Origin of the sequence: Dietzia natronolimnaea (assembly GCF_002289575.1) — a bacterium.
In the GTDB taxonomy this organism is placed as follows: Bacteria; Actinomycetota; Actinomycetes; order Mycobacteriales; family Mycobacteriaceae; genus Dietzia; species Dietzia natronolimnaea_A.
This window is the reverse complement of sequence record NZ_NTGA01000012.1, coordinates 1-55037: the sequence shown is the minus strand read 5'-3', so window position 1 is coordinate 55037 and position 55037 is coordinate 1. Positions and strand designations below refer to the sequence as shown.

Genomic DNA, 55037 nt, shown 5'->3' with positions numbered 1-55037 from the left:
CCCCATGGCCGACACCGTTCGCGAACAACTCCGCCGACACGCCGACTCCGACTCCCCGGCGATCCGCTACGAGGACCTGACCGTCACCTGGCGTGAGTACGTCTCGGGCGCCGACCGCCGCGCCGGCGCCCTGGACGCGATGCTCGACGACTCCCGACCTCGCCATGTGGGCACGCTCCTGGAGAACACCCCGGAGATGCTCTACGCACTCGCCGCCGGCGCCCTCGGCGGGATCGTCGTCGCCGGGATCAACGCCACCCGGCGCGGCGAGGGACTGGCCCGCGACATCAGACGCGCGGACTGCCAGCTCCTGCTCACCGACTCCCAGCTCGCGCCCCTGCTCGACGGGCTGGACCTGGGGGACGTCACGATCATCGACACGGACTCGGACGAATGGGCGGCCACGGTCGCCTCGTCCGAACCGTCGGCGGGTCTCCCGCCGGCCGACGCGGGCGACCCGTTCATGCTCATATTCACCTCGGGGACCTCCGGCGACCCCAAGGCGGTCCGGGTGGGGAACTTCACGGTCACCATGTCGGGGGAGGCGCTCGCGCCGTCCTTCGAGCTCACCGCCGATGACGTGCTGTACCTGTCCATGCCGCTGTTCCACTCCAACGCCATCATGGGAGGCTTCTCGCCCGCGATCGCCGTGGGCGCCACCATGGCGCTCGCCCGCCGCTTCAGCGCGACCCGCTTCGGCGACGACATCCGCAGGTACGGGGTCACGTACATGAACTACGTGGGCAAGCCACTCGCGTACATTCTCGACACCCCGCCCCGCCCCGACGACGCCGAGACCACGCTCCGTGCGGCCTTCGGGAACGAGGCGGCGGCCAAGGACATCCCCGCGTTCGCCGAGCGCTTCGGCTGCACCGTCCGGGATGCCTACGGCTCCACCGAACTGGCGATCATCGTGGTCCGGACCGAGAACTCACCGCTCGAGTCGATCGGCGAGCCGTTCCCGGGGGTCGCGGTGTACGACCCGGCGACGGCGACCGAGTGCCCCCGGGCGGTGTTCGACGACAACGGGGCGGTGGCCAATCTCGACGAGTGTGTGGGCGAGCTGGTCAACACCGAGGGCGCGGGCTTCTTCGCCGGCTACTACAACAACGAGCAGGCCACCTCGGAGCGGATGCGGGACGGGATGTACTGGTCGGGCGACCTGGCGTACCGGGACGTGGACGGCAACGTGTACATGGCCGGTCGCAGCGGTGACTGGCTGCGGGTCGACGGGGAGAACATGGCAGCCGGCATCGTCGAGGAGATCATCCTCCGCCATCCCGCGGTCTCCCGGGCGGCGGTGTACGGACTGCCCGACCCCCGCGGCGTCGGGGACCAGCTCGCCGTGGCCGTGGTGATACGCCACGACGGCGAGCTCGACCCCGCCGGCCTCGAGGAGTTCCTGGCCGCCCAGCCCGACCTCTCGCCCAAGGCGTGGCCGCGCTGGGTGCGGGTCTCGGACGCGCTCCCCACCACCGCGACCAACAAGGTCCTCAAGCGCGAGCTGATCGAGGACGGCGTGGGCGGCACCGGTGGCGGCGACACCTGGTGGGAGCGGGAGGAGCGCGGCACGTCCTATTCGGTGCTCGCCGACTCCCGCGCGGGTGCCGGGCTCTGATGGTCTACGTCGTCACCCGCTTCGACTTCCGCGCGCCCGGGGCGGACGCGGCCGAGCGGCGGGATCGCTACCGCGCAGCCCTCGACATGGCCCGATACGCGGAGGAGACGGGCCACGACGCCGTCAACCTCTCCGAGCACCACGGGTCGGAGGACGGTTATCTCCCCTCGCCGCTCATCGCGGCGGCGGCGGTCGCCGCGGTGACCGAACGGATCCAGATCGCGGTGTGGGCACTCGTCGCGCCCCTGTACGACCCCATCCGACTGGCCGAGGACATCGCCGTCCTCGACCACGTGGCATCCGGACGGGTGAGCTTCACCTTCGGCCTCGGCTACCGGCCGGTCGAGTACGCGATGCACTCGCGGGACTGGAAGGGGCGGGGCGCTCGCCTCGAGCGGCAACTGGAGACCTTGCTCGCGGCGTGGGCGGGGGAGCCCGTCGGAGACGATCCGGTCGACGGCACGCGGCGCGCGGCGGTGACACCGAAGCCGTTCTCGTCGCCGTATCCGCTGGTCTTCCTCGGTGGCGGGGGTGCGGCCGCGCGGCGGGCGGGACGGCTCGGGATGCACTACCAGCCCCAGCTCGACGATCCCGCGCTCACCGAGCTCTACCGCGCCGAATGCCGCGCGAACGGGCACGAGCCCGGACTGGTCGTGGCCCCGGTCCCCGGACCCGCCGCGGTGTTCTGCGCCCACGACCCCGACTCCTTCTGGGAGCGGTACGGCGGCCACCTGCTCGCCGACGCGGAGGCCTACCGCGCCTGGCAGATGGGGCCCGGACGGAGTTCGTTCGTGCACTCCGACGCGCGCTCGGTCGAGGACCTGCGTGCCGAGGGGGTGTACCTGGTGGCCACCCCGGACGAGCTCGTCGAGCGGGTCCGGGCGCGCGAACTGGGCCTGATCGCCAGCCACCCGCTGTGTGGCGGGATGCCGGTCGACGCCGCGTGGGAGTCGCTGCGGCTGATCGGGGAGCAGGTGCTGCCGAACCTCCGGTGAGGACGTGTCGTCGACCACCGGTCCTCCCCGGGGGGCCGTAGTGTCGGGCGAATGGGAAACGACACGGCACTCAAAGACACGGCACGCGCCGTCCGGTACTGGTCCATGCCCGCCGCTCTGGGGGCGATGGGCGCCCTGCACTTCGTGGCGCCCCGCCCATTCGACGGGTTGATCCCGCCGGAGCTGCCCGGCAGCGCCCGGGCGTGGACCTACGGATCTGGCGTGGCCGAGATGGCCGTGGCGGCGCTGCTGGCCGTCCCGCGGACCCGCGCGCTCGGTGGGGCGGCGGCCGTGGCGCTGTTCGTGGGGGTACTGCCCGGGAACATCCAGATGGTGCGGGCCTGGCGCCGCAAGCCCGTGTGGCCCTACCAGGCGATCGCGTGGGGTCGACTGCCGTTGCAGGTGCCGATGATCCTCGCGGCCGACCGGATCCGCCGCGGCGCCTGAGCGGCATTGACGATCACCCCTGACGTGAGCGTGGTCGGGGTCACCCGGGCAGCTGCCCGGCCTCGCGTTCCCAGTCGTCCACCCCTGCCAGGGCGCCGCGCTTGAGATCGGCGGGAGCGAAGGACGAGTCGATCGACGCCCGCGCGCACCCCGCGAGACCCGCGTCCGGTATGCCCATCTGCTCGTGCGCCAGTACGTACTCGTCCACCACGTCGACTCCGAACAGCAACGGGTCGTCGGCACCGATCGAGCAACGCACCCCGGCGTCCAGCAGTGTGGGCAGCGGGTGCTCGGCGAGCGTGGGATACACGCCGAGGATGACGTTCGAGCTCGGGCAGACGTCCAGACAGACCCCGCTGGCGGCGAGCTCCGCCACCACCCGGGGGTCCTCCGCTGCGCGGACGCCGTGCTGGATCCGGTCGACGCCCAGGTCGAGTGCGGACCTCACCTCCTCCGGTCCGGCCAGCTCGCCGGCGTGCGGCACGACACCCAGACCGGCCTCGCGGGCGATCGCGAAGGCCTCCGCCGCGTCGGCCACGGGGTTGCCACGTTCGTCGGCCACGAGGCCCACGGCCACGACACCTCGCTCCGCGAACCGTGCCGCGAGCCCGGCGGCCTCCAGTGCGTGCCCGGGCCCGGCCCCGCGGTCGATGCTCACGATGGCACCGGTCCACACCCCGTGGCGCCGGCCGGCGGCCGAGGCGGCGGGCAGGATGAACTCCAGGGCCTCCTCGGCCGAGTCGAAGGCGGCCGACTTGTCCGGGATGGAGGCGAACTCGAGCGCCACGACGCCCTGGGCGGCGGCGTCGGCCACCACCTCGTCGAGCAGTCGGCCGAGCCGCTCCGGGGTGTGCAGCAGAGAGATGAGCACTCCGTAGGCGTCGAGGAAGCCGGTGAAGTGGGGGAAGTCGACGAGCGGCGGGACCTCCACGCCGTCCTCGGCGCACCACTCGCGCATCGTCCCGGGGCGCATGGCGGCCTCGAGGTGGACGTGCAGGTGCGCCTTGGGCAGGGCGGCGTAGCGCTCGTATGCGGGGCAGTGCCCGGGTGGCGCCGGGCGGATCACTCCTTCGGCTCGACGTCCCGCGCCTCGTCGGCGACGTGCTGGTGCGTCATCGGATCGGAGCCGTCCCAGGTCGAGACGTTCCGGGCCTGGGGCAGGTCGTCCCGGTGGAACACGGGGTTGTGGCCCTTGGCCTTCTGTCGCAGGTAGTGCTGCAGCAGCGCCACCGCGAGCCCGCTGAGCGGGATGATCGCGACGAGGTTGATCGTGGCCATGACGCCCATGAACAGGTCCGCCATGTTCCAGATGAGGTCGACGGACCCCAGGCAACCTCCGAGCACGGCGAGGACGACCAGGACGCGGAAGACCCGCAGCGCCATGGGGCTCTCGCGGAGGAACCGGATGTTGGCCTCGCCGTAGTACGAGTTGCCGAGGATCGAGGAGAAGGCCAGGAAGAAGATGACGACCATCAGGAAGGGCACGCCCCAGTCGCCGACCTGAGAGGCCAGGGAATCCTGGGTGAGGGTGATGCCCTCGCGGTCGCCGCCGAAGTCCGGGTTGGCGAGGAGAATGATGAACGCGGTCGCCGAGCAGACGACGAGGGTGTCGAAGTAGACACCGAGGGCCTGCACCAGTCCCTGCTTGACGGGGTGGGAGACGGATGCGGTGGCGGCCGCGTTGGGAACCGAGCCCATGCCGGCCTCGTTGGAGAACAGGCCACGCCGCATGCCCTGCATGATCGCCGCGCCGATCGCCGCGCCCGCGACCTCGCGGAAGCCCAGAGCGTGGCCGACGATCAGCGAGATCATCTCCGGGACCTCGGTGATGTTGATCGCCACGACCACCAGGGCGACGACGATGTAGGCGATCGCCATGAGCGGGACCACGATCTCGGTGACCGCCGACAGCCGCCGGATGCCGCCGAAGATCACCGCGGCCACCACAATGGCCAACACGACGCCGATGAGCAGGCCCGACCCGAGCCCCTCGAGGCCGAACTGGTTGCGCACGGACGCGGAGATGGAGTTGGCCTGGACGGCGTTGAAGACGAAGCCGTAGGTCAGGGTGATGATCACCGCGAAGGCGACCGCCACCCGCTTCCACCCGAGTCCGTCACGGATGTAGTAGGCGGGGCCACCGATGTAGGAGTCCTTGCCCCGCACCTTGTAGAGCTGGGCGAGCGTGGACTCGATGAACGCCGTGGCGCCGCCGATGATCGCCAACATCCACATCCAGAACACCGCACCGGGCCCGCCGACCGTGATCGCGATGGCGACGCCGGCGATGTTCCCGGTGCCCACGCGGGACGCGGCGGAGACGGTGAAGGCGCGGAAGGCGGAGATGCCCTTCTTGTCCGGCTCGATGTCCGAGGGCTTCTCGACGATCGTCCTGAACATCTCCGGGAACATCCGGATCTGCACGATCAGGGTCGTGAAGGAGAAGTACAGACCGGCGATGACGAGGAGCGCGATGACCGCGTACCAATAGACATCGTTGACGGATGCGATGAAGTCGGCGATTGCGCTCACCTCGGAGACGGTAGTCGATCATCACTGAAGTGACGAGGCGATTTACCCTGGGTGTCGTGACCGACTTATCGCCCACCGCTGCGGATGTCGCCGTTCTGTTCGAGGGCGGCGGTATGCGGGCGGTTCACACGGCGGGGGTCGTGGAGACGCTCATCGACGCGGGCATCCACGGGGGCATGGCGGCGGGGATCTCCGCGGGAGCCACGCACGTGGCCAACTATCTCTCCCGTGAACCGGTCCGGGCGCGGAAGAGTTTCGTCGAATTGGCGGCGGATCCCAACTTCGGCGACTGGCGCAGCTTCGCCCGCGGGAAGGGGCTGTTCAACGCGGAATACATCTACGAGCAGACCGGTCTCCCGGACCAGGTGTTGCCGTACGACTTCGACACGTTCTCCCGGAGCGGGACGGCCGCGAGGATCGGAACGTTCCGGTGCTCGGACGGTGCGACGGTCTTCTGGACCGAGGAGGACGCCTCAAGCATGCCGGAGCTCATGCGGATGGTCAGGTCGTCCTCGACGATGCCGGTGTGGATGCCGCCGGTGCTGATCGACGGCGAGTACTACGTGGACGGGGCGCTGGGCCGCGACGGCGGGATCCCGCTCTCCGCAGCGCGGGAGGCCGGATACGAGAGATTTCTGGTGGTGCTGACCCAGCCGAGTGGATACCGGAAGATCCCGCCGCGTCGACTGACCCCGTTCTACCGCTCGTACTTCCGGCGGTTCCCGGCGGTGGGGGAGGCCCTTCTGCACAGGTGGGCGCTCTACAACGAGACGCTCGACGAGATCGAGGCTCTCGAGGAGTCTGGCGACGCGGTGGTGTTCCGTCCGGAGCGGGTGTTGATACGGAGTTACGAGCGCAGGGTCGACCGACTCGCCGAGGCCTACGTCCTGGGGAGGGAGCAGGCCCGGCGGGAGGTCGACACCTGGTTCGAGTTCTGCGGACTGTGACAGACCTTGCGCGATGACAGGCCTTGCGCGGTCACACCCCGCGAAATGGCGAACGCCCCGGTGGCGGACCACCGGGGCGTGCGTCGCTGGGGATCAGGAGCCGAAGAGCTCCGCGCCGCCACCGAGGGTCTCGAGGATGTACGCGGGCAGGCCGAGCAGTCCGTCGATCGCGGCGGAGCCGACGTTCGGGACGAGTTCGGAGGAACCGGCGGCCAGGGAGTCCCAGAAGTCAGAGAACATGTGGTGTCCTTTCGAGAGGTGGAGCCCCACGGTTTAGCGGGGTACGTCATTCACGGTACTGACGATCCACGGGCGTTTCCACAAACTTGCCTCTCGAGTAAAGCTACTCAGCATATTCGTAAGTGCCTCGCTGGGGGGTTTCCACTTAATGAGGATCGTCCTATGATCGGGTCAGGGCGACCGAGATGTAGTCCAAGGGGTGGGCTGACCAGGGCCGCTCTGGAAGGAGTTCATCATGTGGGGCAGTCTCTTCGAGTTCGCCGGGTCGACCGTCGGCGCGGCGGGCAGTCTGGCCACCGACACGGGGTCGACGCTCGTCGACACCCTGACGTTCCTCCCGGTCCACATCGTGGAGGTCTTCTGGTGGACCGTGTTCGGTGTCGCCGAGGATCTGGGGTCGACCATCATGCCGCCGGTCTGACCGACCGTACGGCGATCTGGTTACCAGCCGCCTCCCTCTGCGGGGGGCGGCTGATCGCGTGGGTGGGGCCTGCGCCGCCGACGGGTGGGGCGAGTGCGGGGGCGGAGTCCGCCGTGCGACATTAGACAGACCGGTCTGTCGACCGCTACCCTCGCGGACATGACCGGTACAGACGCCGCCGCCCGCCCCGCTCGTCCCGCCCGCGCCCCCAAGCCGCAGGGCCAGTGGAAGATCGACGGCAAGCTCACGCTCAACCACAACGAGGAGTTCAAGCTCACCGACGACGCGCTCAACGTGCGCCAGAGGATCCTCGACACCTACTCCAAGGAGGGGTTCGCCTCCATCCCGTCCGACGACCTCTCGGGTCGGATGCGCTGGTGGGGCCTGTACACCCAGCGCAAGCAGGGGCTGGACGGCTCGCGGACCTCCAAGCTCGAGGCCGACGAGCTGCAGGACGAGTACTTCATGATGCGGGTCCGGACCGACGGCGGCGCGGTGACCACCGACCAGCTGCGGGTACTGGCGGGCATCTCGACCGACTTCGCCCGCGGCACCGCGGACATCTCCGACCGGCAGAACATCCAGTACCACTGGATCGCCATCGAGGACGTGCCCGAGGTCTGGCAGCGGCTCGAGGACGTCGGGATCGACACGGTCGAGGCCTGCGGTGACTGCCCGCGCGTGATCCTCGGCAGCCCGGTCGCCGGCGTGGCCGAGTCCGAGATCCTGGACCCGACCCCGGTGATCGCCGAGATCAAGGCCAAGTACATCGGCACGCCCGAGTTCTCCAACCTGCCGCGCAAGTTCAAGTCCGCCATCACCGGGCACCCGAGCCTCGACGTGGTCCACGAGATCAACGACATCTCGCTGGTGGGCGTCCGGCATCCGGAGCTCGGCCCGGGCTACGACCTCTGGGTGGGTGGCGGTTTGTCCACCAACCCGCAGCTCGCCACCCGCATCGGCGTGTTCGTCCGCCAGGAGGAGGCCGCCGAGGTGTGGGCCGGCGTGGTGGGGATCTTCCGCGACTACGGCTACCGGCGCATGCGCACCCGCGCCCGGCTCAAGTTCCTCATCAAGGACTGGGGTGCCGAGAAGTTCCGCCAGGTCCTCCAGGACGAGTACCTGGGCCGCGAGCTCCCGGACGGCCCCGCCCCCGAGCGTGGCGTGGGTTCGGGCGACCACGTGGGCGTCTACGAGCAGAAGGACGGCCGCTTCTACGTCGGCGCCGCCCCCACCGTCGGGCGCGTGGGCGGCGAGAAGCTCTCGCAGGTCGCCGACCTCGCCGAGGCCGCGGGCTCCCACCGGGTCCGCTTCACCCCGCACCAGAAGCTGCTCGTGTTGGACGTCGAGCCGGAGAAGGTCGAGGAGTTGGTCGAGGGACTGGCCGCCATCGGGCTGCACGCCCGCCCGAGCTCGTTCCGCCGCTCCACCATGGCGTGCACCGGCATCGAGTTCTGCAAGCTCGCCTTTGTCGACACCAAGGACACCGCCACCGCACTGATCGGCGAGCTCGAGAACCGGTTCGCCGACGACGCGCCCCTGCGCACGCCGTTGTCGATCCACCTCAACGGCTGCCCCAACAGCTGTGCGCGCATCCAGACCGCCGACATCGGCCTCAAGGGCCAGCTGCTCGACGGCGACACCCCGGGCTTCCAGGTCCACCTCGGTGGCGGCCTGGCCTCCCAGGACCAGGAGTCGGGTGGGCTCGGCCGCACGGTCCGCGGACTCCGCGTGCCGTCCGCGGACCTGCCCGACTACGTGGAGCGCGTGATCCGCAAGTACATGGAGACCGGTGCCAGCGGCGAGACGTTCGCCGAGTGGGCCCACCGTGTGGAGGAGGAGGTTCTGGTATGACCGCAGTCGCACTCGATCTGCTGCCCCGCAGCACCGTCCTGACCCCCGGCCCCGGCCGGCGTCGGACCACCGAGGAACTCAAGGCCATCGCCGAGGACGCGGCGCGTCGATTCGACGACCGCGGGCTCTACGGCCACCACGGCGAGGTCGACCCCGCCGAGGTCCTGGCCTGGGCGGGCGAGACCTTCGGCGACGCCCTCGCCGTGGCCTGCTCGATGGCCAACACCGTGGTGCCGGAGATGACCGCGCAGTACGCCCCGGGAGTGGACGTGCTCTTCCTCGACACGGGGTACCACTTCTCGGAGACCATCGGCGTCCGGGACGCCCTCGCGTCCACACCGGGCCTGAACGTCGTGGACGTGCGCAGCCCCGCGAGCCGCGAGGAGCACGAGGCCGCGCTCGGCCCGCGCCCGTTCGAGACGAACCCGGAGCTGTGCTGCCGCCTGCGCAAGGTGGAGCCGCTCGACGCGGCGCTGTCCGGATACGAGGCGTGGATCACCGGTCTGCGCCGGGTGGACACCGACCACCGCGCCGGAGCGGCGATCGTGGAGTGGGACGCCAAGCACTCGATGATCAAGATCAACCCGCTCGTGGCGTGGACCCTGGATCGCGTCCACGCCTACGCGGAGGAGCACGGGTGCCTCCTCAATCCCCTGCTCGACGACGGCTTCCCGTCGATAGGCTGTGAGCCGTGCACCCACCGCGTCGAAGCCGGAGCGGATCCGCGCTCAGGTCGCTGGGCCGGTTCCTCCAAGACCGAGTGCGGCATCCACCTGTGACGATCGCGTTCGCTGACGCCGCCCCCGCGGCCGAGCGGCCGGCGGCACCCGCGTTGGACGGCCTCCCCCTGACGGTGGGGCTGTCCGCGCGCGAGGTGCTGGTGGTGGGCGCGGGGCCCGTGTCGGTCCGCCGCGCCGAGACCTTCCTCGAGGCCGGGGCGGTGGTCCGGGTCGTGGCCCCTCGCGTGGACCCGGCGATGGCCGACCTCGCGGCGCGGGCGGGTGCCCAGCTCGTCGTCGTCGCCAGGAACTTCCGCGCCTCGGACCTGGACACCCCCTGGATGGTGCACGTCGCCACCGGGGACCCGGAGGTCGACGCCGAGGTCGCCGCCCTGTGCGAGCAGCGCCGGATCTGGTGCGTGGCCGCCGGGGACGCGGCACTCGGCTCCGTGCGGGTGCCCGCACGGACGGCGGTGGCGACGCCGGCGGGACTCGTCCGCATCGCTGTGGACTCGTCGGACCCCCGCCGCTCGGTGCGGGTGGGTCGTCACGTGGCGAGGTCGCTGGCCACCGCACCGGCGGGGTTGCGCGCCCGTCGTCGCCCCGAGGCCGGGTGGCTCGTCCTCGTCGGCGGGTGCGGCGATGGGGACCTCCTCACCGTCCGCGCCCGGCGTTTCATCCACGCCGCGGACGTTCTGGTCGTGGACGGTGCGGCCGATCCGGGGTTGCTGGCGGAGATCGACGACGACGTCGAGGTGATCGAGGTCGGGTCGACCCTGCCCGCCGACGCGGTCGCGCGGGTGGTGGCCGCCCGGTGCGCCGCAGGGCACGGGGTCGTGCGGATCGTCGCGGCGGACACCCTTGCCGATCGCGCCCGTGACCTCCGGGCCACCGGGCTGGAGTTCGAGATCGTGCCCGGCGTGATCGACGGCGGGGCCTGAGCCGCCGTCGGCTCCCTCCGCCGCGCGCACTGCCCGCTCCTCCGCCTCGCCCGGTAGAAGTGGGTCATGAAGCATTTCACGCTGGACCACGACGGAATGCACCTGGTCGTCGAGTTCGACCAGGCGATGGCGCTCTACTACCGGGCTCGTCTGATCGTCGAGGGCACCGTGGTCGACGAGCGATCGGTGTTCGTCGGAAAGCTCGTCCTGCGGTCGCCGCCACCCCGGGCCCTCAGGGTCGAGGCGGCGGTCGGGTGGTGGGGGCCCAAGAGGGCCACTCTGCTCGATGACGGGCGAGGGCAGGCCGTGGACTTCTCCCGGAGTCGCTGACCCGTACGCCGAGGGTCCCGCGAGCGCGTCGTGCTCAGCGCCAGGCGTCGGTGAGGGCGTCGTCGATACCGTCGCGCACCACCCGACGTACCTCGTCGATCGACGGCGCGGACCCGGGGCCCTCCCACAGGGCGAGCGGACCGGCCGACACCACGGGGCGGCGCGGGGGCAGCGTCGAGTGCTCCCGCCCGCGGTAGACGATCCCGACAGGCAGGATCGCCACCGGGCCGCCCGCCTCGCGGGCCCCGCGGGTCATCTGGCCCACGCCCTTCTTGACCGAGTCGAGCCGCAGTGTGCGCAGGTCGTCGGCCGAGGAGTTGGTGCCCTCCACGAACGTCAGGACCACCCCGCCGGTGGCGAGCCGGTCCACACACAGGCCGATCAGCCGGGCGGCCGCGGCGTCGTGCACCGCGCGGTCGGTACCCACGTAGTTCTTGGCCCGGAAGACCGGGACGGTGCCCGTGTACTCGAACACCGGTCGCAGCGGACCGCGGAAGAGCGGGTCCTTGGTCAGGCCGGTTCCGGAGGAGAGGAACCGGACCCGCCGGTCGTACACCGCCGACGCCAGGACGAACGGGTCGTGTTTGGAGGGGTGGTTGGCGGCGACGACGATTCCCACCCCGGCGTCGTGGAGTCGGTGCAACTCGTCCACCGTCCCGGCCCCGATCCGCACCTCGGGTGAGTACAGCGCTCCCACGAACGCCAGCAGGGGATGGGTGAATCCGTCCCTTCGCCGGCCGGGGCCGTAGTAGTCGTAGACGGCCTCGAAATTGGACAGGGTCACCTCCGGGCGGGCCCGGCGCCCCCGGCCCGGTCCGAGGGTCCGCCCGCTGCGTCCGGCTCCTGCCTCCATCTCCCCAGTCTCGCCGAGCGTCCGGGGCGACGCACCCGGAATCCGGCATGCTCGGGGGATGACGACCAACTCGCACTCCGCCCACCCGGTCACCGAGCGGCCCCGCCTGCTGTTGGTGGCGCACGGGACCCGGTCGTCGGCGGGTCGTCGCGAGCTGGGCCGGGTCCTGGTGGAGACCCGCAAGAGACTCGACGACGTGGACTGTCGGTTGGCATGGGTCGACGTGCAGGCACCGGGCCCGGACCGCATCCTCGCCGACGCCGTCCCCACGGTCGTGGTCCCGGCCTTCTTGGCCCGCGGCTACCACGTGACCGAGGACGTCGAAGGAGCCTGCGACCGCGCTCCCGGTCCGGTGGCTCTCGCGCCCCACGTGGGCGGGGAGCCGGAGATCGTTCGCGCGCTGATCCAGCGGCTGGCGGAGGCAGGGGCCGTGGGGGCGTTCGGCTCCGACGCGGTGGTCCTGGGGGCGGCGGGCAGCCGGGACGAGTCCTCGCAGGCGGAGACGCGCGCCCTGGCCGCAGCCCTGGAACGGGTGCTGGGCGTGCCGGTGAGCGCCGGTTTCGCCACCTCCGCCGCCCCCGCCGTCGCCGACGCGATCGCCGCGTTCCGGGAGGCAGGACGCCGCCGGGTGGCCGTCGCGACGCATCTGCTCGCACCCGGGTTCTTCGCGGATCGACTCGCGGCGGCCGGCGCGGACGTGACCTCTCCGCCGCTCGGTGCGAACCCGGAGATAGTCGACCTGATCGTCCGGTTATATCGAGAGAATTCGGCGGGATTAACTCCGTGATCGAACCCGGAGATATCGGATCGCGAAAGTTCGGACTATCGCGGGGAATGGTCGAAGCATGTGATCACGCATAATTTACCGAGATTGTGCATACTGTTGTGCAGTAGTAACGGCAACCAGCTAGGGAGTGACAGTGGCGCAGCAATTCCAGGTCAAGTACATCGACGACCTCGACGGAACCGAACTGGGTGAAGAGGCCAATTCCCTCTCGTTCGCCTTCGAGGGCAAGGAATACTCCATCGACCTGAGTGACGAGAACGCCCAGGCCTTCCGGGATGTCATGGCCCCGTACATCGACGCTGGTCACCGCGTGACCGGTGGCAGGAGCAAGCCGGCTCGCAAGTCCGCGGCCAAGTCCTTCTCGGGTGATACCAAGATCATTCGTGAATGGGCGAGGGAAAACGGCTTCGAGGTCTCCGATCGTGGCCGCATCCCGTCCGACGTGATGGAGGCGTACGCCGCCGCGAACTGACCGCGAAATCGAGGGCCCGCATCCCCGGTAACGGGGTGCGGGCCCTTCCGCCTATTCGCAGGCCGCCCTCGCCCGGCGGAAGGGCCCCCACTCGGTCGACGACCGGAATTGGTGGAAGGCCGCGGTGACAGCGCGAGAATTGACCGCTCAGAGCTGTGTGATCGGCGCGTCCAGGTGCGAGAGGGCGGCGTCGACGAGTCCTGCGCGGATCCCCGCGTAGTTGGCGCCACGGAGCGGAGCCATCTCTGCGGCCACTGCCACCGCGCGGTCCAGTACCGCGTCGGCCTCGGCCGCCTCGTGGACGATCCCGGCCTCGATGGCGTCGGGCGCCGGGTAGCGCCTCGAGGTGAGCATCGCCGTGCTCGCCACCCCGGGCGTGAGGCGAGTGGTGATGAGCGAGTTCATGCCCGGGGGGAACGGCATGCCGAGCTGCGCCTCGGGGAGGTTCCAGAATCCGCGATCGGCGCGCATGACGCGGTGGTCGTGAGACAGGGCCAGCATCGCGCCGGCACCGAAGGCGTGGCCGTTGACCGCCGCGACCGTGGGCAGTTCGAGCCGCAGGACGCGGGCGAACAACCGCTGGGCCCGCGAGACGTACGCGGGCAGCCCGGCGGGATCGGAGGCGACGACCGACAGATCGAGACCGTTCGAGTAGAACTTCCCCGCCCCGGTCGTGACCAGCGCCGCCGGTCCCTCGGATGCCTCGACCTCGGCGAGTGCGGCGTCGAGGGAGTCCAGGAACTCCGGGGAGAAGGCGTTGTCCGGGGCGTCCGCCGGGTCGTCCGGCTCGGCGAAGCGCAGGACGAAGACGGAATCATGACGGTTCAGAGTGGGCATGGTGTCCAGCGTAGAGCTACGGGAACGCCGTCACGGCAGGTGGGACGCCGTTGTCACGGCGTGCGCGGGGAGTGCGAGGGCGGTGCGGTGACATTGCTTTCGAGTGACACAGTTCTCGAATGACACTGTTCTCGGGTGGACACGCCACGGCGTTGTGACGCGATCGCGACGTCGTCGTCGTAGTCTTCCCCGGTGACCCGTTCTCCCTCCCGCGGCACCGCCGGCGCCCCACCCCACGCCCAGTACGACGAGGCCCTCCGGCTGGGGATCTTGCGCGAGGCGACGCGCCGGCTCCGGAGCGCGGCGCCGGAGAAGCTCGGACTGCGGCCGCTGGCGGCCTCTCAGGGCACCTCCACCACCGCCATCTACACGATGTTCGGGGGGAAGTCCGGGCTGCTCGCTGCGGTCGCGGAGGAGGCGGACCGGATGCTCGCCGAGGCCCTGCGCGAGTCGCTGCGCCACGACAGTGTCGAGACCGACATGCGCTCCCTGTGCCGCGCGTACCGCCGGTGGGCACTGGAGAACCAGGGCCTGTACGCGCTCGTGGTGGCGGAGCCCGTCCGTTCGCCCCGCACCGATCCGGGCCACCGGGACCCCCAGTGGAGGGAGCCGCTGCTCGAGATCGTCGACGCGCTCGTGGACGAGGGGGTCTTCCGGGCCACGGATGTCCGCGAGGCGACCACGTCGATCTGGGCCTCACTGCACGGGGTCGTGTCGCTGGAACTGAGCGTGTGGCGTCAGTCGCCGAGCGCCGAGCAGTACTTCGAGACACAACTCGCGGCCGTGCTGCGCTCCTGGGCCGCGGGGGAGGGCCAGCGGGCCACACCACACGGGTCCGCGAACTCCTCAACCGGAATGGTGGGCTGAATCCATGGGCGAGCGGTCGTTTTTCACTCTCGACGACTCGGGGGCGTACATCCCCACCAGGTACGCCCGCAGCGCGTGGTCGGACACGATGGTCAACGGGCCCGCCGTGGTGGTGGCCGCCGCCCGTGCCCTCGAGTCCGAGCACGGGGCGGAGGGGTTCCAACCCGCCCGACTCACCGTGGACCTCTTCGCGCCCGTCCGCACCGAACCTCTGGTCGCCGTGACGGAGGAGGTCCGGGCCGGCAACCGCATCCGGGTCGCCGACGTCCGGATGCTGCAGGGGGACAAGCTCGTGGCCCGCGGCACCCTGGTCCAGTTGCGCCGGGGCGAGCAGCCGCCCGGGAACGTGTGGCGCTCGGGCCGGCACGTCGGGGCCCCGCCGGAGGCGGACCCGCTCGAGGACACGCCGGGGTCGAACGTCTTCTTCGGCAGCGGCGACCAGGGCGAGGCGTGGAGTCGCGACATGGGCGCGCACCAGAACGACCAGCGCAAACGCTTCTGGCTGCGTCCGCTGGACGTGGTGGCCGGTGAGGACGCCTCCCCGTTCCAGCGCGCCGTCACCCTCGCCGAATCCACCAGCCTGATGTCCCACTGGGGCGACGAGGGCATCGGCTTCATCAACGCCGACCTCACCGTGGCGCTGGCCCGTCTGCCCCGCTCGGGCGACATCGGTATCGAGGCAGACGAGCATCTCAGCGACGCGGGCGTGGCGGTGGGCAGCGCGTCCCTGTTCGACCGGGACGGCGTGTTCGGCACCGGGACCGTGGTGGCCGTGTCCAACGCGGGGCGGCAGATCGACTTCACCCGGCGGCGACCGGGCACCGAGGACAGTGGATCGATCGGATCAAACGAGGCGGCGACGCGAGTATGAGCCCCGGGTTGACGCGGGAGCGGATGCTCGACGCGATCGAGGCCCAGGTCGGGCTGGTGCGGTTCGCGCTCGACCCGGCCACCGACCCGGCCACCGCCCCGACAACCCGGGTGCCGTCGTGTCCGGAGTGGACGATCCATGATCTCGTCACCCACCTCGGCGCCGTCAACCGGTGGGGCGGAGCCACGGTGCGCGACGGGAACCCGCACGAGCGCTCGCGGGGTCTGGGTGACGCGATGAAGTCCGCCCCGCCCGCCTCCGCGGGTGTCGCGGCGCTCGCCGACTGGTACGCGACGCAGGCGTCGGGAATGCTCGAGACCTTCACGGAGACCGCACCCGACGCCCCGGTGTGGACCTTCTCCGGCCCCGGGCGGGCCGATTTCTGGCTTCGGCGGCAACTCCACGAGACCGCCGTCCACCGCTGGGACCTCGAGGACGCGCTCGGCGGGCCCGCCGCCACCACTCCGCTCCCGGAGGACGTGGCGGTGGACACGGTGGACGAGTTCTGCGCGGTGATGTTCCCGCACAAGGGGCCCCGAGGGTCGCTGCCCGTGACGATCCGGCTGCGGGCGGTCCTGCACGCCCCCGAGGGGCTGGCGACGGGCGCCGAGCCGGTGGGTGCACGCGCCCCGGCCGCCGACCCCGAGTGGGTCCTGGCCGGCGCGGAGGAGGCCGGTGAGGTCGAGGTGACGGGCCCGCCGGAGACGCTCGCGCTCCTGCTGTGGGGACGGATCGGGGCCGACGACCCGGGTCTGGAGATCACGGGTGACCGCGCCGGGCTCGAGGCCGTCCTGGAGGCCGGACTCGCGGGGTGAGACCTGGCGTCTGGTGGCGGGCACTCAGAGGAGCGCGGTAGCCAGTGCGAGCCCGGCGGCCACCGCCGCGACCACTGCGATCCCCGTTCCCACGACGTTGACCAGGGCTGTGCGGTAGTCGCCGCCCTGGACCAGGCGGACGGTCTCCACCATGGCGGTCGAGAACGTGGTGTACCCGGCGCAGAAACCGACGGTGGTCGCCTCCAGGCCGACGCCGCCGATCGTCCCGGCGATCGCCGCCCCGGTGAGGAAGCCCATGAGCAGTGAGCCGGTGATGTTGATGGCGACGGTTCCGACGGGGAAACCGCTGGACCATCGGGTTCTGACGAGGCCGTCCACCACGAATCTGGCTGCGGCTCCGAGCCCGCCGAACAGGGCGATGAGGGCGATGGTCACGGGCGGTCTCCTACCGGCGGGGTGGGGTCGGAGACGAAACCCTGGTCGGGATCGAGGGGGAGACGACGCATGCGCCACTGATGGTGGCGGCTGGCCACGATGACCCCGAGCACGCAGGTGAGGAATCCGCCGAGGAGCGAGACCGAGAAGTAGCCGATCGCCTGGCCGACGTGACCGGAGGTCAGCAGCCTCTCGACCTCGAGGGCGAACGTGGAGAAGGTGGTGAATCCGCCGAGGGCGCCGGTGCCCAGACCGAGTCGGATCATCCGTCGTGGACGGGTCTCGTCACCTGCACGGACCAGGGCTTCGAGTAACAGCCCGAGGAGGAACGCTCCGATGAGGTTCTCGGCGAGCGTCGACACCGGCCACCCGTGCGGGTGTGGGATCGACGTGGTCATGCCCCAGCGGGCCAGGGTGCCCGCGGCTCCGCCGAGCGCGACGAGGGCGATCAACCCGGGGTGCAGATGTGGTGGGCGGCTCATCAGCTCTGCCTCCTGTCCTTGGACGCCGCGGGGCGCCCGGTTCGGACGAGGCCCGGTCGGGGTGACCGGTCAGGTGGCCGTCGTCGACATTCACGCAGCTACCAGCCTCGAGAAGGAAACAGGGACCGTTGACGACATCCGTGCCGTGGTTGAAGGCGAGCCCCACCGCCGTGGCGACCACGATAACAACCTCCGCGTGGACCGGTTCTTGCGATGGGGCGTGAGGTGGGCCACGGTGGTGGGGTACATCGCGGGGTGGCGCGCGCCGGGATGGGCACGGCGCGGGCCAGGACGAGCAGTGTCTGACGTGCAGTGTCTGACGTGCAGTGTCCGACGAGCTGTGAGGAGCGGGTCGCAGATGGGTCATCGCATGTTCGCCGCGGTGTTGCCGCCGGACGGGGTCAGGGCGGAGCTCGAGCGGTTCCTCGAGCCGCGCCCGGGACTCGGGTGGACCGATCCCGCCCAGTGGCATCTCACCCTGACGTTCTGCCCGGATGTCGACGAGTGGCGGATCGACGACCTCTCCGACAGGCTCGGCGCGGTCGCCCGCAGACACGAGCCGTTCCGGATCCGGCTCGCCGGGGCGGGGGCGTTCCCCTCGGTCGACCGGGCGAAGGTGCTGTGGGCGGGCGTCGAGCACCTGTCGGCCACACCGGCCGATTCCGGGTCGCGAGAGACTCCGTTGCGAGCCCTGGCCGCGGGGGCCCGATCGGCCGCCAACGCCGCCGGCTGCGTCCCCGACGGGGCTCGGTTTCACCCGCACCTCACGCTCGCCCGGCTCAACGGCCGCTCCGACGCCACGGCGTGGCTCCGCATCCTCGACACCTTCACCAGCAGCGACTGGACGGTCTCCGAGATCGCGCTGGTCGACTCCTTTCTCGGTGAGGGTCCCAGGGGGCGGGCCCGACACGAGGTGGTGGACCGTCTACCACTGGGGGAGTCCGACACCCGGTGGTGGTCACCCTCCGGGTAGATCTGCTCCCGGGGTCACAGCCCGGCGCACTGCCCTTCCCGCTCGCCGCCGACCTGGTTGCCGCCGCCGGTCGGGGCCTCGGCGTTGCCCTCGCACTCGAGGTCGCCACCGATGGAGTTGCCCTCGAAGCGCTGGGGGCCGGAGTTCTCCTGCGATTCCAGATCGCCGGCGATCCGGACGTTCTCCACCGTCGCCTCGCCGCCCCTGTCCAGCTCGATCGACCCCGCCACCTCGCCCCCGGACACCAGGACGAAGGCATGCCCGTCGGCCTCGATGTCCTCGGTGACCCGGACGTTGCGGGCCTCGAGCCGACCGCCGCCCCAGATATCGATATCGCCGGTGACGGTGAGGTCGGACAGCACGCACGTCTGACCGTCGCGGACCTGGACGTCGCCGGAGATGTCCTGCCCCGAGACCTCGGTCCCGCAGTTCGAGCGGTCGAACGCCCCCCGATCGGCGGGCTCCCCCTGTCGATCGCCGTCCCGCTGGCCGGCGGGCAACTCGGTCGTCTCGACGGGAGCGGTCACGGTGGCGGTGACCGTCGGCGCGGCATCGGCCTGCTCGTCCTCCGCGCCGGTGGCGCATCCGGCGGCGGCGAGCAACGCGACCGCCGGCAGGAGCAGTGCGCGGCGGGCTGTGGTGTGGCGAGCTGTGGTGTGGGGAGACTGGAGCGGCGTCACGGTTCACCTCTGGGGTCGACGGGTTCGACGGGTGGCATTCTCCTCCCACCGTAGGCGTGGCGGCTGGATCGCACTCAGAACGCAGTGGAGGCGTCTGATCACCGGTGACTACCGTGGGGACCGTGGAACTCCTCGGAACCGTCGATCCGGCACACCCTCTCGTCGTCGTCGCACTGGAGCAGGAGGCCCGTCACTTCGTCACGGACTTTCCCGTGCTGGTCACGGGCGTCGGCAAGGTCCGGGCCGCGGTGGCGGTGGCGCATGCACTCGGTGGCGGAATCCGGCCCCGCGAGCTCGTCAACGTGGGCACCGCCGGAGGTCTGCACCCGGGGATGCAGGGCGTTCACGAGATCGCCACCGTGTTCCAGCACGACTTCGACAACATGGCGCTCCACGCCGTGACCGGACGGCACGACGGACCGCCGTTGACCCTCTCCGCCGAGCTCGCGATCACTCCGGAGCCTGCCCGCGCGCTGCCGTCGGCGCCCGGCGGGACGGATGCGCCTGTGCTCGCTTCCGGTGATCGCTTCGTGGCCGGCGGGCCGTTGCGGGACCACCTCGCGGCGATCGCGGATCTGGTGGACATGGAAGGGTATGCGGTCGCCGCTGCCGGGGCGATGCTGGGCGTGCCCACCCGTCTGGTCAAGTACGTCTCCGACCCGGCCGACGAGTCGGCGGGGGCCACGTGGGTCCAGAGCGTGGACGCGTGCGCCCGGGTGCTGGCCGAGTGGGTCGGTAGCCGGCTGGAGTGAGCATTCGAACACTTGTGCCATACGACCTACTGCGGTATTATCGAATGTGGGTTCGATAGTGACGAGGGCGAGGTGGGATCACGATGACGACGAGTGCGCTGTTCGCCGTCCCCCAGCCCCTCGGCATGATCGACGCGGAGGCCGTCAGCGAGGCGGCCCGCGCCGCGACGCTGGCGCAGAACCGCGCCGGGGCCACGCGGTTGGAAGCGGCGCATGTCCTGGTCGCACAGTTCGCCCGAGCCGACGAGGCCCGGTGCGACGAGGCCCGGTCCGACGCGCGCGGCGCCGGTTCGCGCCGGCCGGCCTACGCCCGGTTGGATCCCCAGGCGCGGGCCCGCGATCACCTGGTGGCGGCATGTCAGCTCACGTGTTGGCATGCCGCGCGGTTGGTGACGGCCGGGACGCAGATCCACCGGCGGCTGCCCCGTCTGCGGTCCACTGTCGACCGCGGGCTGATGCCTGAACAGTTGGCGATCGATATCGCGTGCCGCCTGGCCGAGGTTCCCGACGCGATCGTGTCGGACGTGGAAGACGAGGTGGTCGCGCGTTTTGTTGACGATCTCGACGGCGGCGACCGACCGAGTCGCCTCGCGGTGGACTCGGCGATCGACGATGCCGTGGAACGACACGACCCGGCTGCCGCGGAGGACGCCGCGGCCGCTGCGGCCGCGACCCGCTCCGTCCGCTTCCGCGGCGCGCGTAACGGCATGGCCACGATGTGGGCCAGGCTCACCTCCGCCGATGCCGAGCTCCTTCGGCGGCGTATCGAGACCGACGCCTCCGTCGCCTCCGCGGACGGGCTGGATCGTCCCATGGACCAGCTCCGCGCCGACGCCCTCGCCGCGCTCGCCGTCTACGAGGGTGAGGCCGGCCCGTCCGCGACCGAGCACGAGAACACAGATCTCGGCGACATAGACCTCGGCGACATAGAACTCGGCGACGTCAGGGTGGGGGCGGACCTGCCCCGGCCCACATTGGGCAACGCCGCGCGGGCGGGACAGTCGATCCGCGTCAGCGTGATCGCCTCCGCGGCCCGGGGCCTGCCCAATCGCGTCGAGTTCGTTCACGGCGCCTACAGCAGTTTCGAGTGGCTCTGCACGGAGTTGCTCGAGGGCGACGACGCGAGCGTGCGGTTCGAGCTCATCGATCCCGCCCCGGGAGTGCTCGATTCCCCTGATCACGCCCTGCGCTACGTGATCACCCCGGCGATGGCCGAGCGGATCCGTCTTCGCGACGGGACGTGCCGGCACCCGGGGTGTTCGGTCTCCGCCAAGGACTGCGACGTGGACCACGTGATCGCGTTCAACACGAAAGACCCTGAACTCGGCGGGCCGACCACCGAGTGGAACCTCGTCTGCCTGTGTCGGAAACACCATCGGGAGAAAACGTTCGGGACCAACTCCTACCGGACCGGACCGCTGGGTGAACTCGTCATCCTCACCGACACCGGACACGAACACCGCACCAGACCCAAGGGCCCCCTAGCCCGTGCCCGTGACGCCATCCGGGAACGCGAGTGGAACGCCTTCGCGGATCGGACCATCGCCGCCGACGGCACGCTCGTGAACCCGCCGGGCCGTCCCGGGAACGGCCCCCGCAGACGACCAGCCTGACCCCTCAGCAGTCGCCGACGCCCACCCATTCGGAGACGCCGTCGGTGAAGCGCTGCCGCTTCCAGATGGGCACCCCCCGCTTGAGCCGCTCGATGAGCTCCGAGCACGCGGCGAAGGCCTCGCCTCGGTGCGGCGCCACGGCCACCACCACCACCGCGATCTCGCCCACAGCAAGCACGCCGACCCGGTGCACCGCGCCGATGCGGACGCTGCGCCGCGGGTCGAGCGGTCCGCCCTTCTCCAGGTCCGGCGACGTGTGTTCGGTCGCGACCTCGTCACAGAGTCGCGTCAGGACATCCTGGGCTGTCGGGTGCGCCGAGTACTCGATGTCGACCACGTCGCGTCCGTGGTCGTGGTCACGCACCACGCCGGAGAACGTCACCATGGCCCCGTCGGCGGTGCTCCAGACCGCTTTCTCGACCTCCCTGGGGTCGATCGCGTCCCCGGTGATCTGCACGAGTGGACTGTGAACGCTCATGGTCGGTGCCTCCTCGTGTTGCGGTGTGTCTCGGTGCGGTGCGGTGCGGTGCGGTCCCGGGCCGGCGCGGCGATCAGTGTCCGCCGCCGTCGGCGTGCACCGCGAGCAGGTGCTCCAGCAGTTCGTCGAGGACCGCCAGCCCGTCGCGCACCCCGCCCGTCGAACCCGGGAGGTTCACCACCAGGGTACGTCCGGCGAAGCCGGTCAGGCCGCGGCTCATGGCGGCGGTGGGGGTCGAGACCAGCCCGCGGGCCCGGATCGCCTCGGCGACCCCCGGGAGTTCGAGGTCCAGGTGCGGCGCGGTCGCCTCGGGGGTGCGGTCATCCGGGGCGACACCGGTCCCGCCGGTGGTCAACAGCACGGCCGGGGAGCGGCGGACCTGCTCGGCCACAGCCGCGGCGACGTCCGCGTCGGCGACCACGTGGACCTCGACCGGGGAGAAGTCCCGCTCGAGGAGCCAGCCCTCGATGGCGGGGCCGGTGGTGTCCTCCCGTCGCCCGTGCGCGGCGGCGGTGGAGGAGACTACGACGACGGCGCTGCGGCCCGACTCCACCGCGGCCCGCGCGGTGGCATCGAGGGCCGTGGCGTCGAGGGCGGTGGCGTCGAGGGCGGACTCGTCGTGGTCCCTGGTCCAGTCGCCCCGCTTCCCGCCGGTCTTGGCGGCCAGCCTCACCCCGTCCATCGTGGCCAGCGGGTCGACGGCCTTGACCATGTCGTGCAGTGTCAGCCCGGCCACCGAGACGGCCGTGAGCGCCTCCATCTCCACGCCTGTACGGCCGGTCGTCTTGGCTGTGGCCCACACCCGGATCTCGCCGGCCGGCGCGTCGAGCTCGAAGCGCACCTTGACCGAGTTCAGGGGGATCTGGTGGCACAGCGGAATGAGCTCCGAGGTCTTCTTGGCCGCGCCGATACCGGCCAACCGGGCGGTGGCCAGCACGTCGGCCTTCCCCAGGTCGTCCCCCGACACCATCGTCACGACCTCGGGCCGGGTGCGGAAGACCCCCTCGGCGGTGGCGGTGCGAGTCGTGACGGCCTTGCCGCCCACGTCGACCATCCGGACCCGGCCCGCGGCGTCGAGGTGGGTCAGCTGCGGCTGGTGGGTCGGTTGCAGAGGCGAGGCCGAGCCCGGTCCGTGCTGTGCGGTGGAACCCGGTCCGGTCTGGGCGTCAGTCATGTCGACCACGCTAGTCGGCGATGCCCGGGTGTGTGAGAGCCCGAGTGGGGGTGGTGCCCTTCGACGCGGATGTGGCCCGCAGGGGTTTAATCGGCGGGATGCCACTCCTCTTCGACCCCATCCGCATCCGCGATCTCGAGATCCGCAACCGCGCGTGGTTGTCGCCCATGTGCCAGTACTCGTGCGACGCCGGCGACGGCGTCCCCACCCCGTGGCATCTCGTGCACCTGGGTGCGCGGGCGCAGGGCGGATTCGGACTGATCCTCGCGGAGGCGTCCGCCGTCGTGCCCGAGGGTCGAATCAGCCCCCACGACGCCGGGTTGTGGAACGACGCGCAGCGGGACGCATGGGCGCCGATCGTGGACTTCGTGCACACGCAGGGCGCCGCGATCGGCATCCAGCTCGCCCATGCCGGGCGCAAGGCGTCGACCCACCGAGCCTTCCCCGGAGAACCCACGGGGTCGATCCCCGTGGCGGAGGGCGGGTGGATCACTGTTGCACCCTCGGCCATCCCCTTCGGCGACATGGCGGCCCCGGTCGCGCTCGACTCCGACGGGATCCGTGACGTCGTGGACGCCTTCGCCGCGGCCGCCCGACGCGCGGACGAGGCGGGCTTCGACGTGGTCGAGATCCACGCGGCCCACGGCTACCTGGTCCACGAGTTCCTCTCGCCCCTGTCCAACGAGCGATCGGACGAGTACGGCGGCTCCCGCGAGAACCGCTCGCGACTGCTGGTCGAGATCTGCGACGCGGTCCGTCAGGTCTGGCCGGAGGGCAAGCCGCTGTTCGTTCGCATCTCGGCCACGGACTGGGTACCCGGCGGTTGGACCCCGGAGGATTCACGCTGGCTGGCAGGCCGTCTCGCCGGGCACGGCGTCGACCTGGTGGACGTCTCGTCGGCCGCCAACACCCCCGCGGTCCCGCCGGTGCCACTCGAGCAGGGGTATCAGGTGCCTCTGGCCGAGGAGGTCCGGGCGTCCGGCGCGGTGCTCGCCGGCGCGGTGGGACTCATCAGCGACCCGCACTACGCCGAACAGGTGCTGGTCGACGGGCGGGCCGACGTGGTGTTCCTGGGCAGAGTGGGACTGCGCGAGCCCGCCTGGCCGCTTCGCGCGGCCGCCGAACTCGGGGTGCCATGGCGTGACGCGCCGTACCCGCCGCAGTACACGCGCGGCAAGTGGTGATGCCCGCCATCCGGAAGAGCGTTCCACGCATATCGGCCGAGTAGCAGTGCGCGGAACGTCCTTCTCGATGGGCCCGCCGGGCAACGCGGCGGGCCAACCGGGGCGGGAGTCGGAGGTCCAGCTCGATGTCAGAGGTCCAGCTCGATGTCCGAGCAGGGCATCGCCGTGCACACGGTGATCCGCTCCCGGACCTCCGCGCCGGTCGCTCCGCCGGCCGCACGGGCCTCCGTGCTGGTGGTACCGCTGAGTTTGCCGGTCACGCAGGCCTTGCACAGTCCGCGTTCACACCCGGTCGGTACGGAGATGCCCGCTCGGCCCGCGGCTTCGAGCAGGGTCGTGGCCCCGTCGATCTCGACCGAGGCCCCGGTGCGGCGGAAGTGCACGGTGTAGCGGCTGCCGTCGTCCGCCGGTCGCTCGAGTTCCGGGGCGGTGAACGACTCGGCGTGGAACCGCTCGGCCGGTTGCCCGAGGTCGCGCAGCCAGCCGCGGGCCAGGTCGATCACGGCGGCCGGAGCGCACACGTAGGTCTCCCGGTCGGCGGCGTCCGGGACGAGACTCCGCAGCACCTTTGGATCCAGTCGGCCGGTGGTCAGGCCGTCGCGACCGGACGGCGTGTCGGTGAACAGGTGCAGCGTGGCGCCCGAGTCGCGGGCCAGCCGACGGAGTTCGGCCTCGTAGATGATCGAGCGCTCGTCGCGGTTGAAGTACAGCAGGGTGGCATCGACCCCTGCGCTGGCCCCTGCGTCGCGGGCGATGCGGCGCAGGAGGCTGATGATCGGCGTGATGCCCACTCCGCCGGCGATGAGCAGTGACGGGGCGCCGGGCTCCGGCATGGCGAAGTCGCCCGAGGACTGCGGCACGCCGACGAGAGTGACGTGGCGTCCCGGCTTGAGAGTGTCGTTCAACCGGGTGGAGACCCTGCCCCCGTTGACCCGCTTGACGCAGATCTCCAGAGGTCCCGGCCCGTCGAGCCGCGAGTCGTCGAGCCGCGAGTCGATGCTGTCGCGGACCAGGCTGTACTGACGGACCAGCTCGGCGCGGCCGGTGCTGGTGCCGGTGCCGGTGCCGTGGTCGTCGTCGTCGACCTCCACCCGCACCGAGATGTACGCCCCGGCCTCCCACTCCACGTCCTCCCACCCGCGCGGCCTGGCCAGGCGCACGGAGATCGCGTGACCGCCGGCGACCGGTGTGGCGGACAGAACCCTCGCGGGAGCATTGTGGAAACGCGGTTTATCCAGGTACGGGGACTCGGGCAGGGGCCGATACGTGAAACCCGAGATCACGCGCCGCACCAGCGAGGAGGGGTCGCGCAGCAACTCCGCCGGGCGCCCGAACTCGCGCTCGCCGAACGGCACCGACAGGCCCGTGAGCGTCTTGGCGATGAGCGGCACCGTCTCCAGCAACGGGGTCTCGTGGTACGGCAGCCCGAACCGGGCGGCGAGGGCGCGTACCTCCGGCGCGATCTTGCGCTGCATGGACGGCGGCAGGTCGGGAAACAGGTGATGCTCGACGTGGGTGTCCAGTCCGCCGTAGAAGATCCGCAGGTCGGGGCGGTTATCGAACGGCACCTCCTCCTCCAGGATCCGGGTCAGCGCCTCGTCCATCTGAGCGCTCGGCAGAAAGTTGCGGGTCGCACGGATCTGCCGCTCGCAATACTGGTCGGCGGTCTCGTCGGGGCCGGGATCGGTGAACAGTTCCAGCTCACCCGCGTGGTGTTCGATGAGCACCAGGAACAGCACGGACATGTATCCGGCCACTCCGCCGAAGTAGTTGGCCACCAGAGTCGGCAGCGGCTTCCATCCGGAGCGGAAGGGCTCGTCCACGAAGCGGCGGCGCGCGTCCCGCCGCGCGATCCTCGCCGGCGAGCGCAGGGTGTACGCACTGAGGAACGGGTGGTGCTCGACCTTGCGCGCGATGTTGGCCAGGAAGAACGGTGCCGCGACCGGGGCCAGGGCCGCGAGCGCGGAGATCAACGCGACCTGCCCGAGGTGGTGGCCGTACCAGTCCTGACCTGCGCTGCCGCGGAAGACGCTGTAACCGAGGTCGTGGTCCTTGCCGACGATGTTGGTGTTGGGGTGGTGGCCCGCGTGGTGCATCGTCTTCCAGTGGTCCACATCGACGTTGAAGTCCCAGTCGTAGCGGTCCGAGTGGTACTCGCCGTTGCCCGGAAGGTGGTCGTAGCTGCCGTGGACGATGTTGTGGCCTAGCTCGGAGAACTGCATGAGGCGGTACATCATCTCCAGCGCGGTGGCCCGGCGGATCGCGCGCGGGCCGCCCTCGCGCAGCAGCTCACGGCGGCGCGCGTCGATCGCTCGCCCGTAGGCGGTGACGTGGCGGATGTGATCCAGGTCCTCCTGGCCCACCTCGGCTTTGGCCCGCGCGTAGAGCTCCTCCACCGCCGCGGCCAGGCCGGACGGCGGTGCCGCCCCGTTCGTCGGGTCCCCCGGCTGTGAACCCTCCGAGCCCGTACCTGCGCTGATGCCACTGGCGAGAGTCATGGATGTGACGGTAGCCACTCGTGAGGGCCGGGAACAGGGCGCTGGCGGTCGCATGGTTGGCATTTTCGGTCACTTGGCGGGTTGCGTTGATACGGTCGGACGATGACCTCGTCGTCGGGCTCGACCGCGCTCGGCTCGGCCGCACTCGGTTCGAGAACGCTCGGCTCGACCTCGCCCGTGTGGGCGGTGCCCCGCGGCACGGAGGGGATCCGCATCATGGTGGACGGCGGCGTCGCCCGCGGTATGACGACGTCGGAGTGCCTTGCCGGCACCGGGCTCGACGCGGTGGACCTCGACGACGAGACCGCGCAGATCTGGGCGCACCAGGAGTTCGTGGTGATCCGCAACCTCCTGGGTGCGCTCGGGGACCGGCCGGGTCTGGGTGCGGGTATCGGTGCCCATTCGACGCTCGGGCGCACCGGCGTCATCGGCTTCATGATGCTCGCGGGGCCCACCGTGCGGGCGGCGCTCGACCGGGCCATCCCGTACCTCGCGCTCTCGCCCACTCACCTGCGGTTCTCCCTCGAGGAGGGCTCGGCGGGACCCAACGGAGCCGGGATCGACGTGGCCTCTCTGCTCGCCGCCGATGACGAGATCCCGGCGGATGTCCGGACGTTCGTGGTCGAGCGTGACCTGGCAGGCCTGGCTGCGGCGCTCCGTGGGGCTCAGATCGATGTGGGGATCACCGGACTCGAGACGACCCTCGGCCCGGAGAGCGCTGTGATCCTCGGTGAGTCGTGGGGCCTGACCGCCGACGAGGTCCGGCCACACGCCGAGCGGAACCGACTGGCCATCACCCGGGAGCGACTGGACGCGCGGCTGCCGCAGGGCGACGAGAACACGGCGAAGCTCTTCGAGAGGCAGTGTCGAGAACTGCTCGACGACCGGCTGGCGCGAGTGGGTGTGGCCGGTCAGGTCCGCAGCCGACTGCGGCACGAGCGCGAGAGTTGGCCGTCCATGGCGGAGGTGGCCGGTGAGCTGCACATCGACGTCCGCACCCTGCGTCGCCGCCTGGCCGCGGAGAGGACCTCGTTCCGGCGGCTGCTCGACGAGGTGAGGCATCACCGGGCGCTCGAGTTGTTGGCGCTCCGCGTGCCGGTGTCGGAGGTGGCGCGCGAACTCGGGTACTCCGAGACCGCCACCTTCACCAGGACGTTCACCCGATGGGAGGGGGTCCCGCCCAGTCGAGCCCGGCGGGCCGTGCAGATCGAGCGAGTTCCGTGAGGCATCGGCCGAGTGGGGTCCTCCCGGATCGCGCCCGGGTTCCACGGACCGTGACCCATATTCACGGATCGTGACCGATCGGGACGCATGGGCATCGGCGGTGCCACTCGACCCGGGTGGCAGGCTGGTGGGCGTCAGCGACACGGTGCGGAGAGGACCGGCACGGCGGGGTGCGGCCGCGGGCCCCGGTCTCGAGCGCGACGATCCGCACACCGACCGAGCGGACTGCTCGGCATCCCGACACTCACCCGAGGAGACGCGATATGACCCTGTTCGAGACCCTCAAGGATCGCTGCCGCCCCGAGTGGGAGGCCTACATCCGGCACGAGTTCGTGGAGAAGCTCGGGGAAGGAACGCTGCCGATCGACGTGTTCCGCGACTACCTGATCCAGGACTTCCACTTCCTGGTGCAGTTCGCCCGGGCCAATGCACTGGCCGCGTTCAAGAGCCGCACGCTGGCCGACATTACGGCCGCCCATCAGGCCACGGGGGCCATCATCGCCGAGACCGGGCTCCACCTGCGGCTGACCGAGCGGTGGGGCATTCCGCGCGCCGAGCTCGAGGCCGCCGCCGAGAAGCAGGCCACCGTCGCCTACACCCGCTACGTACTGGACGCGGGCATGTCCGGGGATCTGCTCGACCTGCACGTGGCGCTGGCGCCGTGCACCATCGGGTACGCCGAGATCGGGGCGCTGTTGCAGCCCCGCCTCGCCGACCACGGTGACGTGAGTGGCAGTGGCGATGGAGTTGGTCGCGACGTGGCCGAGCATCCGTATGGCGAATGGATCGCCGAGTACTCGGGCGAGGAGTTCACCGCGGCGTCGGCTGCGGCGATCGCCCAGCTCGACCAGCTGGCCGCGGGCGGACTCAGCGATCAGCGTCTCTACGAGCTCACCGAGGTGTTCTCCACGGCCACCCGGTTGGAGGCCGATTTCTGGCAGCAGGCTCTCGACAGCGTGGGCTGAGCCGGTGACCGTGGGCTGAGCTGGTGATGGCGCTGTGTTCGGACCGGTCGTGGATCGGGCGGGGCCGATATACGCTCATCGCTCCATGTCAGGTCACAGCGAAAGGACGAATCACGCCCTATGTCAACCTGTCGTGAGTCAGTAGGGGTTACGTAGTCGGTGTTTTTTCGCCGGGGAGGTTGATGCCGACGAGGTCCGCGGGCGTCGGTGTTCGGGGGCGGGCGTGGAAGCGCTCGGGGTGGGTGTCGTAGTAGCGCTGCAGGGCCCGGTCGCGGGTCTTCCACGTGGTCGTCCAGGATCCGTCGCCGACTTCAGCGGGTGAGAACAGAGCGATCCCGGAGTGCTTGTGTTCGTGGTTGTACCAGGTCACGTAGTCCGTGAGATAGGCGCGAGCAGTCTCGATTGTGTTGAACACTCGCGGGTAGCCGGGCCGGTACTTCATCGTGCGAAATCCGGACTCGGAGAACGGGTTGTCGTTGGAGACGTACGGCCGGTTGTACGACAGGGTCGTACCGTATCGGTCGAGGTACTTCGTCAGGTTGTCCGAGGTCATTGCGGAACCGTTGTCGGCGTGCACGACCTGCGGCGCCCCCCGCTTGCCGATCGCTTCTTCGAACATTTCCACGGCCAGCTCGTTGCACTGACGCTGCTCAACACGCCATCCCACGATCTCGCGGGAGTAGATATCGGTGATCTTGTACGCCTTGAACGCCACACCCCGCCAGGGAGTCTTGAGGTCAGTGATATCCCAGGACCAGGCCTGATTCGGGCCAGTTGCGCTCACCACCGGTGCCTTGAGCGTGCGGCCTAGGTGTTTGCGCTGGTGGATCTTCGGGCGCAGTTCCTGCTCCAGATCGTCGGCCACGCGCCACCAGTGCCGACGCGACGCCAGCATCACCCCGGCGTCCCACGCAGCGGCGAAGGAGTGGTCCACCGATTCGCCGCGGGCCCAGCCGGCCAGAATGTGCTCGCCGATCTGCTCGCAGTCCATCTGATTGATTCGCGACGGGTAGTCCCGCTGGGCCTGCGGAACGGGCTCCTGGACTGCTGGTCGTGGGTTGTTCCGGTAGTGCCAGGACCCGCGTGAGAGCCCGACCACCGCGAGCGCTTTACGCTGCGAGCCCGTCGCAGCAGTCAGAGCGTGGACCAGCTGGTTCTCGGCGGTCAGGAACTCTTCGGTTCGCTCGTCGGGTCGGTATCGGGCTCTTGATCGCTCAACTGATGCAAGAGCCCGATAGCTTTTCCCAGAGCCTCGTTGGTGGCCTCCAGTTCCCGGATACGGGCCCGCAGCTGCTCGTTGTCGGCTTCCTCTTGAACGTCGTTCTTTGCGATACGACGTCGTTGATTCGGAGAAGTCATACTCCCAGCTTCTCGCGGAATCAGACCACGGTCGAGGTCGCCGTCGTACACGGCGTTACGCCACCGCCGGAGTTGGTGCATAGAGAACGCCTGCTTCTCGACCCAGGCATACTTCGTCCCGTAGCGCAGGCGCTCGTACTCAAACACTATGGAACGGATCTCCTCGTCCGTATAACCAGGTGCGATCGACATCTCAGACACTCCAGTCCTCTTGCAGTCGGTGACTCACAACCAGACTGGCAAAGAGGGTCAATGATTATTCTGGGCGCGATTCTGTTGATCCTCGGATTCATCTTGAACATCAACATCCTCTGGACGATCGGTCTGGTGCTGATCGCGGTCGGCGTCATCCTCTTTATCCTCGGCTCGGCCGGCCGGGCGGTCGGTGGACGCAAACACTGGTACTGACCACCGGTTCAGGCCCGTCGACACGAGCGTTCCGCACACATCGCCCGAGAGGCGGGTGTGCGGAACGCTCGTGTCGTTGGTGACCCTTGCGACGTGGTGACCGTTGCGACGTGGTGACCGTTCAGAGCGGAACGACGACGACCTCGTCGCCCGCCGCCAGTGAGGTCACGTCGGCAGGGATCTCGATCAGTACGTCGGCCCGCGCCATCGAGGCGACCAGGTGCGATCCCGGGCCCGAGACCGGCTCGGCGGTGGGCGGCCCTGACATGGCGCCGGCGGAACCGGGGACGAGCGCCGCCCGCAGGTACTGCGTCTTGCCGGCGGGAGAGGACACGTCGCGCGACAGCAGAGCCCGGCCGGTCTGCACGGGCACGCGACCCACGGCCTCGAGGATGACCGGACGCAGGAGCACCACGAACGACACCAGCGCGCTCACCGGGTTGCCCGGCAGGCACACCACCGGCGTGTCCCGCCACGACGAGAGGCCCTGCGGGCCACCGGGCTGCATGGCGACAGGGGCGAATCGGGCACCCTCGCGGTCAGCCAGGACCTGACGCACCACCTCGGCGTCCCCCATGGACACCGCACCGACGGTCACCACGAGGTCGGCGTCCCCGGTGGCGATGTCCAGCGCCGCGGTGAAGTCGTCCCGCTCGTCACTGCTGATCACGGTCGCGGTGACCTCGCACCCGCAGGCTCGGAGCGCCGCGCCGAGTGTGAGCGAGTTGGACTCCCAGATCTGGCCCGGCTCCAGGGGCCTGCCCGGTGCGACGAGTTCGGACCCCGTGGCCACCACGCCGACCCGCGGGCGCGGCCGCACGTCGAGTCCGGACTCCCCGAGTGACGCCGCCGCAGCGAGGTGCCGGGCCTCGAGCCGGGTCCCGGCGGGGATCACGAGGTCGCCCGCGCGGACGTCGTCACCCGGCCGCCGCACGAACTCCCCGGCGACCCGCGGAGCGTGGACCAGGACGGACGTGTCCTCGACCGTGGTGTCCTCCACGGTGGTGTCCTCGACTGGGACGACGCAGTCCGCTCCATCGGGCAGGGGGGCTCCGGTCATCACCTTGCAGGCCTCGTCGTCGTCGATCTCCGGTCCCGGCCCGTGGCCGGCGTGGGTCGACCCCACCACCCGGAGCCGCACCGGCGAGTCCGGTCCGGCCCCGGCGACATCCGACGATCGCACCGCGTAGCCGTCCATCTGCGAGTTCACGAACAGGGGGAGGTCGGCCGACGCGAGCAGGTCGCGGGCGAGCACCGAGTCCGCGCACGCCACGAGGGGAAGCCGGGTGCTCTGGGCGGCCCGCTGCAGCACCGGCTCGAGATGCATGCGCAGGAGCTCTCGGTACCCGCCGGGGGACGGGCGGGACTCAGGGCGGGACTCACGACGGGACTCGGGGCGGGTCGGGCGGTCGGGGTGGGAGGCCATGACCCCACGGTAATCGCGTTGTACTGTGCCTACGGTCCGCGCGCGGGGCGCAGGCGGCGAAGCTAAGGGGCGACGGTGGCGCGAAAGCCGGGAAGAACGACGTTGTGGACCGTCCACGGGGACGGTAAGAACATCAGGCCCGGCGAGGTCGTGGCCCCCATGGAACGGTTGAGTTGGCCCCGGACCATCGGCATCGGCGCCCAGCACGTGGTGTCGATGTTCGGCGCGACGTTCGTCTTCCCCATCATCATGGGGCTCAACCCACAGCTCGCGATCCTCTTCTCCGGCGTGTGCACGCTGCTGTTCCTGGCGATCGTCAAGGGGCAGGTGCCCAGCTACCTGGGCACCTCGGTGGCGTTTGTCGGGGCGGTCGCGGCGATCCGCGCGCAGGGCGGCACCAGCGCGGAGGTCACCGGCGCGATGCTGGTCGCGGGTGCGACCCTCGCCGTCGTCGGGATCGTCGTCCACGTGGTGGGCGGACGCGTGGTCACCGCCGTGCTGCCCCCGGTCGTCACCGGGGCCGTGGTGATGCTGCTGGGCTTCAACCTGGCGCCCGTGGTGGCCGAGACCTACTGGCCGCAGGACCAGTGGGTGGCATTGACGGTGATGATCGCGCTGATCCTCATGACCGTGGGGCTCAGGGGCTTCGCCGGCCGGATCGCGATCTTCCTCGCGCTGATCTTCGGGTATGTCCTGTCGTGGGTCCTCGACCTGGTGACCGGGCCCATCACCTCGTTCAACGCCACCGCCGGTGAGGTGACCGAGCACCTGCGGGTGGACTGGTCGGGAGTGTGGGACGCGCCGTGGCTCGGGCTGCCGCCCATGACCGACGAGGCCGCGGGCGTGGTGGGGATCCACGCCCCGGACTTCTCGCTCGCGTTCGTGCTGCTCATCGTCCCCGGGATCATCGCCCTGATCGCCGAGAACGCCGGGCACGTCAAGGCGATCGGCGAGATCACGCGCACCGAGACCGACGGCCTGATGGGCCGCGCCCTGGCCGCCGACGGTGCGGGCACGGTCCTGGCCACCTCGTTCGGCGGATCGGCGACGACGACGTACGCCGAGAACATCGGGGTGATGGCCGCGACCAAGGTCTACTCCACCGCCGCATATGTGGTGGCCGCCCTGACCGCCATCCTCCTGGGGTGTTCGCCCAAGCTTGGTGCGGTGATCTCGGCGACGCCCGGCGGGGTGTTGGGCGGGATCACGGTGGTCCTCTACGGCATGATCGGCCTGCTCGGTGCCAAGATCTGGAAGGAGAACCGGGTCGACTTCGGCAACCCGCTCAACCTGGTCCCGGTGGCGGCGGGCGTGGTGATCGCCGTGGGCGACACGACCCTGGTCGTGACGGACGACTTCCAGCTCGGTGGGATCGCGCTCGGCACCCTCGTGGTGGTGCTGGGGTACCACCTCGCCCGGGTGATCGCCCCGCAGCTCGCGGCGCAGGCCGAGCGCGACGAGATCCACGAACTCACCCTGCTCGGACCGAACCCCGAGGTGGAGGTGCCGGAGAGGTAGGCGGCGGGGCGACGCTCACGCGCCTACACTCGACCCGGACGGCCGGCAGAGCGGAGGTGCGCGTGACCACGAACCGACCTGCCACGCCGGTACTCATCGACACCTTCGGCCGCACCGCGCGAGACCTGCGCGTGTCGCTGACGGAGAAGTGCTCCCTGCGGTGCACGTACTGCATGCCGGAGGAGGGGCTGCCCCCCATCCCCGACGCCGCGCGGATGACGGGCGAGGAGGTGATCCGGCTGGTCACGCTCGCGCACCACGAACTCGGGGTGCGCGAGGTGCGCTTCACCGGTGGGGAACCGCTGATGCGGCAGGACCTCGAGCAGATCATCGCCGGCACCCGGGCGGCGTGCCCGGACCTGCCGATCGCCCTGACCAGTAACGGTGTCGGTCTCGAGCACCGGGTGGGTGCGCTGGTCGACGCCGGGCTCGACCGGATCAACATCTCCCTGGACACGGTCAACCGGCTGGAGTTCGCCGAGCTCACCCGCCGCGATCGGCTGCCGTCGGTCCTGCGCGGGGTGCGTGCTGCGGTCGAGGCGGGACTCGACCCGGTCAAGGTCAACGCGGTGCCCATGCGCGCGACCCTGCCAGGGGCTCCTGACCTGCTGGAATGGGCTCTGGACGAGGGCGTGCAGTTGCGGTTCATCGAGGAGATGCCGCTCGACGCCGACAACACCTGGTCCCGGGTGGAGATGGTCACCGCGCAGGAGTTGCTCGAGGTGCTGGGCACGCGATTCGACCTCGTCCCCGCCGGCCGCGAGGATCCGTCCGCTCCGGCCGAGTTGTGGGAGGTGGCCGGGCGTTCGGTGGCCGGGTCGCCCGCACACGTCGGGGTGATCGCCACCGTCACCCGGAACTTCTGCGCGGCCTGCGACCGGACGAGGCTGACGGCGGAGGGCACCGTGAGGTCCTGTCTGTTCAGCGACGACGAGACCGACGTCCTGGGCGTCCTGCGCTCCGGCGCGAAGGACGCGGAGGTCGCGGAGGTCTGGCGCGGGGCGATGTGGGGCAAGCAGGCCGGTCACGGCATCGGCGGGACGGCGTTCCACCGGCCGCGCAGGTCGATGGGCGCGATAGGTGGATGACGAGTCAATTAAATGGTGGTGACCCGCCCCGCGACAGCGGCTAGAGTCGACTCCGTGGGCAGGACATCCAGAATGATCACCGTGGGCTACTACGCGGCGGCCGAGGACGCGGCAGGCACGGCGCGCGAGCGACTCCTCACGGACGCGATCACCCTCGGGGAACTGGCCCGAGAGGTCTGCGAACGCCACGGCGAGCCGCTGGCCAGCATCGTCACGGTCTCGTCCTTCCTCATCGGCGAGGAGACCACCCGCGACCCCCACGCGTCGATCGATGGGGTCTCCGCGGTCGACGTCCTGCCCCCGTTCGCCGGGGGGTGACCGGTGCGACGGCGTTCGGGGATCGTGCTGGGCGTCGCACTGATGTGTTCCGGCGTCGCCTGTGCGACCGAGGAGCCTGAGGCCACCACGGTCGTCTCGCTCGGCGTCGCGGCCACCCCGACATTGTCCGAGGCCTTCGTCGATCTGATCCGCATCTTCGAGGACGAGAACCCCGGGGTCCGGGTCGATCTCGAGCTGGGGTGGTCGGACGAGATCGCCAGGAGTCTGCCCGAGCGGACGGACCTCAACGTCTTCGCCTCGGCGAGCGAGGAGGCCATGGAGCTGGCCGTGGACGGGGGCGCGGCCGTGGGGCCGCAGGTCTTCGCCCGCAACCACGTGGTGGTGGCGGTCCCGTCCGGGAACCCCGCCGGCGTCCGCGGGATGAGCGACCTGGCGCGTCCGGACCTGCGGATCGGGTTGTGCGAGGTGGACACCCCGTGTGGGAAGGCGACCGACAATCTGCTCGCCGCCTGGATGGTGGAGCCCGTGGACGCCATCCGGGAGCCCGGCGGGTCCCGGGCTCTCACCGCCAGGCTCGCGGACGGTGGGGTGGATGTGGGGATCGTCTACCGGACCGACGTGGCGGGGTCGAACGGGTGGGTGTCGCCGGTGGAGGTGGACGGTCGTGAACGCGACCTGATGAGGTCCGCGGGCACCACCCGGTACATCCTCGCCCGCGTACCCGGTGGGGAGAGCGGCCCGGGAGGCGAGGCGGAGCGTGTCGCGGCCGACCGGTTCCGCGAGCTGGTGACCTCGGATCGCGGCCGCCGAGCACTCGAGGGGGCCGGGCTGGAACCGCTGCCGGAGTGACCCGGAGGGGCGCGGCTAGGATCGATCCCCATGGCAGCCTCCCTCCTCGTCGCCGGCACCACGTCGGATGCCGGGAAGAGCGTGGTGGTCACGGCGCTGTGCCGGGCGTTCGCCCGGCGGGGCGTCACGGTCGCGCCGTTCAAGGCGCAGAACATGTCCAACAACTCGATGGTCGTCCCGGGGCCGGCCGGGTTCGGGGAGATCGGGCGCGCGCAATGGATCCAGGCTCTCGCGGCCCGCGCCGAGCCCGAGGTGGCGATGAACCCGGTCCTGCTCAAACCGGGCGGTGACCGGCGTAGCCACGTGGTGGTGATGGGCCGACCCGCCGGCACCGTCTCGTCCCGGGACTTCGTCGACGGTCGCGCGCACCTGGCCACCGCCGCCCACTCCGCCTACGACGAGCTGGCCGACCGTGTCGACCTGGTGCTGTGCGAGGGCGCCGGGAGCCCCGCGGAGATCAATCTGCGCGCCGGCGACTACGTCAACATGGGGTTGGCGCGCCACGCCGACATGCCGGTGATCGTGGTGGGCGACATCGACCGCGGTGGGGTGTTCGCCTCGATGTACGGCACGGTGGCGCTCCTGGAGCCGGCCGACCAGCGGCTCGTCGCAGGGTTCGTCGTCAACAAGTTCCGCGGTGACCCGTCCCTCCTCGGACCCGGACTGGACCGCTTCGCCGGGCTCACCGGCCGGCCGGTCCACGGCGTGCTGCCCTGGAGCCCCGACGTGTGGTTGGACTCCGAGGATGCCCTCGACATCGGCGGTCGCCGCGCCGACGGTCGCCGGGCGTTGCGGGTCGCCGTGATCCGGCTGCCCCGGATCAGCAACTTCACCGATGTCGACGCCCTGGGGCTGGAGCCGGACGTCGACGTGGAGTTCGTCACCGATCCCCGCAGCGTGCGGGGTGCGGACCTGGTGGTCCTGCCCGGCACGCGCGCGACGATCGACGACCTGGCCTGGCTTCGCGCCCGGGGCCTGGACCGCGCGGTGATCGACCACGCCCGCGCCGGGGGATCGGTGTTCGGGATCTGCGGTGGCTTCCAGATGCTCGGGCGCCTCGTCCGGGACCCGCAGGGAGTGGAGGGGCCCGAGGGCGCAGAGGTCGACGGGCTGGGGCTGCTGGACGTGGAGACGGAGTTCGGGCCGGAGAAGATCCTCCGGCTGCCCACCGGGACGGCGCTCGGCCACGATGCGGCCGGGTACGAGATCCACCACGGGCGGATCGCGCCCGGAGACGACGAGGAGTTCCTCGGCGGCGCGAGACGCGACGGTGTGGCGGGCACCATGTGGCACGGGAGCCTGGAGTCCGACGGGTTCCGTCAGGCCTATCTGGCCGAGGTGGCGTCGCGCGTGGGTCGCACCCGCGAACCCTCAGGTGTGGACTTCGCGGCCGCGCGCGAACGACGTCTGGATCTGCTGGGTGATCTGGCGGAGGAGCACCTCGATCTGGACGCCCTGCTGCAGCTGGCCCGCCAGGGTGCGCCGGAGATGCCGTTCCTGCCGCCGGGGGCGGGGCGGTGATCCTCGTCCTGGGCGGGACCGCCGAGGCCCGCGAGTTGGCGGTACTGCTGCAGGATGCGGGTCTCGAGTTCTGCTCGTCCCTGGCCGGGCGGGTGGCCCGGCCGAGGCTCCCGGTGGGCCGGGTCCGGGTCGGCGGGTTCGGCGGGGTCGAGGGGCTCCGTGACCACCTACGGGCCGCCGAGGTGCGAGCGGTCGTGGACGCCACCCACCCCTTCGCCTCCGGCATCTCCGCCAATGCGGCCGCCGCGTGCTCCGAGGCCGACGTGCCCCTGCTCCGGCTCGAGCGGCCGGGCTGGTCGGCGGCGCCCGGCGCTGACCTGTGGCACTGGGTGTCGGGTCACGACGAGGCGGCGTCGACCTCGGCGGAATTGGGCCGGCGCCCGTTCCTGACGATCGGTCGACAGTCGTTGGGGCGCTTCACCGGCCCACTCGCCACCCACGAGGCGCTCGTGAGGGTCGTGGATCCACCGGAGGTCGCGCTTCCCCCACGCTGGAGGGTGGTGCTGAACAGGGGCCCGTACTCGGTCGAGGACGAGCGGCGGGTGTTCGCCGAGCACGCGGCGGACGTGCTGGTGACCAAGGACTCCGGCGGATCCTTCACGTGGTCCAAGATGGCGGTCGCCGACGAGCTCGGGGTCCCGGTGGTGGTGGTCCGCCGCCCGGGAGTCACGCGGGGTGTGGCGCGCGAGGACACCGCCGACGCCGCCTCGGAGTGGGTTCGGGCACTGACCTGACGGCCTCCGATCCCGGCCCGTAACTCGCACCGGACAGGTGTAGAGAAGACGGTTGCTGTGCGTTGGCGCGGTCGAGAGCTCCGCGACTGTGGCCGCCGCCGGCCGGATCGGCGCAGTTCAGGGCTGTTGAGCCGAGCGTCCGCACGCTCCGTAGCACGGCTCCGGTGCCCCGCGCAGGGACTTCGCGCGGAGAGCGCGAACCGAGAACATGATCAGAGAAATCGGCCCATAACCAGGAAACCTGAGCGGTCTGGCAATAGTGTGGTCTGCATCACACCTGGAGGTCGAGTGTTATCAGTGCGCAATCTGGAAGTCGTCTACGACGACGCCATGTTGGTCATCAGGGGCGCGAGTTTCGACGTGCCGGACGGTCACATCGTGGCGTTGTTGGGTGCGAACGGAGCCGGGAAATCGACGCTGCTGCGCAGCCTCTCCGGCCTGCTCGATGTCCACAACGGGGCCATCACCAAGGGGTCGGTGACGCTCGACGGTGAGGACATCGGAGCCCTCAGCGCGCCGGCGATCGCGCGCCACGGGGTCAAGCACGTCCTCGAGGGTCGCCGGATCTTCAAGGAGTTCTCGGTGGAGGAGAATCTGCGCATCGGTGCGCACGTCAAGCGTCGCCACGTCCGCGAGGGGATGACCCGGGTCTACGACCTGTTCCCCGTGCTCCACGAGCGCCGGTCGCGGGTCGCCGGCTACCTCTCCGGTGGCGAGCAGCAGATGCTGGCGATCGGCCGGGCGCTCATGTCCGCACCCCGCTATCTCCTGCTGGACGAGCCGAGCCTGGGACTGGCTCCCAAGATGGTGGAGCAGATCCGCGACATCATCGTCGAGATCAACTCGCAGGGGACCGGCGTGCTGCTGGTCGAGCAGAACGCGGCGATGGCGCTGTCGATCGCCCGGCACGGGTACGTCGTCGAGACCGGTCGCGTCGTCATGGACGGGCCCGCGGGGGACCTGCTCGACAACGACGACATCCGCGAGTTCTACCTGGGCGCCCGGTCGGAATCCGACCAGGTCAAGTCCTACCGGGACGTCAAACAGTACCGGCGCCGCAAGAGGTGGGCCTCATGACGGATTCGTCTACCCACACCCCTGTCGTTGAGTTCTCGGATGTGAGTCTGTCCTTCGGGAACCTCAAGGCGATCAACGGCGTCGACTTCACCGTCAACCCGGACGAGCTCTTCGCGATCATCGGTCCCAACGGCGCCGGGAAGACCAGCATCTTCAACGTGCTCTCGGGCGTGTACCGACCCCAGCAGGGATCGGTGAAGCTCAACGGCCACCAGCTCCTCGGGATGCGCCCACACAAGATCGCCCGCCTGGGGGTCGCCCGGACGTTCCAGAACGTCGAGCTGTTCGCCAACCTCACCCTGGTCGACAACCTCATGCTCGGCCGACACGTCAAGTTCCGGTACGGCACGCTCGCCGCGATCGCCTGGGTGGGCAGGGCCAGACGTCAGGAGGAGTTCCACCGCGCCGCGGTCGAGGAGATCATCGACCTGTTGGAACTCCAGGCCTGGCGCAAGCTGCCGGTGGGGCTGTTGCCCTACGGCATCCAGAAGCGCATCGAGCTCGGTCGGGCCCTGGCCATGGAACCCGAGATCCTCCTCCTGGACGAGCCCGTGGCCGGGATGAACCTCGAGGAGACCGAGGACACCGCACGGTTCCTGCTGTCGATCCGCCAGGAGTTCAAGACCCCCATGATCCTCGTCGAGCACGACATGAGCCTCGTCATGGACATCGCCGACCGCGTCCTTGCCATCGACTTCGGCGCCCCTCTGGCCCTCGGCACCCCCGCCGAGGTCCAGAGTCACCCGGCCGTGGTGGAGGCCTACCTGGGCGGACAGGCCGCCCCCGCGGACGGAGGAGGGCACTGATGAGCACCACCACTCTGGCCACGAGGGTCCGGGACAACGCCGCCGCCCACCCCGGTGACGTGGCGCTGCGGAGGAAGTCCCGGGGCGTCTGGCAACCCACCACGTGGGCGCAGTACTGGGAGCAGATCCAGGACGTCGCGCACGCACTGGTCTACCTGGGCATCGACCCACAGGACCGGGTCGCGATCCACAGCGAGAACCGACCCGAGTGGCTGATCTGCGACATCGCGGCCGTGGCCGTCCGCGCCGTCAGCGTGGGCGTCTACCCGACCAACCCGAGCGCCGAGGTCGGCTATCTGTTGGAGAACAGCCAGGTCAAGCTGCTGGTGGCCGAGGATCAGGAGCAGGTCGACAAGGCCCTGGCCGTCTCCGACCAGTGTCCCGACCTCACCCACATCGTGTACCTGGAGCCGCGCGGGATCCGGGGGCACTACCGGGACGAGCGCCTGATCTTCTGGGACGACTTCCTGGCGCTCGGGCGCGAGCACCGTCAGAAGGATCCGGAGGCGGTGGCCCGGCGGATGGAGCAGGCACGACCTGACGACCTGATCACCCTCGTCTACACCTCCGGGTCGACCGGCCCGCCCAAGGGCGCCATGCTCACCACGGCCAACGTCGAGTTCGCCATCGACACCGTCATGACCCGCGGTGGGACGTCCGATCCGCCACCCGGGCCGTCCGACTACGTGTTGACCTACCTCCCGCTGTCCCACGTCGCCGAGCGCTTCTTCACCACGTGGATGAGCTGCGCCAGCCGACTCCAGGTGACCTTCGCCGAGTCCATCGACACGGTGCCGCAGAACCTGCAGGAGGTGCAGCCCACCCTGGTGATGGGTGTCCCGCGGATCTGGGAGAAGCTCCTGGCCTCCGCCCAGATCCGTCTGGAGGACGCCACGTGGCTCAAGCGGAAGTGGTCGGCGTTCTGGCTCGCCCGGGCCGAGCGGATCGGTGACGCGCTGGTCTCCAACGGTGGCAGGCACACGGCGTCGAGCCGGGCGTGGTACCTGGTGGGCTGGGTCTGCATGTACCGGGCACTGAGGGTCAGGACGGGACTGCGATACGCGCGGTACGCCGTCTCCGGGGCCGCGCCGATCGCCCCCGAGGTGCTGAAGTTCTTCATGGGGATCGGCGTGCCGATGCACGAGCTCTACGGCATGACCGAGAACTCCGCGATCGCCACGACCAACAAGCCCGGCCGGGTCAAGCTCGGGACCGTCGGTGAACCCCATGAGGGCACGGAGCTGAGGATCGACGACGCCACGGGCGAGATCCTGGTGCGGAGTCCGGCGGTCTTCGCCGGATACTGGCGCAACCCGGAGAAGACCGCCGAGACCATCGACGCCGAGGGCTGGCTGCACACCGGGGACGTGGGCGAATGGGTCGACGGGACCCACGTCAAGATCACCGACCGGATGAAGGACATCATCATCACCGCCGGTGGCAAGAACGTCTCGCCCTCGGAGGTCGAGAACGCCCTCAAGGTGTCCCCCTACATCAAGGAGGCCCTCGTGATCGGCGACGGCCGCAGGTACCTCACCGCGCTCATCGGGATCGAACTCGACACCGTCGGTGACTGGGCCACCCGCAAACGGATTGCCTACACCACCTACCGCGACCTGACGGAGAAACCCGAGGTCCGCGAGCTGGTGCAGGGGGTCGTCGACACCGCCAACGAGAGGTTCAACGCCGTGGAGCAGGTCAAGGCGTTCGCGCTGCTGCCCAAGGAACTCGATCACGACGAGGGTGAGCTGACCGCAACCCAGAAGGTCAAGCGCTCCGCGGTGACGGGGATGTTCGCGGACCTGGTCGACGAGCTGTACGAGGGGGCACGATGACCCAGTTCCTCAGCGCCCTGAGCGTCGGACTCGGTTCGGGCGCCATCTACGCACTCGTCGCGATCGGCTTCGTCATGATCTTCAAGGCCACCGGCGTCATCAGTTTCGCGCAGCCCGCGTTCCTCATGTCCGGAGCGATCATCGTCAGCTTCCTCGCGCCGGTGATGGGGTTCTACGTCGGGGCGATCCTCGGGGTGATCGCCATCGGCGTGATCGCCCTGCTGGTCGAGCGGGCCGCGATCCGCCCGATGGTCGGGAAGGCGGTGTTCATCGTCGCGATCATCACCGTGGGGTTGGACATCGTCATCCGGACCGTCGCGGGGATGTTCCTCGGTACCCAACCGCGCTCGGTCGGGGACCCGTGGGGGACCGACGTCTCGGTGATCGGCGGCGTCATCGTCCAGCACCGGCACGTGGCGGCGTTCGTCACCGCCGCCGTGATCGTCGTCGCCCTTCTGTTGTTCTTCCGGTACTCCTCGGTGGGCCTGGCGATGCGGGCGGTCGCCTCCGACCAGGAGGCGGCGATGGCCCAGGGCGTCAGCGCCAGTGCGATCTTCGCCCTGTCCTGGGCGATGGCCGGGGCCCTGGCCGCCCTCGCGGGGATCTTCGCCGCGACCGGCGGACCGATCGGCAACACGCTGTGGCTGGTGGCGCTCATCGCGCTGCCCGCGATCGTCATCGGCGGATTCGACTCGATAGGCGGCGCGATCATCGGCGGCCTGACCATCGGCATCGCCCAGGCCATGGTCTCGACCTATCACAACCAGTGGTTCGACGGCAGCGGCGTCATGCCCGAACTCACCACGAACCTGGGTCCGCTGATGCCCTGGATCATCATGCTGGTCGTGCTGCTGGTCAGACCCCATGGACTGTTCGGCACCAAGGAGGTGGAACGGGTATGAGCACACTCGTATCGGAGGCGGGGCCGTCGGGATCCTCGACGCCGCGGACCGCGACCGGGAGACGGGCCGGGTTCTTCGGCGGTCCCCGCGGGCGGCCGGAGCTGTACTCCAGCTACCGGCAGGAGCAGGCGCTGTTCAACACGCGGGCCAAGGCGCTGGGCGCCGCGGTGCTCCTCGTCGTGGCCGTCCTCCTGCCACTCAACGTCAGCGACGACGTGTTGCGGATCCTCGGGCTCGGGCTGGTCCTGGCCATCGGCGGCATCGGGCTCAACCTGATCACCGGCTACGCGGGGCAGATCTCGCTCGGGCACGCCTTCTTCGTGGGGGTCGGCGCCTACACCGCCTCGGTGGTGGCCGGGAATCCCGAGGGTCGCGCACTGGGCCTGGGGATCACCTTCATCCCGGCGTGGATCCTCGCCGCGGGCGCGATGGCCGCGCTCTGCGGGGTGATCGTGGCGCCGCTGGCCACCAGGTTGCGGGGGCTGTACCTCGCGGTGGTGACGCTGGGCCTGGTCTTTCTGGGCACGTACATCTTCACCGAGTGGGGGAGCGTCACCGGCGGTCAGGGAGTCGGACGTGAGGCCCCCCGGCCGATCCTGTTCGGTGACGACCTCACCCTCGACAGCGCGTTCACCTCGGACCAGAAGCTGTACTGGTTCTTTCTCGCACTGCTGCTGATCGGGGCGCTCGCGGCCCGGAACATCGTGCGGTCGCGGGTCGGCCGCGCCTTCGGGGCCATCCGCGACCGTGACATCGCGGCCGGCGTCATGGGCGTCGACCTCGCGCGTTACAAACTCATCGCGTTCACGGTCTCCTCCTTCTACGCGGGCGTGTGCGGTTCGCTGCTGTTCGTCGCCAACCGACACTTCGGGCCCGAGCAGTTCGGGTTGATCATGTCGATCCAGTTCGTCGCCATCGTCTTCATCGGCGGGGCCGCGACGATCTCCGGAACGATCATGGGCGCCCTGCTGATCGCGTCGCTGCCCCGGATCTCCTCCGAGATGGCGCACTTCGTCCCCTACATCTCCACGGCACCCAACGTCAGCCCGAACATCTACGAGGTCGAGGCGATCCTGTACGGCGGCCTCATCGTGGCGTTCCTGTTGTTCGAGCCACGCGGCCTGTTCGGCATATGGCTGCGGGTGCGGATGTATTGGAAGAGCTTCCCCTTCACCTATTGATCTCACCCACGTCTGATCTCACCCATCGAACACCGAGGAGAACACCATGAAGTCCAAGACGCTACGCAGCGGGGTGGCCGGCCTGGCGGCCATCGCTCTGGTCCTGTCGGGGTGTGGCCGCGACGACGACTCCGACACCGAGGTCGCCGGGATCACCGAGGAACCGTGTCCGAACGCGGTCGACGAGTCGAACGGCTGCATCTACCTGGGGGCGATCACCGACCTGACGGGACCGTTCTCCCCGATCGGCGCCCCGATGATCGAGGGCGCACAGGCCTATTGGCAGAACGTCAACGAGAACGGGGGCATCGACGGCTACGAGGTCGACATGGTGACCCACGTCCGGGACAGCGGGTACAACGAGACCACCCACTCCCAGGAGTACCGGGAGATCAGGGATCAGATCCTGGTGCTGGCGCACTCGCTGGGAACCGCCCACACCAACGGCATCCTCGACGACACCCGGCAGCAGAACATCCTCGCGGTCCCCGCCTCGCTGGGATCGAACTGGCTCTTCGAGGACGGCGTGCTGGAGTTCGGCACCAGCTACTGCGCCGAGGCGATGAACATGGTCGACTACGCCGTCGACGAGCTCGACGCGACGAGCGTCGGCATGGTGCACTTCCCCGGTGACTACGGCGACGACGCCGCCAACGGCGCGGAGATCGCCGCTGAGGAGCGCGACGTCGAGTTCACCCGGTACACCACGGCTCCCGGCGGCACCGACGAGCAGACCGCGGTGATCCAGCGCATCCTGGCCGACCGTCCGGACGTCGTCCTGCTCGCGACCAGCGCGATCGAGACCGGCGCCATCGTGGGCGCGACCGTCGCTCAGGGGTACGAGGGCCAGTTCATCGGATCCACCCCCACCTGGAGCGCGGGGCTGATGGGGAGCCAGGCGGCCCCCGCGCTGGAGGCCCGCTACCGTAGCGCCGCCACTGTCGCGCCGTGGGGATTCGACTCCGAGGGCCACAACGAGATGCGGGAGTTCGCCGAGTCCATCGGCGCGGAGCCCAACGACTGGTTCGTGCTGGGATGGGCCGCCCAGTCCGTCATCCGCGGCCTGCTCCAGCAGGCCATCGAGAACGACGACCTCACCCGGGCCGGGGTCTTCGAGACCGCCGACCAGCTGACCGGGTTGGACACCGACGGCATGTTCGCCGAGGGCGCCGGCGACTACTCGGGCGAGGTCAACGAGCACGCGTCGCGTTCCACGATCTTCAACCGGATCGAGGCGGGCAGCCCGACGGGTCTGGTCCTGGAGGAGGAGTGGTACGAGGGTCCGACCGCGGCCGACTTCGAGTTCACCGAGGCGTGCTACCTCATGTGACCGTGCACGATCTGATCACCTGATGCCGGCCGCCCGTCGACCCCCGTCGACGAGCGGCCGGCTCGGGCGTCTCGGGCGACGCGCGCGACCACGGCCGCGAACCTCGCGGCCAGCGCGGGGTGCCCGGCCCAGTGGGTGTGCAGGTATGACGCGTGCAGGGTGGGGGTCGCGAAGCCTTCGACGCTGTCCCCCCACGTCCACGCCGCCGCCGCTCCGAAGCCCGGGGTGACGGTGGTGCGGTGGAACTCGTGGGCGGTGACCTCGGTTCCCGCCGCGGTGAGGAGGTTCGTCGACCCCGCGGTGACGCGGCGGTAGCCCAACGTGAGGCGCGGGGACATGGCCGCGTCCGCCGGCACGGCGCCGATCATCGGGGCGCCGTCGAGGGTGCGACAGAGGTAGAGCAGTCCGGCGCACTCGGCCACGGTGGGCACGCCGGCACCGAGGGCGGTGCGCAGCGCCGCGAGCATGGGACGGTTGGCGGCCAGCCCCGCCGCGTGCACCTCCGGGAACCCGCCGCCGAGGTAGACGCCGGCGGTCCCCTCGGGCAGGGCGGAGTCGGCGAGGGGGTCGAAGACGGCGACGTCGCATCCCGCGGCGTCGAGCAACTCGACGGTCTCGGCGTAGCGGAAGGTGAAGGCGCGGCCCCCCGCCACGGCGACGACCGGACGACGCGGACCGGACAGCGACAGCGCCGGCGGTCCCGAGTCGGGCAGGCCACCCACCAGCGCCTCCTCCGCGGACCAGGTCGGCCCCGACAGTGGCGGTGCCGTGTGTGCCAGACGCATCACCGCGTCCAGGTCCACCGAGGCGGCGAGGCGATCCGCGAGGTGGTCGAGGCTGCCGGCCGCCCCCGGTCGCTCGGCCGCGGGGACCAGGCCGAGGTGGCGGGACGGGGCGGTGACCTCGTCGTCCCGGCTCAGCACCCCGAGCACGGGGATCCCCAGTGGCTCGAGGGCGCGGCGCACCTCGTCCGAGTGCCGGACGGAGCCGGCCTTGTTGAGGATCACGCCGCCGATCCGGACGGACGGATCGAATGTCGCCATCCCCAGCACCACGGCCGCGATGCTGCGCGAGGCGTGGGAGATGTCCACCACCAGCAGGACCGGGGTGTCGGTGAGGCCGGCGACGTGGGCGGTGGAGGAGAAGCCGTCGCCCCCGATCTGGCCGTCGTACAGGCCCATCACGCCCTCGATCACGGCGACGGCGGCCGGCCGCGGCGCGGCCTGCGCGCCGTGCAGCAGCAGGGGGACGATTCTGTCCTCGCCGACCAGGTGCGGATCGAGGTTGCGGCCCGGTCGTCCGGTGGCGAGCTCGTGGTAACCCGGGTCGATGTAGTCGGGTCCCACCTTGTGGCCCGAGACCGTCAGACCCCTGCGCCGCAGGGCCGCCATGAGCCCTGTCGCGACGGTGGTCTTGCCGTGACCCGACGCCGGAGCGGCCACCACGAGCCGGGGCAGGTCGGTGCGCGATCCGGTCACCATTCGATTCCCCTCTGCCCCTTCTGGCCGGCGTCCATCGGGTGTTTGACCTTGGTCATCTCGGTGACCAGGTCGGCGGCCGCGACCAGCCGGGGGTCGGCGTCGCGGCCGGTGATCACCACGTGCTGGCGACCGGGCCGCGAGGTCAGTGTCTCCACCACGTCCTCGACGTCCACCCAACCCCACTTCATGGGATAGGTGAACTCGTCGAGCAGGTAGAGGTCGTGACGCTCGTCGGTCAGCCGGCGCTTGATCTCCGCCCAGCCCTCCGCGGCGTCCGCGGCGTGGTCCTCCTCGGTGCCGTCCTTGCGCGACCACGACCAGCCGGAGCCCATCTTGTGCCACTCGACGGGCCCGCCCTCGCCGGTCTCGGCGTGCAGGCGGGCGAGCCGCTCCATGACCGTCTGCTCGCCGATGCGCCACTTGGCGGACTTGACGAACTGGAACACCCCGATGTCCCATCCCTGGTTCCAGGCGCGCATGGCCAGGCCGAACGCGGCCGTCGACTTCCCCTTGCCGGGCCCGGTGTGGACCATGATCAGGGGCTTGTTGCGGCGTTGCCGGGTGCTCAGCCCGTCGTCGGGCACGCGGGTCGGTTGTCCCTGCGGCATCAGGCCACCTCTCCCTCTGGGTGTGCGGGGCTCTGACGCGCGGCCGTACGGGTGCGGACGGTGTGGGTCAGTCCCTCGGCCGTCACCTCGCCCAGCGGGATGTGTTCGGCGCCCAGGTGGGCGGCGAGCTCGGAGGCCAGGCCCATGCGGAACCGGCCGCTCTCGCAGTCCACCACCACCGACGCCACACCGAGGGAGGCCAGCCCGGCCGCCGCGGCGCGGGACCGGGCCAGGGCGTCCGGGCCGTGGGTGGCGCGGCCGTCGGTGACGACGACGACGAGGGGTCGCCGCTGCGGATCGCGGACCCTCTCGACGCGGAGGAGCTCGGCGGCGGTGAGCAGCCCCTCCGCCAGTGGGGTTCGGCCCCCGGCGGGTAGCTCGGCCAGGCGGGCGGCGGCCACGTCCACCGAGGAGGTGGGCGGCAGGGCGACCTGCGCACCGGACCCGCGGAAGGTCACCAGCCCCACCGTGTCGCGGCGGCGGTAGGCGTCCAGCAGCAGGGAGAGGATGGCGGTCTTGACCTGCTCCATTCGGGTGCGCGCGGCCATGGATCCGGAGGCGTCCACGCAGAACAGCACCAGGTTGGCCTCTCGTCCCTCGCGCACCGCCGAGCGTAGGTCGCGGGCGGACAGCACCAGTCGCCCGCCGTCGAGTCCTGCCCCGCGCCCCCGCGCGGCCTGCCGGGGCGCGGCGGCGCGGATGGTCGCGGGCAGGTGGACGTCGGACCCGGTGAACCCGGTCGAGCCGGTGCGGCGGCCGGTCGTGGTGATCGCGCGGGACCGTCGGCCCGAGACGCCGTGGCCGGTCCCGGCGACGGTCAGCAGCCGCGTGCGGTACGGGTCCGAGCCCGCCGTGACCGTCCCCGGTTCGGTCGAGGCGCCGCCCGGTCGTCGCTCTGCGCCGGTATCCGCCCCGGCATCGGTGCCGGTGTCAGGGCTCGGTTCGTCCTGGGCCGCATCCGACTCGGCGCGTCCGCAGTCCTCCGCGGAAGCGGAGGGGTCGGCGTGCTCGGCGGAGGCGCCCGACCCGGCGTCCTGCCCGCCGGTCGTGTCGTTGCCGGCGGTGTCGTTCCCGGCGGTGTCGACGTCCCCTGCCGCGCCGTCCGCGCCGGGATTGTCGTCCCCGGCCGGGGCTTTTGCCTGGGGGTCGGGCTCGGTGTCGAGATCGGGATCGGGGTCGGGCTCGTCATCGTCGCCCAGCAGGCGGTCGAGGAGATCCTCGTCGAGACCCGGGGCGTCGAACGGTGCGCGGCGACGGCGGTGGGGCAGCGCCATGCGCGCGGCCACGCGGATGTCGTCGCGGGTGATCCGGTCCCGCCCCTCCCAGGCGGCGTGGGCGGCGGCCGTGCGCGCGGTGACGATGTCGGCGCGCATGCCGTCGACGTCGAAGCCCGCGCACACGGTGGCGATCTTCGTGAGCGCCCAGTCGGTCAGTTCGATGCCGCCCACGCGCGCCCGGGCGGCGACGATCCGCTCCCGCAAGGCCACTTCCTCCGCCGCGAAGGTGGCACAGAAGCCCTCCGGGTCGGAGTCGAAGGCTACCCGGCGGCGGACCACCTCGGCCCGCAACTCCGCCTCCCGCGGGGCGGACACCTCGACGGTGAGGCCGAAGCGGTCGAGCAGCTGGGGCCGGAGCTCACCTTCCTCGGGGTTCATGGTGCCGATCAGCACGAAGCGGGCGGCGTGCTCGACCGACACCCCGTCGCGCTCGACCGTCACCCGGCCCATGGCGGCGGCGTCGAGGAGCTGGTCCACCACGTGGTCGTGGAGCAGGTTGACCTCGTCCACGTACAGCAGTCCGCGGTGCGCACGGGCCAGTAGGCCGGGCTCGAAGGCGGTGACTCCCTCGCTCAGCGCCTTCTCCAGGTGCAGCGAGCCGGCGATGCGGTCCTCGGTCGCGCCGATCGGCAGTTCGACCAGCCGGACCGGCCGGAGCTCGGTGGGCGCGTCCAGGGGGATCGGGCCGTCGGGGGTGTCGGTGCCACGGTCGGCGGGCGCGCTGGAGAACCTGTCGCCGGCCACCACCTCGATCTGCGGCAGGATCCCGGCGAGCGCACGCACCATCGTGGACTTGGCGGTGCCCTTCTCGCCGCGGATCAACACACCGCCAGCCGACGGCGACACCGCGTTCAACAGCAGGGCCAGCGCCATGTCGTCGGAACCGACGACGGCGCTGAAGGGGTAGTGCAGTGGCATGGGGGCTCCCGCTCTCGTCTGCCAGTTCAGGTCAGCGCGAGGCCGGTCTCCGGACTTCCCGGCTCATCCCGGGCGCTCGCGCGGGGCGCGATCGCCTGAGAGGCCGGGTTACCGTAGCGGGCCCTGTGCCGGATTCTCACCGGCTTCCCTGATTCTCCCCTCCGCACCGCCCGGGGCGGGTCGTGGGGCACCTCGTGCTGTGGGGTGTAGTTGTCTCTTCAAGGGCGAGGCTACCCAGCGTCCTCGCGTTCCGGGTGGTCGGGCCGGGCGGTAGGGTTCCGCGTCATGAACGGGCGGGTGGTCGTGGTGGGGATCGGCGGTGACGGCTGGGGCGGTCTCGACGAGGCCCGCCGCCGCGCGGTCCTGGGCGCCGACGTCCTGCTGGGCGGGGAGCGGCACCTGGCGATGCTCCCGAATGAGGCGGTGGCCGAGTGCGTGCCGTGGCCCCGGCCGCTGCGGTCCGGGCTGGTCGATGTTCTCGAGCGGTGGTCCGGACGATCGATCGTGGCGCTGGCCTCGGGGGACCCGCTGGTCGCCGGGGTGGCCACGACGTTGATCGACCTGCTCGGCCCGGAGTCGGTGGAGGTGCTCCCGGCGGTGTCCTCGGAGGCGCTGGCCCGCGCCCGGATGAGGTGGCCGGCCGAGACGGTGGCGGTACTGCGCGACCACCGGGCCCTCGTGCGCGAACTGGCCCCGGGACGGCGACTGCTGGTCCTCTCCGAGGATCGCCACACCCCTTCTGTGGTCGCCGGGGTGCTGACCGGTGCGGGGTTCGGGCAGAGCGCGCTGACCATGCTGTCGGATCTGGGGAGCCCGGACGAGGCGCGGATGGTGTGCCGCGCGGACGAGTGGCCGGCCGGCCGGGAGGCGCCGCAGCTGCACGTGCTGGCCGTGGAGAGTGTGGCCGGGCCCACCGCACGCCCACTGGGACTCGCCCCCGGGCTGCCCGACGACGCCTTCGAGAGCGACGGCCAACTCACCCGCCGCGACCTGCGCGCCTCCGCGCTCTCCCGGCTCGCCCCCGCTCCGGGTGAGGTGTTGTGGGACGTGGGCGCCGGCGCCGGATCGGTGGGGATCGAGTGGATGCGGGCCCACCCGTCCTGCCGCACCGTGTCCGTCGAGGCCGATGCCGGGCGGGCGGCGCGGGTGGAGCGGAACGCCGCCCGGCTGGGGGTGCCCGGTCTGGAGGTCGTTCACGGACGCGCGCCCGAGGCACTCGACGGGCTCCCTCGCCCTGACGCGGTATTCGTGGGCGGCGGGGGGACCGCGCCCGGGCTGCTGCGGAAGTGTTGGGAGGCGCTGCGTCCCGGCGGCAGGCTGGTCGCCCACGCGGTGACCATCGAGACCGAGCGAGTGCTCGTCGACGCCCGCGCCGAGTTCGGCGGCGAGCTCGTACGGTTCCACGTGGAACACGCCGACTCGATCGGCACCTTCACCGGCTGGGCCCCCGCGCGGGCCGTGGTGCAGTGGTGCGCGACCAAACCGTTCGCCGCCGTGGGTGAACGTCGGGAGACAGGGGAGACCTCGTGACCGTGCACTTCGTGGGCGCCGGCCCCGGCGCCGCCGACCTGCTCACGCTGCGCGCGGCATCGGCTCTGGCCGCCGCCGACGTCTGTCTGTACGCGGGCACCTACCTGGACGACGGCGTGCTCGACCACTGCCGATCAGGCGCGCGGCTGGTGGACACCCAGCACCTGGACCTCGACGGGATCATCGCCGAGATCGTCGCCGCCCACGCCGAGGGGCTCGAGGTGGTGCGGTTGTGCTCAGGTGACCCGTCGCTGTACTCGGCCCTGGCCGAGCAGACCCGGCGACTCGACGCGGCGGGCGTGCCCTGGGACGTGGTGCCCGGCGTCCCGGCCTACGCGGCGGCCGCCGCCGAGCTGGGGGTGGAGCTGACCGTGCCCGAGGTGGTCCAGTCCGTCGTCCTGACCCGGGTCCAGGCCCGGTCGACGGCGATGCCGTCGTCTGAATCGTTGGAGAGCTTCGCCGCCACCGGGGCGACGCTGGTGCTGCACCTGGCGATCACCCGGATCCGCGAGCTCGCCGAGCGGCTGGTGCCCACGCACGGCGCGGACTGCCCGGTGGCCGTGGTGGCCGATGCGAGCCGACCGCACCGCGTCGAGCTGCGGGGAACGCTCGCGGACATCGCTGACGCCGTCGAGGCCGCCGGGCTGCGGCAGGCCGCGGTGATCCTGGTGGGCCGGGCGCTGATCCGGCCGGGGGAGGCGGAGTCCTGGCTGTATGCCTCGGACCCGGAGAGGGCGTCGAAGCGGCGGCGGGTGACGGGGTAGCTCGCACGGCGGTGGACGAGTGCCGCCGGCACGGAGTGGCTAGCGTAGGCGCCATGGTCTGGATCTGGACGTTCGCCGTGGTGATGGTGGTACTCGTCGGCGCGGCCGTCCTGCCCCGGCGAGCCGAGCAGCCCCGTCAGGGGTTCCCGTGGTTCTGGCTGTCGTTCCCGACCGCGGTGCTTCTGGTGGCCGCGTCGCTCTACATGTGGCTGCCGACCATCACGTGGACCGGTGGACTGCTGACGTACATGCCTCTGACGAACAAGTCCGCCTTCATGGGCATCGCGGGCCCTGAGTTCTACTGGAGGACGCAGATGGTGCACGTCGGGGCATGGGCGCTCCCGGTGCTCGCCCTGACCGCGGTGGGGCTGTCGGTGTGGGCGTGGAGGCGCGGGCGCGTGTGAGTGGCTCACGATCGGGAACAGATCAGGCCTTTCCGCGCGGCGGCACGGCCCCGAGTGCGCCGAGGATCGGGGTGGTGGGCCAGCACCGGGGGGTGACGGCGGCCTCCGGGTCGAGGGCGTTGAGCATCAGGTCGAGGGTCTGGGGGTCGGCGTAGAGCGCAGCGTGGTCGGCCCCGTTCTGCGCACAGGTGTCCTGGAGCACGTGGGTGGTGACGCCCGGATGGTCGCCCTCGGGGAAGCTCATCGCGGGCGGGACCAGGCCGTCGTACGCGGAGGCGATGAGGGTGTACCGGGTGCCCGGGTCGAACGGGGTGCCTCCCGCGAAGAGGAGGCGGCCGGTCGGCGAGTGTTCGTTGATGTCGAGCATCGCGGGGAAGGGCATGGGAAGCGGACCGTCGGGCAGGCCCCGCGACGACTCGGCGGCCATACCCTCCAGGTCCACCATGGGCGAGAGGGATGCCAGGCCCGGGAGCCCCGCCTCCGCGGTCCCGCCGGCGAACCCGCCCAGCGAGACCACCGTCCCGATCCTGCCCGGGCGGGTGACCTTGGACAGGTGCATCCCCACGGTCACTCCCTGCGAATGGCCCACCATGTCTGCCTGCTCGGCTCCGGTGGCCGCGAGGACGCCGTCGAGGTACGCGGTCATCTCGGCGACGTGGTCCGACATCCGTAAAGCACCGCCGATTCCGGGGAACAGGGGTGTCGCGCCGTACGTGGGTGAGAAGACGCAGTAGCCCTCGTTGAGGAGGGACGGCGCGACGGTCCCCCAGTTGTTGACCCCGTTGGCGCCGGTGCCGTGCAGGAGGATGACCGGGCGCGGGTGCTCTGCGGTGGGGCGGCACGACCAGTCGTCGACTCCCGGCCACGGCTGACCCGGGTTGGTGAGTTGATGGACACCGCCCGCCTCGGCCGTATACGAGATCGGCTGGGCGGGACGGGTGGCGGGGTCGGACGCCGATGCCACCGGGGCGCTGACCAGCGCCAGGGCTGTCGAGGCCACCGCCGTCAGGAGGGGGAGGGTGACACGGAATCGAGGCACTGAGCATCTCTCGGACGGCGCCGCTGGGCGCGGAATGTGACGACTGTCACTCTAGTCCGGCTGGTCCCTGCCGCCGGACGAAATGCTCTCTGCTCCCGGCCCCGGGCGGGTGGCCACGGCCGCGAGGGCGGCGTCGACGGCGAGGCCCGGATCCAGAACGGCGGCGCTCCTCGCCGCCGCGGAACCCACCTCGACGAGCCAGTCCACGAGGTGGTCGACGGGCAGGCGGCACCCGGTCCGTACCCAGTTCAACGAGGCCTCGTCCGCGGCCGCGATGATGGTTCGGCCGACGAGTTGGACGGTGTCGTCGTCGACGTCGACGCCGGCAAGCTCGGCCATCATCTCGAGTGCTCTGGCGCGTCCTGCCTGCGAGGCTTCCAGTACGTCCGCGTCCGGTGAGCGTCCCCCGGCGATGAGCCGCTGGGCGAGCTCCGGGTGATCGGCGACGTAGCACAGGTGCGCACGGAGGCCGGCTCGGATCGCGTCGGCGGGGTCGGCTCCGGCACCCGCGGCGAAGGCCGAGTCCATGTTCTCCACGAACCTGTCGAGGACCGCTCGGTACAGCCCCTGCTTCGACCCGAAGTGGTGGAAGACCAGGCCGTGCGCGACGCCTGCTCGCCGAGCGATCTCGGAGACCGTCACCGCGCTGTACTCGCGTTCGGCGAACGTCTCGGCGGCCGCGTCGAGGACGCGACCGCGCGTGGCGACCTTGCGCTCGGCTCGTGACATCGAGGCGGTGGTGCCGTCGGGGGTGCCCTCGGGGCGCGATCCGGCATCGCTTTTCACGCCCCCGAGTGTACGAGAGGGGTCTGCCGCTCAGGATTATTGACCGATAGTCATTGACTGACAGTCAACCGAATCGGTAGCGTCCGCGGCATCGGGTTCGACATGGAGGAGACACATGGCCGTCAGACTGATCCGGTTCGTCGCCGAGGAGGCGACGCACTGGGGCATCGTCAAGGGTGACGAGGTCACCGCTCTGGAAGGCGTCTATGCGACCACCGGGGAGGTGCTGGAGCGCGGCGCCGCGGAGTGGCGGGACGGCCTCGACCGACCGCCGACGCATCAGCTGTCCGCCGTGACGGTGGTGTCGCCGGCGACCACCCCGTGTCGGGTGATCTGCCAGGGCGCGAACTATCGACAACACGCCATCGAGTCGGGCATGGACCCCGACAACCGCGCGTTCAATCTGTTCTTCGACAAGACCGACGCGTCGGTGGCCGGGCCGTTCGACCCGGTCACCCGCCCCGACCATGTGCGCCTGCTCGACTACGAGATCGAGTTGGGGTTGGTGATCGGTGCGACCATCGACCGGCCGGTCACCCTCACCGACGACGACCTTCCCCGCTATGTCGCCGCCCTCACGATCGGCAACGACATCTCGGCCCGCGACGTCCAGCTACCGCAGGGACAGTACTTCAAGGGCAAGAGCTACCGCGGATTCTGTCCGCTCGGCCCCGAGCTCCTCGTCCTCGAGGAGGACGATTACGCGCTTCTCGACGATCTGACCCTGGAGTTGAGGGTGAACGACGAGGTCAGGCAGTTGGATTCGACGTCGAACTTCTTGTATCGACCCGCCGAGACGCTGAGCGAGCTGAGCACGTTCTGCAACCTGTCGCCCGGAGACGTCGTCCTGACCGGCACGCCGCACGGGACCGCCGCGAAGTCGCCCCACCCGCTGATCAGGCGCCTGGCCACCGCGCTGCTAGTAGTGCCCCATAGAGTGGTGTAACTCGGT

At 70.7% G+C, this 55037-nt stretch carries 56 protein-coding genes and 1 riboswitch; of the genes, 37 read left to right on the top strand and 19 right to left on the bottom strand.

Annotated features, from left to right (window positions below; all coding sequences use genetic code 11):
- Positions 1–4: 4 nt before the first annotated feature.
- From CEY15_RS06110 to CEY15_RS06100, 3 genes are read left to right on the top strand one after another with little or no spacing between them, the layout of a single operon-like run.
- A complete protein-coding gene (locus CEY15_RS06110) occupies positions 5–1618 on the top strand; it encodes an AMP-binding protein (protein WP_095717713.1) in 1614 nt (537 codons plus the stop codon).
- Positions 1618–2613 (top strand): LLM class flavin-dependent oxidoreductase, encoded by a 996-nt coding sequence (locus CEY15_RS06105; RefSeq protein ID WP_095717712.1) that lies wholly within the window; start codon positions 1618–1620, stop codon positions 2611–2613. The genes CEY15_RS06110 and CEY15_RS06105 overlap by 1 nt, the downstream gene beginning before the upstream one ends.
- Before the next feature lie 51 nt (positions 2614–2664).
- Positions 2665–3060 carry a DoxX family protein gene (locus tag CEY15_RS06100; protein WP_017837650.1) on the top strand — a complete coding sequence of 132 codons (396 nt, stop codon included), beginning with the start codon at positions 2665–2667 and terminating at the stop codon, positions 3058–3060.
- 40 nt (positions 3061–3100) lie between these two features.
- Here the strand turns inward: CEY15_RS06100 and add are convergent, their stop codons facing one another.
- Together add and CEY15_RS06090 are read right to left on the bottom strand one after the other, a co-directional pair.
- Positions 3101–4126, bottom strand: a complete 1026-nt coding sequence (gene add / locus CEY15_RS06095) for an adenosine deaminase (protein ID WP_095717711.1) — start codon at positions 4124–4126, stop codon at positions 3101–3103.
- Entirely contained in the window at positions 4123–5592 is a 1470-nt protein-coding gene (locus tag CEY15_RS06090; protein WP_095717710.1) for an alanine/glycine:cation symporter family protein, read from the bottom strand. The genes add and CEY15_RS06090 overlap by 4 nt, the downstream gene beginning before the upstream one ends.
- A 56-nt stretch (positions 5593–5648) precedes the next feature.
- Here CEY15_RS06090 and CEY15_RS06085 point away from each other — a divergent pair, with 56 nt between their 5' ends.
- A complete protein-coding gene (locus tag CEY15_RS06085; RefSeq protein WP_245847315.1) occupies positions 5649–6539 on the top strand; it encodes a patatin-like phospholipase family protein in 891 nt (296 codons plus the stop codon).
- 93 nt (positions 6540–6632) lie between these two features.
- Here CEY15_RS06085 and CEY15_RS18435 read toward each other — a convergent pair whose 3' ends face one another.
- Complete coding sequence (locus tag CEY15_RS18435) at positions 6633–6779, bottom strand: hypothetical protein (protein ID WP_176475032.1); 147 nt, start codon at positions 6777–6779, stop codon at positions 6633–6635.
- A gap of 235 nt (positions 6780–7014) precedes the next feature.
- Here CEY15_RS18435 and CEY15_RS06080 point away from each other — a divergent pair, with 235 nt between their 5' ends.
- The 5 genes from CEY15_RS06080 to CEY15_RS06060 all read left to right on the top strand — a co-directional run bounded on the left by CEY15_RS06080 (position 7015) and on the right by CEY15_RS06060 (position 11044).
- Complete coding sequence (locus CEY15_RS06080; protein ID WP_095717709.1) at positions 7015–7200, top strand: hypothetical protein; 186 nt, start codon at positions 7015–7017, stop codon at positions 7198–7200.
- 159 nt (positions 7201–7359) lie between these two features.
- Positions 7360–9054 (top strand): nitrite/sulfite reductase, encoded by a 1695-nt coding sequence (locus CEY15_RS06075; RefSeq protein WP_095717708.1) that lies wholly within the window; start codon positions 7360–7362, stop codon positions 9052–9054.
- On the top strand, positions 9051–9833 hold the full coding sequence (locus CEY15_RS06070) for a phosphoadenylyl-sulfate reductase (protein WP_017837640.1): 783 nt from the start codon (positions 9051–9053) through the stop codon (positions 9831–9833). Before CEY15_RS06075 ends, CEY15_RS06070 begins: the two co-directional genes overlap by 4 nt.
- Positions 9830–10714 carry an NAD(P)-dependent oxidoreductase gene (locus CEY15_RS06065; RefSeq protein ID WP_095717707.1) on the top strand — a complete coding sequence of 295 codons (885 nt, stop codon included), beginning with the start codon at positions 9830–9832 and terminating at the stop codon, positions 10712–10714. The genes CEY15_RS06070 and CEY15_RS06065 overlap by 4 nt, the downstream gene beginning before the upstream one ends.
- A 66-nt stretch (positions 10715–10780) precedes the next feature.
- Complete coding sequence (locus tag CEY15_RS06060) at positions 10781–11044, top strand: hypothetical protein (protein WP_095717706.1); 264 nt, start codon at positions 10781–10783, stop codon at positions 11042–11044.
- Positions 11045–11078: 34 nt separating this feature from the next.
- On the opposite strand, the gene CEY15_RS06055 is transcribed toward CEY15_RS06060, so the two are convergent.
- Positions 11079–11897 (bottom strand): lysophospholipid acyltransferase family protein, encoded by an 819-nt coding sequence (locus tag CEY15_RS06055; protein WP_095717705.1) that lies wholly within the window; start codon positions 11895–11897, stop codon positions 11079–11081.
- A 58-nt stretch (positions 11898–11955) separates the two neighbouring features.
- On the opposite strand from CEY15_RS06055, the gene CEY15_RS06050 reads away from it, so the two are divergent.
- Together CEY15_RS06050 and CEY15_RS06045 are read left to right on the top strand one after the other, a co-directional pair.
- On the top strand, positions 11956–12684 hold the full coding sequence (locus CEY15_RS06050; protein WP_095717704.1) for a sirohydrochlorin chelatase: 729 nt from the start codon (positions 11956–11958) through the stop codon (positions 12682–12684).
- A 133-nt stretch (positions 12685–12817) separates the two neighbouring features.
- Positions 12818–13156: a histone-like nucleoid-structuring protein Lsr2 gene (locus tag CEY15_RS06045; RefSeq protein WP_095717703.1), complete on the top strand. Its 339-nt coding sequence runs from the start codon at positions 12818–12820 to the stop codon at positions 13154–13156.
- Positions 13157–13303: 147 nt separating this feature from the next.
- Here CEY15_RS06045 and CEY15_RS06040 read toward each other — a convergent pair whose 3' ends face one another.
- Positions 13304–13993 carry an enoyl-CoA hydratase/isomerase family protein gene (locus CEY15_RS06040; RefSeq protein ID WP_095717702.1) on the bottom strand — a complete coding sequence of 230 codons (690 nt, stop codon included), beginning with the start codon at positions 13991–13993 and terminating at the stop codon, positions 13304–13306.
- A gap of 192 nt (positions 13994–14185) precedes the next feature.
- Between CEY15_RS06040 and CEY15_RS06035 the strand changes: the two genes are divergently transcribed.
- The 3 genes from CEY15_RS06035 to CEY15_RS06025 are packed head-to-tail and all read left to right on the top strand — an operon-like array spanning position 14186 to position 16546.
- Complete coding sequence (locus CEY15_RS06035; RefSeq protein ID WP_017837634.1) at positions 14186–14860, top strand: TetR/AcrR family transcriptional regulator; 675 nt, start codon at positions 14186–14188, stop codon at positions 14858–14860.
- A gap of 4 nt (positions 14861–14864) precedes the next feature.
- Complete coding sequence (locus CEY15_RS06030) at positions 14865–15731, top strand: acyl-CoA thioesterase domain-containing protein (protein WP_095717701.1); 867 nt, start codon at positions 14865–14867, stop codon at positions 15729–15731.
- Positions 15728–16546 (top strand): maleylpyruvate isomerase family mycothiol-dependent enzyme, encoded by an 819-nt coding sequence (locus tag CEY15_RS06025; protein WP_095717700.1) that lies wholly within the window; start codon positions 15728–15730, stop codon positions 16544–16546. The genes CEY15_RS06030 and CEY15_RS06025 overlap by 4 nt, the downstream gene beginning before the upstream one ends.
- 24 nt (positions 16547–16570) lie before the next feature.
- Here CEY15_RS06025 and CEY15_RS06020 read toward each other — a convergent pair whose 3' ends face one another.
- Both CEY15_RS06020 and CEY15_RS06015 read right to left on the bottom strand, forming a co-directional pair.
- Positions 16571–16942: a fluoride efflux transporter FluC gene (locus CEY15_RS06020; protein WP_095717699.1), complete on the bottom strand. Its 372-nt coding sequence runs from the start codon at positions 16940–16942 to the stop codon at positions 16571–16573.
- Positions 16939–17424: a fluoride efflux transporter FluC gene (locus CEY15_RS06015; RefSeq protein WP_095717698.1), complete on the bottom strand. Its 486-nt coding sequence runs from the start codon at positions 17422–17424 to the stop codon at positions 16939–16941. The genes CEY15_RS06020 and CEY15_RS06015 overlap by 4 nt, the downstream gene beginning before the upstream one ends.
- Before the next feature lie 358 nt (positions 17425–17782).
- Between CEY15_RS06015 and thpR the strand changes: the two genes are divergently transcribed.
- A complete protein-coding gene (gene thpR, locus CEY15_RS06010; RefSeq protein ID WP_095717697.1) occupies positions 17783–18397 on the top strand; it encodes an RNA 2',3'-cyclic phosphodiesterase in 615 nt (204 codons plus the stop codon).
- 14 nt (positions 18398–18411) lie between these two features.
- Here the strand turns inward: thpR and CEY15_RS06005 are convergent, their stop codons facing one another.
- The gene (locus tag CEY15_RS06005; protein WP_095717696.1) at positions 18412–19077 is read right to left on the bottom strand and encodes a hypothetical protein; all 666 of its coding nucleotides are present in this window, start codon (positions 19075–19077) and stop codon (positions 18412–18414) included.
- 122 nt (positions 19078–19199) lie between these two features.
- On the opposite strand from CEY15_RS06005, the gene CEY15_RS06000 reads away from it, so the two are divergent.
- Positions 19200–19829 (top strand): nucleosidase, encoded by a 630-nt coding sequence (locus CEY15_RS06000; RefSeq protein WP_042329966.1) that lies wholly within the window; start codon positions 19200–19202, stop codon positions 19827–19829.
- An 83-nt stretch (positions 19830–19912) separates the two neighbouring features.
- Complete coding sequence (locus tag CEY15_RS05995) at positions 19913–21442, top strand: HNH endonuclease signature motif containing protein (RefSeq protein ID WP_095717695.1); 1530 nt, start codon at positions 19913–19915, stop codon at positions 21440–21442.
- Positions 21443–21446: 4 nt separating this feature from the next.
- Here the strand turns inward: CEY15_RS05995 and CEY15_RS05990 are convergent, their stop codons facing one another.
- Entirely contained in the window at positions 21447–21920 is a 474-nt protein-coding gene (locus CEY15_RS05990; protein WP_095717694.1) for a molybdenum cofactor biosynthesis protein MoaE, read from the bottom strand.
- A gap of 73 nt (positions 21921–21993) precedes the next feature.
- Positions 21994–22974, bottom strand: coding sequence for a bifunctional molybdenum cofactor biosynthesis protein MoaC/MoaB (gene moaCB / locus CEY15_RS05985; RefSeq protein ID WP_245847338.1), 981 nt, complete (start codon positions 22972–22974; stop codon positions 21994–21996).
- Between the two features lie 218 nt (positions 22975–23192).
- Between moaCB and CEY15_RS05980 the strand changes: the two genes are divergently transcribed.
- The gene (locus tag CEY15_RS05980) at positions 23193–24278 is read left to right on the top strand and encodes an NADH:flavin oxidoreductase/NADH oxidase (RefSeq protein WP_095717692.1); all 1086 of its coding nucleotides are present in this window, start codon (positions 23193–23195) and stop codon (positions 24276–24278) included.
- Positions 24279–24406: 128 nt separating this feature from the next.
- Here the strand turns inward: CEY15_RS05980 and CEY15_RS05975 are convergent, their stop codons facing one another.
- Entirely contained in the window at positions 24407–26776 is a 2370-nt protein-coding gene (locus CEY15_RS05975) for a fatty acid desaturase (protein WP_245847313.1), read from the bottom strand.
- Between the two features lie 102 nt (positions 26777–26878).
- On the opposite strand from CEY15_RS05975, the gene CEY15_RS05970 reads away from it, so the two are divergent.
- Positions 26879–28000 (top strand): AraC family transcriptional regulator, encoded by a 1122-nt coding sequence (locus CEY15_RS05970; RefSeq protein WP_095717691.1) that lies wholly within the window; start codon positions 26879–26881, stop codon positions 27998–28000.
- A 263-nt stretch (positions 28001–28263) separates the two neighbouring features.
- Positions 28264–28965, top strand: coding sequence for a TenA family protein (locus CEY15_RS05965; RefSeq protein ID WP_095717690.1), 702 nt, complete (start codon positions 28264–28266; stop codon positions 28963–28965).
- Between the two features lie 148 nt (positions 28966–29113).
- On the opposite strand, the gene CEY15_RS05960 is transcribed toward CEY15_RS05965, so the two are convergent.
- Together CEY15_RS05960 and CEY15_RS05955 are read right to left on the bottom strand one after the other, a co-directional pair.
- The gene (locus tag CEY15_RS05960; RefSeq protein ID WP_245847336.1) at positions 29114–30103 is read right to left on the bottom strand and encodes an IS3 family transposase; all 990 of its coding nucleotides are present in this window, start codon (positions 30101–30103) and stop codon (positions 29114–29116) included.
- A gap of 26 nt (positions 30104–30129) precedes the next feature.
- Positions 30130–30516 (bottom strand): hypothetical protein, encoded by a 387-nt coding sequence (locus tag CEY15_RS05955; protein WP_095717798.1) that lies wholly within the window; start codon positions 30514–30516, stop codon positions 30130–30132.
- A gap of 60 nt (positions 30517–30576) precedes the next feature.
- On the opposite strand from CEY15_RS05955, the gene CEY15_RS18430 reads away from it, so the two are divergent.
- Complete coding sequence (locus CEY15_RS18430) at positions 30577–30732, top strand: DUF6131 family protein (protein ID WP_017837619.1); 156 nt, start codon at positions 30577–30579, stop codon at positions 30730–30732.
- Between the two features lie 121 nt (positions 30733–30853).
- Here CEY15_RS18430 and CEY15_RS05945 read toward each other — a convergent pair whose 3' ends face one another.
- A complete protein-coding gene (locus CEY15_RS05945) occupies positions 30854–32158 on the bottom strand; it encodes a molybdopterin molybdotransferase MoeA (protein ID WP_245847310.1) in 1305 nt (434 codons plus the stop codon).
- 159 nt (positions 32159–32317) lie between these two features.
- On the opposite strand from CEY15_RS05945, the gene CEY15_RS05940 reads away from it, so the two are divergent.
- From CEY15_RS05940 to CEY15_RS05885, 12 genes are all read left to right on the top strand, one after another.
- Positions 32318–33676 carry a uracil-xanthine permease family protein gene (locus tag CEY15_RS05940; protein ID WP_245847334.1) on the top strand — a complete coding sequence of 453 codons (1359 nt, stop codon included), beginning with the start codon at positions 32318–32320 and terminating at the stop codon, positions 33674–33676.
- Positions 33677–33738: 62 nt separating this feature from the next.
- Complete coding sequence (gene moaA, locus CEY15_RS05935) at positions 33739–34764, top strand: GTP 3',8-cyclase MoaA (protein ID WP_095717687.1); 1026 nt, start codon at positions 33739–33741, stop codon at positions 34762–34764.
- Between the two features lie 72 nt (positions 34765–34836).
- The gene (locus CEY15_RS05930; protein WP_017837615.1) at positions 34837–35082 is read left to right on the top strand and encodes a hypothetical protein; all 246 of its coding nucleotides are present in this window, start codon (positions 34837–34839) and stop codon (positions 35080–35082) included.
- Between the two features lie 3 nt (positions 35083–35085).
- Complete coding sequence (locus CEY15_RS05925; RefSeq protein WP_095717686.1) at positions 35086–35892, top strand: molybdate ABC transporter substrate-binding protein; 807 nt, start codon at positions 35086–35088, stop codon at positions 35890–35892.
- 30 nt (positions 35893–35922) lie between these two features.
- The gene (locus CEY15_RS05920; RefSeq protein WP_095717685.1) at positions 35923–37413 is read left to right on the top strand and encodes a cobyric acid synthase; all 1491 of its coding nucleotides are present in this window, start codon (positions 35923–35925) and stop codon (positions 37411–37413) included.
- Positions 37410–38147, top strand: a complete 738-nt coding sequence (locus CEY15_RS05915; protein ID WP_095717684.1) for a cobalt-precorrin-6A reductase — start codon at positions 37410–37412, stop codon at positions 38145–38147. Before CEY15_RS05920 ends, CEY15_RS05915 begins: the two co-directional genes overlap by 4 nt.
- Before the next feature lie 297 nt (positions 38148–38444).
- Positions 38445–39224, top strand: coding sequence for an ABC transporter ATP-binding protein (locus tag CEY15_RS05910; RefSeq protein WP_017837611.1), 780 nt, complete (start codon positions 38445–38447; stop codon positions 39222–39224).
- Positions 39221–40030, top strand: a complete 810-nt coding sequence (locus CEY15_RS05905; protein WP_017837610.1) for an ABC transporter ATP-binding protein — start codon at positions 39221–39223, stop codon at positions 40028–40030. The genes CEY15_RS05910 and CEY15_RS05905 overlap by 4 nt, the downstream gene beginning before the upstream one ends.
- Positions 40030–41865, top strand: a complete 1836-nt coding sequence (locus CEY15_RS05900) for an AMP-dependent synthetase/ligase (RefSeq protein ID WP_095717683.1) — start codon at positions 40030–40032, stop codon at positions 41863–41865. Before CEY15_RS05905 ends, CEY15_RS05900 begins: the two co-directional genes overlap by 1 nt.
- Positions 41862–42767, top strand: a complete 906-nt coding sequence (locus CEY15_RS05895; RefSeq protein ID WP_017837608.1) for a branched-chain amino acid ABC transporter permease — start codon at positions 41862–41864, stop codon at positions 42765–42767. The genes CEY15_RS05900 and CEY15_RS05895 overlap by 4 nt, the downstream gene beginning before the upstream one ends.
- Entirely contained in the window at positions 42764–43948 is a 1185-nt protein-coding gene (locus tag CEY15_RS05890; protein ID WP_095717682.1) for a branched-chain amino acid ABC transporter permease, read from the top strand. The genes CEY15_RS05895 and CEY15_RS05890 overlap by 4 nt, the downstream gene beginning before the upstream one ends.
- A gap of 46 nt (positions 43949–43994) precedes the next feature.
- A complete protein-coding gene (locus tag CEY15_RS05885) occupies positions 43995–45278 on the top strand; it encodes an ABC transporter substrate-binding protein (protein ID WP_095717681.1) in 1284 nt (427 codons plus the stop codon).
- Here CEY15_RS05885 and CEY15_RS05880 read toward each other — a convergent pair.
- From CEY15_RS05880 to CEY15_RS05870, 3 genes are read right to left on the bottom strand one after another with little or no spacing between them, the layout of a single operon-like run.
- Complete coding sequence (locus CEY15_RS05880; protein ID WP_095717680.1) at positions 45266–46759, bottom strand: cobyrinate a,c-diamide synthase; 1494 nt, start codon at positions 46757–46759, stop codon at positions 45266–45268. The genes CEY15_RS05885 and CEY15_RS05880 overlap by 13 nt on opposite strands.
- Entirely contained in the window at positions 46753–47367 is a 615-nt protein-coding gene (gene cobO / locus CEY15_RS05875) for a cob(I)yrinic acid a,c-diamide adenosyltransferase (RefSeq protein WP_095717679.1), read from the bottom strand. The genes CEY15_RS05880 and cobO overlap by 7 nt, the downstream gene beginning before the upstream one ends.
- On the bottom strand, positions 47367–49562 hold the full coding sequence (locus tag CEY15_RS05870; protein WP_095717678.1) for a VWA domain-containing protein: 2196 nt from the start codon (positions 49560–49562) through the stop codon (positions 47367–47369). Before CEY15_RS05870 ends, cobO begins: the two co-directional genes overlap by 1 nt.
- A gap of 23 nt (positions 49563–49585) precedes the next feature.
- Positions 49586–49772: riboswitch (cobalamin riboswitch) on the bottom strand.
- Positions 49773–49847: 75 nt separating this feature from the next.
- On the opposite strand from CEY15_RS05870, the gene cbiT reads away from it, so the two are divergent.
- The 3 genes from cbiT to CEY15_RS05855 are packed head-to-tail and all read left to right on the top strand — an operon-like array spanning position 49848 to position 52260.
- A complete protein-coding gene (gene cbiT / locus CEY15_RS05865; protein WP_095717677.1) occupies positions 49848–51092 on the top strand; it encodes a precorrin-6Y C5,15-methyltransferase (decarboxylating) subunit CbiT in 1245 nt (414 codons plus the stop codon).
- Positions 51089–51856, top strand: coding sequence for a cobalt-precorrin-4/precorrin-4 C(11)-methyltransferase (locus tag CEY15_RS05860; RefSeq protein WP_095717676.1), 768 nt, complete (start codon positions 51089–51091; stop codon positions 51854–51856). The genes cbiT and CEY15_RS05860 overlap by 4 nt, the downstream gene beginning before the upstream one ends.
- A gap of 53 nt (positions 51857–51909) precedes the next feature.
- Positions 51910–52260: a hypothetical protein gene (locus tag CEY15_RS05855; protein ID WP_095717675.1), complete on the top strand. Its 351-nt coding sequence runs from the start codon at positions 51910–51912 to the stop codon at positions 52258–52260.
- 22 nt (positions 52261–52282) lie between these two features.
- On the opposite strand, the gene CEY15_RS05850 is transcribed toward CEY15_RS05855, so the two are convergent.
- Positions 52283–53299, bottom strand: a complete 1017-nt coding sequence (locus tag CEY15_RS05850) for an esterase/lipase family protein (RefSeq protein WP_176475031.1) — start codon at positions 53297–53299, stop codon at positions 52283–52285.
- A gap of 51 nt (positions 53300–53350) precedes the next feature.
- Positions 53351–54085, bottom strand: a complete 735-nt coding sequence (locus CEY15_RS05845; RefSeq protein ID WP_095717673.1) for a TetR/AcrR family transcriptional regulator — start codon at positions 54083–54085, stop codon at positions 53351–53353.
- Between the two features lie 115 nt (positions 54086–54200).
- On the opposite strand from CEY15_RS05845, the gene CEY15_RS05840 reads away from it, so the two are divergent.
- The gene (locus CEY15_RS05840) at positions 54201–55031 is read left to right on the top strand and encodes a fumarylacetoacetate hydrolase family protein (RefSeq protein ID WP_095717672.1); all 831 of its coding nucleotides are present in this window, start codon (positions 54201–54203) and stop codon (positions 55029–55031) included.
- The last annotated feature ends 6 nt before the right edge of the window (positions 55032–55037 follow it).

Bases quoted from the DNA above. Each gene is read 5' to 3' on its own strand.
- CEY15_RS06110 (WP_095717713.1), top strand. From the start codon at position 5: ATGGCCGACACCGTTCGCGAACAACTCCGCCGACACGCCGACTCCGAC.
- CEY15_RS06105 (WP_095717712.1), top strand. From the start codon at position 1,618: ATGGTCTACGTCGTCACCCGCTTCGACTTCCGCGCGCCCGGGGCGGAC.
- CEY15_RS06100 (WP_017837650.1), top strand. From the start codon at position 2,665: ATGGGAAACGACACGGCACTCAAAGACACGGCACGCGCCGTCCGGTAC.
- CEY15_RS18435 (WP_176475032.1), bottom strand. From the start codon at position 6,779: ATGTTCTCTGACTTCTGGGACTCCCTGGCCGCCGGTTCCTCCGAACTC.
- CEY15_RS06080 (WP_095717709.1), top strand. From the start codon at position 7,015: ATGTGGGGCAGTCTCTTCGAGTTCGCCGGGTCGACCGTCGGCGCGGCG.
- CEY15_RS06075 (WP_095717708.1), top strand. From the start codon at position 7,360: ATGACCGGTACAGACGCCGCCGCCCGCCCCGCTCGTCCCGCCCGCGCC.
- CEY15_RS06070 (WP_017837640.1), top strand. From the start codon at position 9,051: ATGACCGCAGTCGCACTCGATCTGCTGCCCCGCAGCACCGTCCTGACC.
- CEY15_RS06060 (WP_095717706.1), top strand. From the start codon at position 10,781: ATGAAGCATTTCACGCTGGACCACGACGGAATGCACCTGGTCGTCGAG.
- CEY15_RS06055 (WP_095717705.1), bottom strand. From the start codon at position 11,897: ATGGAGGCAGGAGCCGGACGCAGCGGGCGGACCCTCGGACCGGGCCGG.
- CEY15_RS06050 (WP_095717704.1), top strand. From the start codon at position 11,956: ATGACGACCAACTCGCACTCCGCCCACCCGGTCACCGAGCGGCCCCGC.
- CEY15_RS06040 (WP_095717702.1), bottom strand. From the start codon at position 13,993: ATGCCCACTCTGAACCGTCATGATTCCGTCTTCGTCCTGCGCTTCGCC.
- CEY15_RS06030 (WP_095717701.1), top strand. From the start codon at position 14,865: ATGGGCGAGCGGTCGTTTTTCACTCTCGACGACTCGGGGGCGTACATC.
- CEY15_RS06025 (WP_095717700.1), top strand. From the start codon at position 15,728: ATGAGCCCCGGGTTGACGCGGGAGCGGATGCTCGACGCGATCGAGGCC.
- CEY15_RS06015 (WP_095717698.1), bottom strand. From the start codon at position 17,424: ATGAGCCGCCCACCACATCTGCACCCCGGGTTGATCGCCCTCGTCGCG.
- thpR (WP_095717697.1), top strand. From the start codon at position 17,783: ATGGGTCATCGCATGTTCGCCGCGGTGTTGCCGCCGGACGGGGTCAGG.
- CEY15_RS05995 (WP_095717695.1), top strand. From the start codon at position 19,913: ATGACGACGAGTGCGCTGTTCGCCGTCCCCCAGCCCCTCGGCATGATC.
- CEY15_RS05990 (WP_095717694.1), bottom strand. From the start codon at position 21,920: ATGAGCGTTCACAGTCCACTCGTGCAGATCACCGGGGACGCGATCGAC.
- moaCB (WP_245847338.1), bottom strand. From the start codon at position 22,974: ATGGTCGACGTGGGCGGCAAGGCCGTCACGACTCGCACCGCCACCGCC.
- CEY15_RS05980 (WP_095717692.1), top strand. From the start codon at position 23,193: ATGCCACTCCTCTTCGACCCCATCCGCATCCGCGATCTCGAGATCCGC.
- CEY15_RS05975 (WP_245847313.1), bottom strand. From the start codon at position 26,776: ATGACTCTCGCCAGTGGCATCAGCGCAGGTACGGGCTCGGAGGGTTCA.
- CEY15_RS05970 (WP_095717691.1), top strand. From the start codon at position 26,879: ATGACCTCGTCGTCGGGCTCGACCGCGCTCGGCTCGGCCGCACTCGGT.
- CEY15_RS05965 (WP_095717690.1), top strand. From the start codon at position 28,264: ATGACCCTGTTCGAGACCCTCAAGGATCGCTGCCGCCCCGAGTGGGAG.
- CEY15_RS05955 (WP_095717798.1), bottom strand. From the start codon at position 30,516: ATGTCGATCGCACCTGGTTATACGGACGAGGAGATCCGTTCCATAGTG.
- CEY15_RS18430 (WP_017837619.1), top strand. From the start codon at position 30,577: ATGATTATTCTGGGCGCGATTCTGTTGATCCTCGGATTCATCTTGAAC.
- CEY15_RS05945 (WP_245847310.1), bottom strand. From the start codon at position 32,158: ATGGCCTCCCACCCCGACCGCCCGACCCGCCCCGAGTCCCGTCGTGAG.
- CEY15_RS05940 (WP_245847334.1), top strand. From the start codon at position 32,318: ATGGAACGGTTGAGTTGGCCCCGGACCATCGGCATCGGCGCCCAGCAC.
- CEY15_RS05930 (WP_017837615.1), top strand. From the start codon at position 34,837: ATGATCACCGTGGGCTACTACGCGGCGGCCGAGGACGCGGCAGGCACG.
- CEY15_RS05920 (WP_095717685.1), top strand. From the start codon at position 35,923: ATGGCAGCCTCCCTCCTCGTCGCCGGCACCACGTCGGATGCCGGGAAG.
- CEY15_RS05905 (WP_017837610.1), top strand. From the start codon at position 39,221: ATGACGGATTCGTCTACCCACACCCCTGTCGTTGAGTTCTCGGATGTG.
- CEY15_RS05900 (WP_095717683.1), top strand. From the start codon at position 40,030: ATGAGCACCACCACTCTGGCCACGAGGGTCCGGGACAACGCCGCCGCC.
- CEY15_RS05895 (WP_017837608.1), top strand. From the start codon at position 41,862: ATGACCCAGTTCCTCAGCGCCCTGAGCGTCGGACTCGGTTCGGGCGCC.
- CEY15_RS05890 (WP_095717682.1), top strand. From the start codon at position 42,764: ATGAGCACACTCGTATCGGAGGCGGGGCCGTCGGGATCCTCGACGCCG.
- CEY15_RS05885 (WP_095717681.1), top strand. From the start codon at position 43,995: ATGAAGTCCAAGACGCTACGCAGCGGGGTGGCCGGCCTGGCGGCCATC.
- CEY15_RS05880 (WP_095717680.1), bottom strand. From the start codon at position 46,759: ATGGTGACCGGATCGCGCACCGACCTGCCCCGGCTCGTGGTGGCCGCT.
- cobO (WP_095717679.1), bottom strand. From the start codon at position 47,367: ATGCCGCAGGGACAACCGACCCGCGTGCCCGACGACGGGCTGAGCACC.
- CEY15_RS05870 (WP_095717678.1), bottom strand. From the start codon at position 49,562: ATGCCACTGCACTACCCCTTCAGCGCCGTCGTCGGTTCCGACGACATG.
- cbiT (WP_095717677.1), top strand. From the start codon at position 49,848: ATGAACGGGCGGGTGGTCGTGGTGGGGATCGGCGGTGACGGCTGGGGC.
- CEY15_RS05855 (WP_095717675.1), top strand. From the start codon at position 51,910: ATGGTCTGGATCTGGACGTTCGCCGTGGTGATGGTGGTACTCGTCGGC.
- CEY15_RS05840 (WP_095717672.1), top strand. From the start codon at position 54,201: ATGGCCGTCAGACTGATCCGGTTCGTCGCCGAGGAGGCGACGCACTGG.